Source organism: Roseibium sp. SCP15, from assembly GCF_040329435.1.
Classification (GTDB): domain Bacteria; phylum Pseudomonadota; class Alphaproteobacteria; order Rhizobiales; family Stappiaceae; genus Roseibium.
The window spans coordinates 1-57,671 of record NZ_JBDZYI010000002.1; the positions used below are offsets into that span (position 1 = coordinate 1).

54 protein-coding genes and 2 tRNA genes (1 of these 56 running past the window's edge) are annotated in these 57,671 nt (G+C 55.3%); 14 read left to right on the forward strand and 42 right to left on the reverse strand.

The window, feature by feature from the left end:
* The coding region (locus ABLO27_RS07365) for a LamG-like jellyroll fold domain-containing protein (protein ID WP_353031747.1) at positions 1-886 on the forward strand (886 nt) is incomplete at its 5' end.
* Between the two features lie 211 nt (positions 887-1,097).
* On the opposite strand, the gene ABLO27_RS07370 is transcribed toward ABLO27_RS07365, so the two are convergent.
* From ABLO27_RS07370 to ABLO27_RS07430, 13 genes are all read right to left on the reverse strand, one after another.
* Positions 1,098-1,173: transfer RNA gene (locus ABLO27_RS07370), tRNA-Phe, on the reverse strand.
* Positions 1,174-1,374: 201 nt separating this feature from the next.
* A complete protein-coding gene (locus ABLO27_RS07375; protein ID WP_353031748.1) occupies positions 1,375-4,362 on the reverse strand; it encodes a FecR domain-containing protein in 2,988 nt (995 codons plus the stop codon).
* Positions 4,363-4,375: 13 nt separating this feature from the next.
* Positions 4,376-5,767, reverse strand: a complete 1,392-nt coding sequence (locus ABLO27_RS07380) for a tetratricopeptide repeat protein (protein ID WP_353031749.1) — start codon at positions 5,765-5,767, stop codon at positions 4,376-4,378.
* Between the two features lie 179 nt (positions 5,768-5,946).
* Positions 5,947-7,557, reverse strand: coding sequence for a bifunctional metallophosphatase/5'-nucleotidase (locus ABLO27_RS07385; protein WP_353031750.1), 1,611 nt, complete (start codon positions 7,555-7,557; stop codon positions 5,947-5,949).
* Between the two features lie 386 nt (positions 7,558-7,943).
* Positions 7,944-8,144: a DNA gyrase inhibitor YacG gene (gene yacG / locus ABLO27_RS07390; protein WP_353031751.1), complete on the reverse strand. Its 201-nt coding sequence runs from the start codon at positions 8,142-8,144 to the stop codon at positions 7,944-7,946.
* Between the two features lie 45 nt (positions 8,145-8,189).
* Complete coding sequence (locus ABLO27_RS07395) at positions 8,190-8,816, reverse strand: Maf-like protein (RefSeq protein WP_353031752.1); 627 nt, start codon at positions 8,814-8,816, stop codon at positions 8,190-8,192.
* 39 nt (positions 8,817-8,855) lie between these two features.
* Positions 8,856-9,074: a translation initiation factor IF-1 gene (gene infA / locus ABLO27_RS07400; protein WP_006939340.1), complete on the reverse strand. Its 219-nt coding sequence runs from the start codon at positions 9,072-9,074 to the stop codon at positions 8,856-8,858.
* A gap of 156 nt (positions 9,075-9,230) precedes the next feature.
* Positions 9,231-9,794: a GNAT family N-acetyltransferase gene (locus ABLO27_RS07405; protein ID WP_353031753.1), complete on the reverse strand. Its 564-nt coding sequence runs from the start codon at positions 9,792-9,794 to the stop codon at positions 9,231-9,233.
* 24 nt (positions 9,795-9,818) lie between these two features.
* The gene (locus ABLO27_RS07410; RefSeq protein WP_353031754.1) at positions 9,819-10,271 is read right to left on the reverse strand and encodes a low molecular weight phosphatase family protein; all 453 of its coding nucleotides are present in this window, start codon (positions 10,269-10,271) and stop codon (positions 9,819-9,821) included.
* A 5-nt stretch (positions 10,272-10,276) separates the two neighbouring features.
* Positions 10,277-10,780 (reverse strand): UPF0262 family protein, encoded by a 504-nt coding sequence (locus tag ABLO27_RS07415; RefSeq protein WP_353031756.1) that lies wholly within the window; start codon positions 10,778-10,780, stop codon positions 10,277-10,279.
* A 25-nt stretch (positions 10,781-10,805) separates the two neighbouring features.
* Positions 10,806-12,101: a histidinol dehydrogenase gene (hisD, locus tag ABLO27_RS07420; RefSeq protein ID WP_353031758.1), complete on the reverse strand. Its 1,296-nt coding sequence runs from the start codon at positions 12,099-12,101 to the stop codon at positions 10,806-10,808.
* A 53-nt stretch (positions 12,102-12,154) separates the two neighbouring features.
* On the reverse strand, positions 12,155-12,592 hold the full coding sequence (locus tag ABLO27_RS07425) for a DUF2948 family protein (protein ID WP_353031759.1): 438 nt from the start codon (positions 12,590-12,592) through the stop codon (positions 12,155-12,157).
* 481 nt (positions 12,593-13,073) lie between these two features.
* Entirely contained in the window at positions 13,074-13,286 is a 213-nt protein-coding gene (locus tag ABLO27_RS07430) for a hypothetical protein (protein ID WP_353031760.1), read from the reverse strand.
* Positions 13,287-13,438: 152 nt separating this feature from the next.
* Between ABLO27_RS07430 and ABLO27_RS07435 the strand changes: the two genes are divergently transcribed.
* Positions 13,439-13,918: a DUF3124 domain-containing protein gene (locus ABLO27_RS07435; RefSeq protein WP_353031761.1), complete on the forward strand. Its 480-nt coding sequence runs from the start codon at positions 13,439-13,441 to the stop codon at positions 13,916-13,918.
* 32 nt (positions 13,919-13,950) lie between these two features.
* On the opposite strand, the gene murA is transcribed toward ABLO27_RS07435, so the two are convergent.
* On the reverse strand, positions 13,951-15,240 hold the full coding sequence (murA, locus tag ABLO27_RS07440; protein ID WP_353031762.1) for a UDP-N-acetylglucosamine 1-carboxyvinyltransferase: 1,290 nt from the start codon (positions 15,238-15,240) through the stop codon (positions 13,951-13,953).
* 181 nt (positions 15,241-15,421) lie between these two features.
* Complete coding sequence (locus tag ABLO27_RS07445; RefSeq protein ID WP_353031763.1) at positions 15,422-15,601, reverse strand: hypothetical protein; 180 nt, start codon at positions 15,599-15,601, stop codon at positions 15,422-15,424.
* 454 nt (positions 15,602-16,055) lie between these two features.
* Between ABLO27_RS07445 and ABLO27_RS07450 the strand changes: the two genes are divergently transcribed.
* Positions 16,056-16,130 (forward strand) — tRNA-Thr (locus ABLO27_RS07450).
* An 85-nt stretch (positions 16,131-16,215) separates the two neighbouring features.
* On the opposite strand, the gene ABLO27_RS07455 is transcribed toward ABLO27_RS07450, so the two are convergent.
* The 13 genes from ABLO27_RS07455 to ABLO27_RS07515 form a co-directional block, all read right to left on the reverse strand.
* Positions 16,216-17,370 carry a hypothetical protein gene (locus ABLO27_RS07455; protein WP_353031764.1) on the reverse strand — a complete coding sequence of 385 codons (1,155 nt, stop codon included), beginning with the start codon at positions 17,368-17,370 and terminating at the stop codon, positions 16,216-16,218.
* Between the two features lie 304 nt (positions 17,371-17,674).
* Positions 17,675-19,906 (reverse strand): hypothetical protein, encoded by a 2,232-nt coding sequence (locus ABLO27_RS07460; RefSeq protein ID WP_353031765.1) that lies wholly within the window; start codon positions 19,904-19,906, stop codon positions 17,675-17,677.
* Between the two features lie 81 nt (positions 19,907-19,987).
* Positions 19,988-20,479: a hypothetical protein gene (locus ABLO27_RS07465; protein ID WP_353031766.1), complete on the reverse strand. Its 492-nt coding sequence runs from the start codon at positions 20,477-20,479 to the stop codon at positions 19,988-19,990.
* A gap of 1 nt (position 20,480) precedes the next feature.
* Positions 20,481-20,873, reverse strand: a complete 393-nt coding sequence (locus tag ABLO27_RS07470) for an SH3 domain-containing protein (RefSeq protein WP_353031768.1) — start codon at positions 20,871-20,873, stop codon at positions 20,481-20,483.
* 11 nt (positions 20,874-20,884) lie between these two features.
* Positions 20,885-22,609, reverse strand: a complete 1,725-nt coding sequence (locus ABLO27_RS07475; RefSeq protein WP_353031769.1) for a vWA domain-containing protein — start codon at positions 22,607-22,609, stop codon at positions 20,885-20,887.
* A gap of 511 nt (positions 22,610-23,120) precedes the next feature.
* The gene (locus ABLO27_RS07480; protein WP_353031770.1) at positions 23,121-23,891 is read right to left on the reverse strand and encodes a VPLPA-CTERM sorting domain-containing protein; all 771 of its coding nucleotides are present in this window, start codon (positions 23,889-23,891) and stop codon (positions 23,121-23,123) included.
* 446 nt (positions 23,892-24,337) lie between these two features.
* Positions 24,338-25,618, reverse strand: a complete 1,281-nt coding sequence (locus ABLO27_RS07485; RefSeq protein ID WP_353031771.1) for a TRAP transporter large permease — start codon at positions 25,616-25,618, stop codon at positions 24,338-24,340.
* A 4-nt stretch (positions 25,619-25,622) separates the two neighbouring features.
* Entirely contained in the window at positions 25,623-26,156 is a 534-nt protein-coding gene (locus tag ABLO27_RS07490; protein ID WP_353031773.1) for a TRAP transporter small permease, read from the reverse strand.
* Positions 26,157-26,215: 59 nt separating this feature from the next.
* Entirely contained in the window at positions 26,216-27,196 is a 981-nt protein-coding gene (locus ABLO27_RS07495; RefSeq protein WP_353031775.1) for a sialic acid TRAP transporter substrate-binding protein SiaP, read from the reverse strand.
* Between the two features lie 791 nt (positions 27,197-27,987).
* Positions 27,988-28,836 (reverse strand): metal ABC transporter permease, encoded by an 849-nt coding sequence (locus tag ABLO27_RS07500; RefSeq protein ID WP_353031776.1) that lies wholly within the window; start codon positions 28,834-28,836, stop codon positions 27,988-27,990.
* The gene (locus tag ABLO27_RS07505; protein ID WP_417714778.1) at positions 28,836-29,753 is read right to left on the reverse strand and encodes a metal ABC transporter permease; all 918 of its coding nucleotides are present in this window, start codon (positions 29,751-29,753) and stop codon (positions 28,836-28,838) included. Before ABLO27_RS07505 ends, ABLO27_RS07500 begins: the two co-directional genes overlap by 1 nt.
* Complete coding sequence (locus ABLO27_RS07510) at positions 29,753-30,625, reverse strand: manganese/iron ABC transporter ATP-binding protein (RefSeq protein WP_353033487.1); 873 nt, start codon at positions 30,623-30,625, stop codon at positions 29,753-29,755. Before ABLO27_RS07510 ends, ABLO27_RS07505 begins: the two co-directional genes overlap by 1 nt.
* A 118-nt stretch (positions 30,626-30,743) precedes the next feature.
* Positions 30,744-31,646, reverse strand: a complete 903-nt coding sequence (locus ABLO27_RS07515; RefSeq protein ID WP_353031779.1) for a metal ABC transporter substrate-binding protein — start codon at positions 31,644-31,646, stop codon at positions 30,744-30,746.
* A gap of 285 nt (positions 31,647-31,931) precedes the next feature.
* On the opposite strand from ABLO27_RS07515, the gene ABLO27_RS07520 reads away from it, so the two are divergent.
* Positions 31,932-32,411, forward strand: coding sequence for a Fur family transcriptional regulator (locus ABLO27_RS07520; RefSeq protein ID WP_353031780.1), 480 nt, complete (start codon positions 31,932-31,934; stop codon positions 32,409-32,411).
* Positions 32,412-32,426: 15 nt separating this feature from the next.
* Here the strand turns inward: ABLO27_RS07520 and ABLO27_RS07525 are convergent, their stop codons facing one another.
* The 3 genes from ABLO27_RS07525 to ABLO27_RS07535 form a co-directional block, all read right to left on the reverse strand.
* The gene (locus tag ABLO27_RS07525) at positions 32,427-33,155 is read right to left on the reverse strand and encodes a FadR/GntR family transcriptional regulator (protein WP_353031781.1); all 729 of its coding nucleotides are present in this window, start codon (positions 33,153-33,155) and stop codon (positions 32,427-32,429) included.
* A 138-nt stretch (positions 33,156-33,293) separates the two neighbouring features.
* Positions 33,294-34,208 (reverse strand): response regulator transcription factor, encoded by a 915-nt coding sequence (locus ABLO27_RS07530; RefSeq protein WP_353031782.1) that lies wholly within the window; start codon positions 34,206-34,208, stop codon positions 33,294-33,296.
* Positions 34,198-37,587 carry a hybrid sensor histidine kinase/response regulator gene (locus tag ABLO27_RS07535; protein WP_353031784.1) on the reverse strand — a complete coding sequence of 1,130 codons (3,390 nt, stop codon included), beginning with the start codon at positions 37,585-37,587 and terminating at the stop codon, positions 34,198-34,200. Before ABLO27_RS07535 ends, ABLO27_RS07530 begins: the two co-directional genes overlap by 11 nt.
* 303 nt (positions 37,588-37,890) lie before the next feature.
* Here ABLO27_RS07535 and urtA point away from each other — a divergent pair, with 303 nt between their 5' ends.
* From urtA to ABLO27_RS07570, 7 genes are all read left to right on the forward strand, one after another.
* Positions 37,891-39,174 carry an urea ABC transporter substrate-binding protein gene (urtA, locus tag ABLO27_RS07540; RefSeq protein ID WP_353031785.1) on the forward strand — a complete coding sequence of 428 codons (1,284 nt, stop codon included), beginning with the start codon at positions 37,891-37,893 and terminating at the stop codon, positions 39,172-39,174.
* Between the two features lie 71 nt (positions 39,175-39,245).
* Positions 39,246-40,865 (forward strand): urea ABC transporter permease subunit UrtB, encoded by a 1,620-nt coding sequence (urtB, locus tag ABLO27_RS07545; RefSeq protein WP_353031787.1) that lies wholly within the window; start codon positions 39,246-39,248, stop codon positions 40,863-40,865.
* Positions 40,862-42,100, forward strand: a complete 1,239-nt coding sequence (gene urtC, locus ABLO27_RS07550; protein ID WP_353031788.1) for an urea ABC transporter permease subunit UrtC — start codon at positions 40,862-40,864, stop codon at positions 42,098-42,100. The genes urtB and urtC overlap by 4 nt, the downstream gene beginning before the upstream one ends.
* Before the next feature lie 3 nt (positions 42,101-42,103).
* Positions 42,104-42,850, forward strand: a complete 747-nt coding sequence (urtD, locus tag ABLO27_RS07555) for an urea ABC transporter ATP-binding protein UrtD (protein WP_353031789.1) — start codon at positions 42,104-42,106, stop codon at positions 42,848-42,850.
* Between the two features lie 3 nt (positions 42,851-42,853).
* Positions 42,854-43,549: an urea ABC transporter ATP-binding subunit UrtE gene (gene urtE / locus ABLO27_RS07560; protein ID WP_353031790.1), complete on the forward strand. Its 696-nt coding sequence runs from the start codon at positions 42,854-42,856 to the stop codon at positions 43,547-43,549.
* A 183-nt stretch (positions 43,550-43,732) separates the two neighbouring features.
* On the forward strand, positions 43,733-45,040 hold the full coding sequence (locus ABLO27_RS07565; protein ID WP_353031791.1) for a UDP-glucose dehydrogenase family protein: 1,308 nt from the start codon (positions 43,733-43,735) through the stop codon (positions 45,038-45,040).
* A 277-nt stretch (positions 45,041-45,317) separates the two neighbouring features.
* Complete coding sequence (locus tag ABLO27_RS07570) at positions 45,318-46,070, forward strand: sugar transferase (RefSeq protein ID WP_353031792.1); 753 nt, start codon at positions 45,318-45,320, stop codon at positions 46,068-46,070.
* A 92-nt stretch (positions 46,071-46,162) separates the two neighbouring features.
* On the opposite strand, the gene aroQ is transcribed toward ABLO27_RS07570, so the two are convergent.
* The gene (gene aroQ, locus ABLO27_RS07575) at positions 46,163-46,606 is read right to left on the reverse strand and encodes a type II 3-dehydroquinate dehydratase (RefSeq protein WP_353031793.1); all 444 of its coding nucleotides are present in this window, start codon (positions 46,604-46,606) and stop codon (positions 46,163-46,165) included.
* Positions 46,607-46,805: 199 nt separating this feature from the next.
* On the opposite strand from aroQ, the gene ABLO27_RS07580 reads away from it, so the two are divergent.
* A complete protein-coding gene (locus ABLO27_RS07580) occupies positions 46,806-47,024 on the forward strand; it encodes a hypothetical protein (RefSeq protein WP_353031794.1) in 219 nt (72 codons plus the stop codon).
* A gap of 50 nt (positions 47,025-47,074) precedes the next feature.
* Here the strand turns inward: ABLO27_RS07580 and ABLO27_RS07585 are convergent, their stop codons facing one another.
* Positions 47,075-47,614: a response regulator gene (locus ABLO27_RS07585; RefSeq protein ID WP_353031796.1), complete on the reverse strand. Its 540-nt coding sequence runs from the start codon at positions 47,612-47,614 to the stop codon at positions 47,075-47,077.
* Between the two features lie 276 nt (positions 47,615-47,890).
* On the opposite strand from ABLO27_RS07585, the gene ABLO27_RS07590 reads away from it, so the two are divergent.
* On the forward strand, positions 47,891-48,082 hold the full coding sequence (locus ABLO27_RS07590) for a hypothetical protein (protein WP_353031797.1): 192 nt from the start codon (positions 47,891-47,893) through the stop codon (positions 48,080-48,082).
* A 44-nt stretch (positions 48,083-48,126) separates the two neighbouring features.
* On the opposite strand, the gene ABLO27_RS07595 is transcribed toward ABLO27_RS07590, so the two are convergent.
* The 9 genes from ABLO27_RS07595 to ccoN form a co-directional block, all read right to left on the reverse strand.
* Complete coding sequence (locus ABLO27_RS07595; protein WP_353031798.1) at positions 48,127-48,792, reverse strand: class I SAM-dependent methyltransferase; 666 nt, start codon at positions 48,790-48,792, stop codon at positions 48,127-48,129.
* Positions 48,793-48,901: 109 nt separating this feature from the next.
* Entirely contained in the window at positions 48,902-49,051 is a 150-nt protein-coding gene (ccoS, locus tag ABLO27_RS07600) for a cbb3-type cytochrome oxidase assembly protein CcoS (protein WP_352939887.1), read from the reverse strand.
* A 6-nt stretch (positions 49,052-49,057) separates the two neighbouring features.
* Positions 49,058-51,304 (reverse strand): cation-translocating P-type ATPase, encoded by a 2,247-nt coding sequence (locus ABLO27_RS07605; protein ID WP_353031800.1) that lies wholly within the window; start codon positions 51,302-51,304, stop codon positions 49,058-49,060.
* Between the two features lie 10 nt (positions 51,305-51,314).
* Entirely contained in the window at positions 51,315-51,827 is a 513-nt protein-coding gene (locus ABLO27_RS07610) for a FixH family protein (RefSeq protein WP_353031802.1), read from the reverse strand.
* A 10-nt stretch (positions 51,828-51,837) separates the two neighbouring features.
* Positions 51,838-53,301 carry a cytochrome c oxidase accessory protein CcoG gene (gene ccoG, locus ABLO27_RS07615; protein WP_353031803.1) on the reverse strand — a complete coding sequence of 488 codons (1,464 nt, stop codon included), beginning with the start codon at positions 53,299-53,301 and terminating at the stop codon, positions 51,838-51,840.
* A 170-nt stretch (positions 53,302-53,471) separates the two neighbouring features.
* Positions 53,472-54,350 (reverse strand): cytochrome-c oxidase, cbb3-type subunit III, encoded by an 879-nt coding sequence (gene ccoP, locus ABLO27_RS07620; protein WP_353031804.1) that lies wholly within the window; start codon positions 54,348-54,350, stop codon positions 53,472-53,474.
* 3 nt (positions 54,351-54,353) lie between these two features.
* A complete protein-coding gene (locus tag ABLO27_RS07625; RefSeq protein ID WP_352939892.1) occupies positions 54,354-54,509 on the reverse strand; it encodes a cbb3-type cytochrome c oxidase subunit 3 in 156 nt (51 codons plus the stop codon).
* 5 nt (positions 54,510-54,514) lie between these two features.
* Positions 54,515-55,249 (reverse strand): cytochrome-c oxidase, cbb3-type subunit II, encoded by a 735-nt coding sequence (gene ccoO / locus ABLO27_RS07630; protein ID WP_353031805.1) that lies wholly within the window; start codon positions 55,247-55,249, stop codon positions 54,515-54,517.
* Between the two features lie 13 nt (positions 55,250-55,262).
* Positions 55,263-56,918 carry a cytochrome-c oxidase, cbb3-type subunit I gene (gene ccoN / locus ABLO27_RS07635; RefSeq protein ID WP_417714756.1) on the reverse strand — a complete coding sequence of 552 codons (1,656 nt, stop codon included), beginning with the start codon at positions 56,916-56,918 and terminating at the stop codon, positions 55,263-55,265.
* A gap of 542 nt (positions 56,919-57,460) precedes the next feature.
* Here ccoN and glyA point away from each other — a divergent pair.
* Positions 57,461-57,671, forward strand: partial view of a serine hydroxymethyltransferase gene (glyA, locus tag ABLO27_RS07640; protein WP_353031807.1) — the beginning only. Its footprint extends 1,112 nt past the window's final position; 211 of the gene's 1,323 nt are visible here — the first part of the coding sequence; it begins with the start codon at positions 57,461-57,463; its stop codon lies off the right edge, out of view.

The window sequence follows — 57,671 nt, forward strand, 5'->3', positions numbered from 1 at the left end:
CGTCATCGAGGGCCACACCACCAAGATCCGCTCCATCACCTATGGCGACAGCAATGGCGACGGTGTTGTCGACCACACCGTGATCAGCCTCTATTCCGACCAGGGCTCGGGAGGCGGTGCCCACAACAACGATGACCTGGGAACCATCACTGTCTATGGCGATCTCGTCACACAGACCGACATCTCCACCACCGCCAAACCGGCCTACGGCATCGTCCGCTCCATCTCAGATCTCCAGGAGGCCCTCAAGCCCATCGAGATGGGAGAAGAACGCGAGGACGTGCCGCCTCCAGCGGACCTGCCCTCGCAGGACGACCTCCCCCTGCCCGAAGGCATGACGCCAGTCTTTGCCATTGCCGGAGCCTTGCAACTGGAGAGAACCCGCGAGGGGCAAATCGCGATCTCTCATTCTGAAGACATGAAGATTGCGGAAGGCACCGTCGCGTTTTCGTTCAAGGCTGACCAGATCAGCGGCTACGATGCACTCTTTTCAAAAGATGCCAGCGGTTACGGATCCGGAGGCCATGTGACGGCCTGGGTCACTGAGAACGGGGATGTGAAGGTCCGCTTTCAGGACGAAGACAGTTCTCTTTGGCTGAAGGCGGAAGATGTGATCGAAGTTGGAACGGAGCACGAGTTCGCCCTGACATTCGGTGATGATGGCGTGTTCCTTTTCATCGATGGTGTCGAAGTTGCAGGAAGCGAAAACTTCCAGGCGGATTGGCTTGGAAACGAGGAATTCCTGATGATCGGCGCCAATGGATGGGGCAGCCCGTCCGGTGAAATCGGATGGACCAACGATCACTTCGACGGGACAATTTTCGACTTCAGAGTGCTGGATGACCAGCTTCAACTAGATCCGTCCGGCGACGAACTGTTCACCTAAACACCTTCAAGGGCACTCCCAGGAGTGCCCCCGACACACAACAATCAGGACCTCTCTTGCGCGGCAAGGGAGGTCTTGGGCACGCAATCGGAAACGAAGACAACTTGTCGAAAAAATCAGGACGAGATGCATTCTGAGGCGCTTGTTCTGAGCAACGCGCAGTCAACAAGACCAATGTTGGGCTAAATACTTCTCAAACGTGGGGAAAGAGTGGTGCCCAGAGGCGGAATCGAACCACCGACACGCGGATTTTCAATCCGCTGCTCTACCAACTGAGCTATCTGGGCTTGCTTTTTCGGTCCGAAGCGGCGCTCCGTTCGCTGAAAGCCCGGTCCTTATAGAGGCTCGTTTTGACCTTGTCCAGCACCCCGGCAAAGTTTTTTGCACTTCTTGGCGGCCCTAACTGGGGAAAACTTTTTGCCACATCAACTCACTGAAATTTATGATTTTTTCAGGTCGAATTTGTGTCTCCCCCAGCGAACAAAGTCCTACTGCTTCTCTCCGGCGACAATGCCATTGGCCGACCAGGAGCCGTCGGATGCATTGAAGTTTCCTATGACACCGTCATGATTGCCGCCAGGACCGCCGACAAACGACGTGTTCAGGTCACCAGTCAGGCTTCCGGTGCCGGACAATGTACCGGAGAACAGATTACCGTTTGCGATCGTCTGTTCATTGACGACACCACTCATCGTTCTGCCGTCGAAGTTCGAGATCGTTGCCGTGCCTGCGCGATCTGCAAAATTCACCGACATGTTGAAATCGCCGGCAGCCAGGTATTGCGCCCCGTTGTTGATCACGTTTCCAACCGCATGACCAGCGTAACTTGCGCTGCCCGAGTTTGGCAGGTTCACCGAATTGGTCACATCACCGGCGACCCAGGTTCCCAAGTGGAACTGATCGCGGCGCTGTTCGGAGGAAGTCAGGTTTCCATCCTTGTCGTCGTAGTCAAGAGAAGTTCCCCAATACCCCCACTCCAGAAATGCGCATGTACATGCGGTGGTTCCACCCAAAATGGCGTTGTCAGCCGACGTGTTTCCATCGGCGGATTTCACCAAGGTATGTGGCACAAAATAGGTATTCGGATTGTTGTCTGGGTCGTGTTCGACTTTCTCGCCGTCATCGGTGATCAGATAAGTTGCTGATCGATCTCGAGAATTCCGTGCAGCATAGGTGTCGTCATCAATAAATGCTGCACGCCACGTACCCGAGCCATCCTGGTCGTAGCCAAAGCGGACGGTTATGGAGTCGACATCTGCATCCTGACCGTTCGTGTCGCGAACAGTCAGTGATCCGCCGAGGGAATGCTCGGAACTGTCAAACGTAACGGAAAAATCCGAGGGACCGGTGCTGGAGTAGCCGACAGGTCCGACGCCGTAATCATAATAGTTCACAGTGCTTTCAAGAACGCCTGCCGCATAACCGGTCAAAGTCCGATCCGTCCTTGAGAGCGAGCTGACGGTTGTCGAAACACTCTCATCGAGCGAGCCAACGTGGATCGTGCCCGACAATGTATCGGGACGATCAACACCGGACGGTCGATCTATGTAGCTGTCACCATATGGTGAATCTCCTTCAGGGCCGGAGAAATCCGCTCCGAACACAAAGCTCTGGGCATTTGAGCCGAAAAAATCGCCGCCAGTTGGACCGGTAAACGTATCGATACCACCGCCATAAAGGGCGGCGGTCTGGCTGGCCGCCATTCGATGACTACCCCGTCGCCCGGTACCCATTGCTCCGTACTGATTGCTGTCGTCCAGATATACGTCACCAACGGCGAGCGATATGAAGGACTTCTGCGAAGATCCGGTGCCGTCGATGTAAAATGACGCAGCCAGAAAATGCGCCTGATCCAGAGTGTCTGGCGCATTTTCAATCAGGAGAAGATCGGTTGACCCGACATTTGACAGGAACCCCGTCCCAAGCTCTTGCGCAACAAGTGGATTGAGAAACAGCGCCTGGGTCGTGAAGGGTGTAAAACTGCCGTCATTGCCTTCCGTTCCGAGCTGAAACATCGTGGTCGGATCGGTCGACAAGGTATAGCGCCGCACCTCCGTAGGGTCGGATGCGTTTCCGAAATTGTCGAAATCCGTTCCGACCCCGTAAAAACCGACAATCAAATCCTCGATATCAAAGGATGGAGCTCCTCCCGGTGTAACGTTCGGAAGATGAGCAAATGCAACAAAATTCTCATTGTATTGCTGAGCGCCCCAAGCGTAGCTCGTTACATTGCCGTCCTTTGCAGGATCGACGGATGGAACGACCGGCACAATGCTGGAATTACCTTCCTGAACAACGTTGCCCGCGTCGGTATAGGCTTGGGAATAGTAATAGGTGCCATCGCCCTCAAAAACGAACTGCGCAACCTTGTTACCCTCGATGGTCGCCTGGACAAGGCTGGTTGCGCTACCGGATGTGACATTCAGGAAACTGAAAGCAACCGTTGTGTTGAGCCCTGTGCTGCCACCCAGAAGCCCCTGAGCACCTGGAGCGGTCACAACACGGCTAGAATCCCAGACCGGTGCAAATGTCGAACCTGCAATCAGTACGCGCACATCAACCGTCTGCTCAACGTCGTCGCTTCCGCCGTCATCGGTGATCTCATCTTCGATTATCGTGACGGTTTGCTCTTCAGTGACTTTCTGCACCTGAACCAGCGTGTCTTCCGTCTCGATTAACGGCGTTGACTGCACCGCCTGCGGCTTGGGCGGCGGTGCTGTGATGATCTGCCCCAGATCAGAGTTGATGCGTGAAAAGCCTGAGCCCGCCACCCTCTGGTTTGTAGGCGGGGATGAGGACCCTCCGGTCTGCCCGGGCTTACTGGAAATCGCACCTTGAACCGTCGTCAAATCACCACTTGTTGTCCGTCGAACGCCCGTTCCGCCTCCACCTACTTCAAGGGAGTATCCCGCCTGATAGACCCGCTTCGACGTTCCGTCATTGCCGGTAAATGTGAGCTCGTCGCCAAAAACAAGCGAAATCACCGGCTTGGGAGCTGCAAGGTTGATGTTGGTGATGGCGCCACGAATGCCGATGGTGCCAACTGGCGTCTTGACGGTCACACCACCCTTTTTCTTGCTCAGTTTGCCGCCGACAAAGCGGGCGACCCCCTTGCTGAACGACGCGACCAGCTTTCCGCTGCCGCCGTCAGGATCGTAAACGAATTCATCGATAACCAGATCGGAATTCGGGCCGACGGTGAACGAAGACCCGTCATTCAGAAGGATCTGAACAAGACCTGTTCCCGACGTTTCGATCCGTTCGTCATAAAAGACGTTGTCGCCAATCAACTTGGCCTTGCGAACGGTACCGGGAGAGGCTCCGAATGCTTCCGTGTTCACCGCAGCAGCCGATCCTACGGTCGTCGAGGCCTGCGCATCCAAGTTGCCCAGCGGCAGAAGTCCGATCGCAACAGAGGTCATGAGCACGCTTGCCAGAGGCAAATTGAAGGCGGCGAAATGTGTGGTTTTCTGCATCTTCTCCTCCCCTTCAGAACGTCTTCATCACTGAAAACATCGCAGACGCGTTGTTATAGGTGCTCAAGTCGTAGTTGGAATACTGACGGCGGAATTCGCCGGTAAGACCCACTGAGAAATCGTATTTGAGCGGAACGTTCAGTGCACCACGAACCCAGCCTTCGTGATCGAACTGGCTGTTCTGAGCGTCAATCAGCGGATCCGGCTCAGCATATTCCCGGAAAATATAGCCTGCTTCCACATCAACCGACCACAATGAAGGCAACTGCTTGACCGGCGAGCGGAACCGGTAGGTCGCGCCAACACCGCCGCCAACTTCCCAGCTTTGCTGCGAATTGACCTTTGCCTCCTCGAAATCGGCCAAAGCCAACACACGGGCACGCAGGGCTTTCGTCACCTGTCGCGAAACAGTGGACGCAAATCTCAGGTAGGCGCCGTTGCGATCGGAAACTGTTGGGTACTCGGCTGTGTCATTGTACCAGCGGTTCCGCCATTCGACCTTTGCATTCACCTGGGTCAGGATATCGGGTTGGGCAACAATCCTGGCACCAAGACCCAATGCACCATTGTAGTTGGCGTGATTGAGCCGAACACCTGAAGCAATCCCGTAAAGACCGAGCTGAACGCTATCAATGTTGAACCGCGCCAGGTTGAAGGAAGGACCAAATGTGGCCTCTGCCAGGCCGGTGTCCAACCGAACAAGATCCGCATATCGCGCGGCATAAAACACCAGGTCGGCTTCAAGAAGGTCGCCTTGTGTGCCAAGGTCGTAAGAGCCGTACGCACGACCGGCGATAAAACCATTATAGTCTGACTGGCCAGTTGCGGTGTCATCCAGAATGAAATCGCGGCCGTTGAGTGATACGCGCCGGCCACCAGGAGCCGCGTTGGCGTTGGACTGGTATCTGGCACCTGCAATCAAGGCTGCCCGGAACTGCGTCGGCTGGGCTTTGGCATTGATTGCGGCCAGATAGGTCTCGACCTTTGACTGCACTTCTGGAGGAACGTTCGGAGACTCGAGACTTGACTGAAAATAGTATCTGGCGGTCTCCAGCGACCCCAGTCGATAGTAAAGAACCCCCAACTCAAGCTGAATTCGCGGCAAGTCGGGCGCAAAAATCAACATTCGTTCGAACGTTGAAATTGCTGCTTCGTAGTCCTCCAGCATGACTGAAACCGTTGCGTACTCGAATGCAACGTCAAGATCAGCCGGACGCTCCAGCATTATGGTCAGCAAAGATGCCTGGCGCGCAAGCAATGCTTCGCGCCCTGTTTCAGCACTTGCCGTCGGATCAGATGTTTGTGCAAAGGATGGCAGCCCCACCATTAAAGGAGCAGCAACCAGAAGAGAACAGGAGAAGAATAGCCTTCTCCCGATGTGAACAAGCCCACGCGCCCACGCCATACTCAACAACCCTACCAGCAACATAAAATAGAAAAATATAGGGCTACCTACCAAATTTATCGAAAATTGTCCACTTTGAGTTACGCTACGTAATTATTTCTCTACAAATGAAACATATTTGACACAAAAAAAGCGCGCCGCAGAGCGACGCGCTTTTCCGATGGTATTTGCGACCGATCTTATTGCTCGGTAATCCGACCGTCCGTAAACGGGGTGTAGCCGTTGCGCTCGGCGATGTAGTCCGCGACCACAACCTCAAGACCCGGGCCATAGTCGTAGGCGTTCATGCCTTTTTCTGCGAACACCTTGTAGCCGTCGCCGCCGCCACGCATGTAGTTGTTGGACACGACGCCATAGACCTTTTCCGGATCGATGGGCACCCATTTACCGTCTTCCATGACTTCTACAACCAGTACCCGGCCTTCGCCCGGCGCTTTCTTGCGAGTCCAGGAGAACTTGAGACCGGCAACCTGCGGGAAACGACCCTTGCCTTCTTCGACCTGGGAAACGCCGTTCTCAAGCGCTGCAATCACGTCTGCGCCTTTCAGCTGGAATGTTGCGAGTGTGTTCTGGAACGGCAGAACCGTCAGAACTTCGCCCATGGTAACTTCACCGTCATCAATCGATGCACGCAGGCCACCACCATTCTGGATGGCAATCTGAACACCTTGATCCTTGACGCGATCCAGCATTGCGTCAGCCACCAGGTTGCCCATCTGGCATTCGCCGGAGCGGCAGGAACCACGATCTCCGTCGATCGGAGCCTTCGATGCGCCGATGACCTTTGCCTTCAGCTCCTCGATCGGCGCCGCAAGCTCAGCTACGCGGGCAAGGAAAGCCTCATCCGGCGTAACAGAAGCATCGAGAAGGATCGGTTCGCCCTGAGCTTTGATAAGGTTGCCGTCGTCGTCCCAGGTAACGTCGAGCTCACCGAGAAACTTGCCGTATGCATAAGCCTGAACGATCGGCACATCCTTGCCTTCAGGATTTTTGACGATCACCGGATACGGGCCTTCCGCACGTTCCTGAGTGTTCGACAGCAAGGTGTGCGAATGTCCGCCCACAATAACGTCGATGCCAGGAACGGCTGCGGCGATTTCCTTGTCGCGCGGCAAACCCATGTGGGTTACGGCGACAATCTTGTTCACACCAGCAGCTTCCAGCCCTTCGACAGCACCTTTCAGGTAGTCCTCGGCCTGAATGAAACGAACATTCTCACCCGGCGACGACGTATCGACCGTGTCCTCGGCAAGCGCCGAGATTATGCCGATCTTTTCACCGCCCTTTTCAACGATCAGGACACCTGGAACCTTACCCTTCAGCGCCGGCTCGGCGTTCACTTCGATGTTGCCGGACAGAATCGGGAACTCGGCCTTGTCGATGAAATTCGCGAGGGCGGCCGGGCCGTCATCGAATTCATGGTTGCCGACCGCCATGACATCAATGTCCATTCCGTTCAGAAACTCGACGGCGGCTTCGCCCTTGTAGGTCGTGTAGAACAACGATCCCTGGAACTGGTCGCCGGCATCAACGACAAGAACGTTTTTGCCTTCACCATCCAGGGCGGCACGCCGCTCATCCAGCTTGGACTTGATCCGGGCAATACCACCAAAGCACTTGCCTTCGGTTTCCGATTCAGCATCGCAGGTAGAATCGTACTTGTTGATCGACTCGATACGGGAATGCAGATCATTGAGATGCAAGATCGTCAGCGAATAATCAGCATAGGCTGCCGTCGACAGTGCCGTGCTCAACGACAACACTGCTGCGCTCAGAAAACGTTTGTTCATCGGACCCTCGCCCTTTGGATTGGTTGTTATGACCGGACCGGAGCATACATGCCCGGACGCAGCCTTCCCGGTCGTCTTTGAGACCCCACCCCATCAACACTAGGTACACAGACCAATCCGCTTTCAACCGGATTTGCCAGAGGCCGGGGCCGCCGGTATAGGCTGATCTTGGTGCAGTTTTATGACAGCCGCAAGAGCTGAAGGGTGCCTTTTTGAAAAAAATTTTGCTGGGTAAATATTTTTGCAGCAGATCTCAAAACTCCCGGATATCCCGGACTTATGTGCAGGCCAAGCCACACCAAACAGCTCAAGGACACGGTCCAAGCCACTTGAAACTACTCGATTTTTTCGTGGATTTGCCCAGATCGCCGAAACGGCGAAAACGATCATTCGTCGGGTAAATTGTTCTCGTCTATGTCGTCCGTCTCGACAACCGGGATCGTATAGCCTTCGGAGAACCATCGATTGAGATCGATCTTGGCACAACGGTCGGAGCAGAAGGGATAGTCTTCCTGGGTCGACAGTTTGGAACAGATCGGACAGGGACGCATTCGGCGCACAGCTTTTTCGCCTTTCTGATCAGACATCTCCATCCTCCCTTGTCGTTGTCGGAAGCGTTCAGCGGCCACGAGTTAAGCGGCCGCAGTTGCCCAGCTCTTGTGTACCGGATATCCGGCGGCATCCAGCAAATTGGCTGTCTCGACGAGAGGCAGGCCGACAACAGCCGGATAGGATCCGGTCAGTTTGACGACGAAGCTTCCGGCCAGTCCTTGAATGGCGTAACCACCAGCCTTGCCGCGCCACTCGCCTGAGGAGATATAGTCGTCCATGTCCTTGCGAGACAGGCGTTTGAAGCGGACTCGTGTTTCCACCAGCTTGGAACGCACCTTTCCGTTGGGTTCAGCGACGGCAATGCCGGTAAAGACGCGGTGCCCACGGCCCGACAAGAGAGACAGGCACATCAGCGCCTGATCGGTCAGTTCCGCCTTCGGCAGCGCCCGGCGGCCAACAGCAACAACCGTATCTGCTGCAAGCACGATACTTTCACCAAGCTCCTGCGAAGCGTCGGCGGCTTGTCGCACAGCCTCTGCTTTTGCACGGGCAAGCCTGAGCGCGAGGCTGCGAGGCGTCTCGTGCTTCTTCGGGCTCTCGTCGATATCGGCGGGCATGAGATGATCAGGCTCCAGCCCGATTTGCTGCAACAGCGCAAGGCGGCGCGGCGAAGCGGAAGCCAGGATCAACTGAGGGGCATTCGTCATGAAAGCGCTAGCCTAGCAACAGGAAACACCTGGAACCGCTTACTTGAAGCGGTAGGTGATCCGCCCCTTGGTGAGATCGTATGGGGTCATTTCAACAAGAACCTTGTCCCCAGCGAGAACGCGGATACGGTTCTTGCGCATACGCCCTGCGGTATGGGCGATGATTTCGTGATCATTTTCAAGTTTTACGCGGAACGTCGCATTCGGCAACAGTTCTGTTACGACGCCCGGAAACTCCAGAGCTTCTTCTTTGGCCATTTGATATCCTGATTAAAGCGGACCTTGCCCGCGGGTGCCGGGAAACTAACGGATTAGGGTTGGAATGTGAACCTTTCTTTGCGACGCAATTCAAAGAAAGCTGCATGAAGCTGCTTAAATTTCTAAAAGATTTACAATTCGCTGTGGCGAGTCGTATCAAGTGACTGTCAATTGCCGCCATTCGCGCTGAAGAATCGCGTAGTAGAATTCCTCATCCCAGCCTCCCTTGAACAGAGCATGCTCCTTGAAATGCGCTTCTCGGCGCATTCCCAAACGCTCCATCAAGCGCCAGGAGGGAACATTGCGCGCATCACATCTTGCAAACACCCTATGCAGATCGAATGTCTCGAACCCGAGTTTGAGCATCACGTTTGCAGCTTCGGTCGCGTAGCCCTTGCCCTGAAATGCCGGATTGAAGGTGTATCCGACGGTACCCTGACGCGCAGTGGCGTCCGTTATCTTGAAAAAGACGTCCCCAATCAATTCGCCAGATTTCTTCAAGATGACTGCGAGCTGCAGCTCCCCTTCCCCATCGATCTGGTTGTGCGTCGTCCATTTCTTTACCTCGCCGCGCACCGCTTCCTCGCTTCTGGGTTCCCAGAATTGATACTTCGCCACCTCTTCCAGAGAGTGATAGGCCTGAATGGAGGGAGCATCGCTCTCAGTCACGGGACGCAGCAACAACCGACCGCTGACTATCGGGTAGATCAATTTGGACATTGAATATGCCTTGAAAATGCAAAGTTACAGGCTTGCCTGAGGGGTCCAGTCGAGTCGCTTCTTGATCCGCATCATCAACTGATCACGCACAGCGCGGTACTCATTCAGAATCTGTTCGCGGCTGCCAGTCGCCAGCGTCGGATCAAGCGTTGGCCAATATTCCACATCCACCGCATCCGTACGCGTCAATTCAAGGGCCTTATGGTGTGCTTCCGGCGCAAGCGTGACGACGAGATCAAAACCGGACTCTTCGAGATCGTCAAAAGTCTTGGGATGATGCTTGCTCATGTCTACACCGATTTCGGACATGACGGCATCAACGAATGGATCGACCTTGCCGTGGCGAACGCCCGCCGAGCGTACGTAGATCTGGCCAGGAAACAGCTTCTGGGTCAACGCTTCGGCCATGGGAGAGCGCACGGAGTTCATTCCGCATGCAAACAATACCGCAGTCGGACGAAGGCCCGGCCCGGTCATACCGATCAGCCCTTCCAGTGCAGGGCGTAAACGAGAGTGAACAGCCGCCGTGCTGTCTGCATATCCACGTCGATCTTGCCCTCCAAACGCTCCATCAAAACGGCCGAACCTTCGTTATGAACCCCACGCCGCCCCATATCGATGGCTTCGATCTGGCTGGGCGTGGCGTGCCTGATCGCCTCGTAGTAGCTTTCGCAAATCAGGTCATAGTCCTTGACGATCTTTCGCAACGGCGAAAGCGACAGGACATGCGTAACCACGTCCTGCTCGTCTTCCGTCTTGATCCGCAAAACCAGCTTTTTCTCGACCACTGCGAGGTTCAGCACATACTTCGCGACCGGATGACCGACCGGCTGAAACCTGTTTTCCTCGATCAGATCGTAAATGGCGACTGCACGATCGTGCTCCACTTCCGGGGTCGAGCGCGCGATGGAGGCCTCGTCCAAAACGACATCTACCAGCTTTCCGCCGGCTGCTTGCGGTTCGGTATCTGGTTGCGGGTCGCTCATGCCATCGAAGCCTCTTCGAATCCGGTTACATGTTCAGCCTGATGGAAACAGAGCGCGCGTGCGCCGACAAGCCCTCCGATTCACCAAGTGTGATTGCCGCCGGTCCAAGTGCTCGCAAATTGTCGGGATTGCACTTCAGTATGGACGTGCGCTTGACGAACTCAAGGACCGAAAGACCGGAGGAGAACCGGGCAGAACGGGCCGTCGGCAAGACGTGATTCGAGCCGCCGACATAATCTCCGATTGCTTCCGGCGTGTAATGCCCCAGAAACACGGCTCCGGCGTTCCGGACTTTTTTCAGCAACGCCTCCGGATCGGCAACCGCCAGTTCCAGGTGCTCAGGCGCAATCCGGTTTGCAAGCGGCATGGCCGCTTCCAGATCATCGACAAGAATGATAGCACCGAAGTCCTGCCAGCTGGCACGGGCAACTTCTTCCCTCGGCAGCGTCTTGAGTTGAACTTCGACCGCCTTTTCCACCTGCTCGGCCAGATCGGCACTATCGGTAATCAGGATGGATTGAGCCGCCGTATCATGTTCGGCCTGCGCCAGCAGATCAGCTGCCAGCCAGTCGGGATTGTTGCCCTCATCGGCAACGATCAGGACTTCTGACGGCCCTGCGATCATATCGATGCCAACCGTGCCGAATACCCGGCGCTTGGCGGCGGCTACAAAGGCGTTGCCGGGTCCGACAATCTTGGCGACCGGCGCAATCGTTTCCGTGCCATATGCCAACGCCGCAACGGCCTGAGCCCCGCCGATGCGGTAGATCTCATTCACGCCCGCAACCTTGGCCGCTGCCAGAACGAGCGGATTCAAAACACCATCCGGGCTTGGAACCACCATGACGATGCGTTCCACACCGGCAACTTTCGCCGGAACGACATTCATCAGAACCGAGCTAGGATAGCTGGCAAGGCCTCCCGGAACGTAAACGCCAACGGCCTCAACCGCGGTCCAGAGCGATCCGAGCTCAACCCCGATCGGGTCGGTGTAACGATCGTCCTGCGGCATCTGCCGGGAATGATGCGCCAGAATACGGTCATGCGCGAGCTGAAGCGCCTCGAGCGTTTCAGCGGGAACCTGCTGCAAGGCCGTTTCGATTTCCTCGGTCGAAACGCTCAACTCTTCCATGCTGCTGGCATCGAGACGGTCGAATTTCGCGGTGTATTCCAGCACCGCCTTGTCACCCTCCACCTGCACCTTATGCAGGATGTCGCGAACAATATGGTCGACATCCTCGGACACTTCACGTTTACCAGCCAGAAGCGCCTTGAACTTCGCTTCAAAATCCGCGTCCGTTTTCGTCAGGCGTAGAACCACGCAATTCTCCATTGGTTTCGGTGTCAGGTACCGCAAGTTCAGGTCATCGTTGATCAGCTGAGGTCGTGATGAGGCAGGTTCGGCGTGGACCATGCGGCACCGAGATCCGACAATTGCGCCTCAATGCATTCCACATCGAGCGCAAGACTTGCTCCGCCCGCAAATGCCAATTCAATGCGGCCCGCAGGCTCCTCCCCAGGCTCGAACGTGACGGCCAACAGTTCCAGCACCACGCCTTTTGCATCTTGACGAATGTTTTGTGCTTTCATGCCGGTCACACCGGCAAATGCCAGGGCCGAGCGGCGGCGCTCGTGTTCCTTTGAGCGTTTGTCGGCTTCCTTGTCCCAGACGAAGCGGTTTACAACAAAGACCGCCTTCTTTTCCTTTGGCAAATAGCGAATATCTGCAACGGTCAGGACAGCATCCTGAAGATGGGCGGAAAGAACCTGAAGATCTTCCTGGTCAAGGGCGGCGAGTTTCAGCTGATCCATGGTGGTCGAATTCTGATCCGGTTAGTCGTTTTTCGGCAAACCGCATATAGGTCGGGTCTGCCCATGTCCCAAGGCTGATGACCTAAAACGGAAAGCTGCATTTGGCAATGTCGAATGCAGCCAAACCGACTTTCCGGGTGTCTTTCGTCGCCTCTTTGCCTTTCGGCAACGAACCTTCCTCCATTTCCGCAGGCAGGCGCCGCAGATTGCAGCTCCCTCACGAGATAAGCAGCGCCGATGCCAGAAAAGCCAACTCCGAATGATGAAAGTGATGTCACTACCCGGTCGCTCCGCTTTCAAACACCCAGGAAAGCCACCAACATGCTGCGGCTGTTGTTTTGGATTGCGTGGACCTGACATACAGACTTTCGAGCAGGACTGTGCTGAATGGCAAGAGGAACCAAAAGACCAGCTCCCTTCGCGTGTGTCCCGTTCCGACCCGAGAGTTGAGAGGGCACATATTCCCTCTCCCACGACCAATTCAGGGTCCATCGTCCACGCGCTGGCGCAAATCAGCCTTGACTTCATCAAGTGTCGCAATCTTCTGAAACACGCGCCTTCCGAGCCAGAGGCCAAATACAAGCAAGAAAAACCCCAATGAGGGACCGTAAGGGGCCGGCACGAAAATGACTGCCGCCATTGCCACAAGAGCAAATGCCACCTGTATCAAAAAGCGGATCGTTTGAGCCCCCATTGGACTTGCTTCCCCTCAAAAGACTTACGTTACTTACGATCCAGCCTCCCGCTTCCCGTTTCAAGTCTCTTTTGGTCCCACTTGCATTCACGCACCGTATTTTGGAAAGTTTCGAGAATTGCTGAGCTCAAATTCACGCATCAGGGGGCTAAATGCTCAAGAAACTCACCGTCATGGCCGTTTTGGCAGCCGTCCTCACAACACCGGTCGCCGGCGCCCAGGACCTGCTGCAAAAAGCCCTAGGAGAAACCATCTACGTGCCGGCTTACTCTCGGATCTTTTCTTATCCGAACCGTTCCGATCTGCTTGCTGCGACACTTGCCGTTCACAACGTCGACCAGGAAACCGCCATTACGCTGACGCGTGTCGACTATCACGGCGAGAATGGCGAGCTTTTGCGCAAGATTCTGGAAAGCCCGGTTGAGCTGGCACCCTTGCAGTCCAAAACCGTGCTGATCCCGATCAATGATACGTCAGGTGGTGTCGGCTCAAACTTTCTGGTTGTGTGGACGTCTGCTGCCCCTGCCCTCAGTCCGATCACCGAATCCATCATGACCAGCGGCAGCGGCGGGCCGGGCCCGTCATTCACTTCACGTGGACGGGTCGTCTCGCGTCAGATGCCTGCAGATTGATTGGCGCGCGGCAGCCGAACTGCCGCCTGCGTTCAACCGGAAATGCGTTCGATCCGCGCACCGCAGCGCGTGAGCTTGTCTTCAAGACGCTCGAAGCCGCGATCCAGATGATAGACCCGACTGACAGTGGTTTCACCTTCTGCGGCCAATCCGGCGATCACCAGAGAAACCGATGCACGAAGGTCCGTTGCCATCACCGGTGCGCCACGCAGCGTTGAGACGCCGTCAACGGTCGCCGTACGGCCATCCACGTGGATCTGAGCGCCAAGGCGGGCCAGCTCCTGCACGTGCATGAAACGGTTCTCAAAGATGGTCTCGGTAATCCGGCTGGCACCACCTGCTTTTGTCATGAGTGCCATGAACTGCGCCTGCAGGTCGGTGGGAAATCCGGGGAAAGGTTCGGTCGTCACATCAACGGGCTGAATGCCATTTCCATTTCGATAGACCTTGATGCCTTCTTCCGTCTGCGTGATGTCGGCTCCGGTCTGGCGCAAGGTGTCGAGTGCATTTTCCAACAGATCGGTCCGGGCGCCCTGCAGCAGAACATCGCCACCGGTCATAGCAACCGCCATGGCATAGGTGCCCGTCTCGATGCGGTCAGGGACAACCGCATGATGAGCACCATGGAGCCGTGGCACACCCTGAATGCGAATTACCGGTGTTCCCTCGCCCTCAATTCTCGCCCCCATGGCCTTGAGGCATTTAGCCAGGTCGACCACTTCCGGCTCGCGGGCGGCGTTGACGATCTCGGTTTCACCCTTGGCCAGCGTTGCGGCCATCATGATGGTGTGCGTGGCACCAACAGAGACTTTCGGAAACTCGACTCGGGCACCCTTGAGACCGCCTGGTGCCTTGACGACCACATAGCCGCCCTCGATTTCAATATCCGCACCAAGAGCTGCCAGGCCATCGATGAAGAAGTCGACCGGGCGGGTGCCGATGGCGCAGCCTCCGGGCAACGAAACACGGGCTTCGTGCATCCGGGCAACCAACGGACCAATGACCCAGAAGCTGGCGCGCATTTTCGAAACAAGTTCATAGGGAGCGGTCGTATCAACAATCTCACGCGCCGTGAGGTTCAGGGTCTGACCGGCAAGGTCATCCTGACCGCTACGCTTGCCGTTTACCGAATAGTCGACGCCATGGTTGGAAAGAATCTGCATCAGCTGCGCCACGTCGCGCAGGCGCGGAACGTTTGACAATGTCAGGGTTTCGTCTGTCAGCAGCGATGCAATCATCAACGGCAGCGTCGCATTCTTGGCCCCGGAAATCGGGATTATTCCGTTCAGCTCCGCACCGCCAACGACTTTAATACTATCCATATGAAACCCCGAACCCGTTGCCCGCATCCTGGCCGCGATCTCGCGCGGCACCAACTTCAATAAATCTCACATCAGACGAGCGATCTACACGCTCCTTATGACCCATGCAAGGCACGCAAATGCTCACAATCGGGCATTCTCAAGGCAATTGCCCAATCGGCCTCGTACATACCAGATAGGGCTAACCGTCCTTGCGCGACTTGGCCGCACTTTTGCGTCGGCGCAAATTTGCCCGCAGTGCTTCCGCCAACCGCTCTTCCTTGGTCGGTTTTTTCTCACGGGTGGCAATCTTGCTACCAGAACCGGCCTCGCCTTCCTGTCCAGCGGCAACGGGTTGCTCTTGCTTGTCTTTTTCGCTCATCTGCGTTCTTCAACCATATTTTTCACGCTCTGTTTAGCAAGCTTGCAAGCCGCAGCAAAGCCCACAAGTTGATACTTACCAACGCCTCGTCATTCACCAGGCCAATCGACAAACCACAAACTGGTCGAATGGAACTTTCCCATCCTGTCGCCCCCCTGCCCGTGCTCGGATCAAGCGCCTCAAGCAATATCCACAGGCGCGACACAAATCCGGATTTTGGTCAAAATCCGCAAGGATCACGGCATTTGCCGCCTCAGTCTTGCCCGGCGAGAATCGCTTCGCGAAAAAAATCCAAATCACTTCTTGCGTCCCGAAAGCTCTTGTGGCAAAAGCCCCATCAATCCGGTCGGCACCGCTGATCGGCACCAGCATTCGCGTCCCGAAACGAACAGTTCTACATTGTTTTTTTCAGAACGCAGGGCGCGCCAAAGCACCGGCGCACAGCCCACCAGATGCTGCCGTAGCTCAGGGGTAGAGCACTCCCTTGGTAAGGGAGAGGTCGAGAGTTCAAATCTCTCCGGCAGCACCATCAAACTTTTCATACTTAATGTTGCGAATTCAACCTCTTAGGCTGAAAACATTAGTGCAGATCTCATACTCTCAACGCAATCCGCTCAGAAGGCAAAGTCCGGGTCTGTGATCTGAAGGTCATAAAGGTTCTCTTGAAGAACCTCCGAAGAGTGAAACTCTTCCCCGTTGACGAACTCAAAGTGCTCAACGTTTTCAGCATCAAAGGCCTCAAAGGTGCTACCTTCTTCTGACGCACCTTTGGGCTCTGGAGAGCTTGAGAAGTCAAAAGCGAAGGATTGCTCGCCGCTGTCGAACTTAATCTTTTCTGATGCGCCGCTGCTGCCTGCTTCCTGTTCCTGCTGCTCTTTCAGTTCCCGCTCCGCCTTTTCGAGGCGCTCACGCTCCTTGTCGAGACGCTCATCGATCTCACCCAGGCGCTTTTTGAGTTCTTCGGAGACCCCCTTGCTGTTTTCAGCATCGATCTCCTCCAAAACTCTTTGTTCCTCTGCTTCGATTTCTTCGATCAGCTTTTTGATTTCCTCGATCTTTTCCTCTGGGGTGAGCTCCGACCAATCTTTGGGTTCGGACTTTCTGCCTTCGCCATTAAGATCGAATTCGAGACGTCCTTTGAGAAATTCAACGTGAGCCTTGCCGCCTGAGAGCCCGAGTTTTGCCGCCTGTTCGCCCAGAGCCGTCATTGCCTCTTCATTGATTTTACCTTCACCGTCATCATTTCTGACGACCTGGTAGGCAACTTCGTTGACTTTGAAATTCCCAGTCGGAAAGTCCGGATTCACTCCCTGACCGTGACCAGGGTCCAATGTGATCTTTCCGTCACGTTTCATCCAGCCGCCGGTAACGGCGAGCCCGAACATCTCGTGGGCTTCCACGTCCGTGTCGCCGGTAATTTCAACCTGAATTGTCTTTGTGTAGATGTAATCAACAACGGTAATGGTTTCACCGGACTCGTCTTCGAACGTTTCTTCGACCTTCTCGAACTTGTCTTTGTTTTTGTCGAAGCTGATTGAACCGGCAAGGCTGCTGGTCATTGCAACACCAGCTTTCGGATCGGCGATTAGCTTGAGCCCATCTGAACCATCCATTCCCTTGTCGAGCAGCCGGAGGTTCAAAAGCGCGCTGTCGCCATTTCCGTTGCCTTCATGATCAAAAATATTCTTTGCTGTGATTGTGAAAGTGAAAACGGTCTTGCCGCTATTGCCTTCATCCTTGACGTAATCGTTTGCAGTAATAGAAATCATTGCCCGAGCCTTATTCTCAATCAGAAAATTGAGCATCAGATAACAAGGTCCGGATTTCTTCTATGTGCTTCAAATCACAAACGTAACTTCCTCAACCAGCAACTGTAAATCCTGTGTTCCAGGACACATTCCGGCACCGCAGGTGGACATTGCGTCGTTCGGGCGACGCGGCCGAGTTGTGCATCAGGCGCCACGCCGCCACCTTGGTTTGCACTCGGTTGAACGTGCCCAAAATGGCCCGACGCGAACGCGGACAAGCAGTACTTCAACGTGTTGAAGGACAGTTCAGGAATGCTTTGGAGGGTTACCCCCCATTGCGGTCCTTGTAAATCTTCCTGGCTTCGGTGCAGCTCTTGACGCCTTTTGCCGCGACTGATTTGGGAACCCAACATTCAACAACAGTCGACGAAACTTGCAACTGGCACTTCACCAACTTGGACCCGGTCTCTTTCTTGGTGCACCAATATGGAATTGTCACAGGTTCCTTCACTTTAACGAGAACGTATTCTTCTGCCTCATCAGGGACCGGAATGGTGGTGTCTGAGCCAGAACCGGTTGTGGCCGAGCCTGGGTCCGCGATTTCCTGATCCGTCCCGACAACGACATCTATGACAAGCGTCTTTGCGGACTGGTTGGTGTCAGGTTCCGCGCAGTCTTCATGATTGTCGGACTGCGTTGTCGGCTGCGTGTCCGCACCTGATCCGGCATCAGTGGATTGCCGGCTGCACATATTCAGATTGCAGTCGTCCAACCGTCCCAACACTTCGTTGAACTTTTGGCGGTCCTGAGAAATCTGCCGATCGAGTTCATCGAACTTCGCGTGCATCTGTTCGATCCGCTCGATCTCATCTCCCAATGTTCTCGTCCGGGTCGTCAAGCGGCGGATCTGCGATCCGAGCTCTGAAAGGTCGGTCTGGTGATCTTCCGTAACCTTTGCCCAACTTCCAAACAAGCCAGAGCTGTTCTGCGCGTTGTATTGATCCTGCAGTTCCTCCGCCTCTTTCAGCGCGGCTCGTCTCGCGATCTTGAGTTGAGCAAGCTCGTCGCCGCTTACTTTCAGAGCGTCCCGGCGCGCTTCACCGAGCGCGATCCGTGCGACAAGCGCGTTGGCCTCACCGGCAAAAATACGGCACTTCGAACAGAGAGCCTCGAAGCCGCTGGAAGACGTGTCAATCGAGACAGTCTTTTCACCTTCCGAGAAAACAGGATCGACGCTGCCGCCGGTCAGATTTGTGGAGAGGGAACGGGTAACGGCTGCAAGGGTCGGCCTAAGCCGTTTTTGAGCCTGTGCGTACATAAGATTGCCATTCCGGGAGGGGATCTCCGGCAACTGGAGCATATCCAATGATGCGAAGTTTTCCCTGCAGCTTTCGAAGGCGCATTGGCGCAAGCCGCTCGACAGTGAATTCAACCTGTCTTTCAGTTGGGCAGCTTGACGCGCCCGTTTGCGCACCAGATCCCTCTCTTCGATAAGCGCCAGGTGCCTGTCGCCACTCCTGGCTGCCAGGTCTCTCAGGTGCTGAACCTTCTTTCTGAATTCTTTCAGATAAGGTTCGGAGTAATAGGTCTGGACCACTCTGGCGACAATCTGTGCTGTTGCGAGTTGCGCGGCGCGTTTGGAGGCGAGTTGGCTCTCCTTGCTCAACTTGGTCGCTGTCACCTGCGCTGCGTCCAGGCTCTTCTGAACCGTGGCCTTGAGATGTTGCGGCGTGTCGCGAAGAACGTTCTTTCTGTAACTCGCAATTTCATTGAAAACTTCATCGGCAGAATCGGCTTTTGCAACTTCCGCCATTGCCGTGCGCATGAGGTTGACGGCGTCGGAAAGATTGCTTTTGTGCCTGTCCAGGGCTTTTTCAAAGCTCTTCGAAGTTCCCAGCTGACCACCCGTCCAGGCAATGAAGGCGTTTTCATAGCCTTTCTTGAGATCTATTAGCTTGTGTTTCTGGTCATCGGGAACGTTGACATACCGTACGGATTCTATGTGCTGATCAATTCCGTAGGTGGCATCCGCAATTCGATTGATTATGGAATTGGCGTCCTTGAGCAATTCCCATACGGCGTCCGGATTGCTCAAGTCAGGGCTCAGGGCAAATGATGCAATGCCGTTGAGCTCGGTCACAGCCCCCAGCAGTTGATCTGTTGTATGCGTGATGCTCGATGCGATCCGGGCCCCTTCCAAGGCAGCCGCATGCAAGTCGCTGTTTGCAATCGCATCATCTATGCCACGGCTCAGGGCGGCATCTTCCGCATTCAAGGTTTGAACGTACTGATCCAGCAACCGATCCAGGTTGATGACATCGCGCAGAACATGCATCCGGCTTTCGCAGACCGGCTTCTCTCCGCAAGATCGATCGTTTTCGCAGGAGGTATTCAGTCCCTCGATCCTGGGCACCATTGCTTCAATGGCTTCGATATGCGTGTCCAGCTGGTTCTTGCCGGAAGCAAAGACATCGGAGGTTACTGAAAAGACCAACGGCACCTGAAGGAACGCGCACAGGATCAAATGCAGTTGTTTGACTTTCAGCCTGGAGAACATGATTTCTTCCAATCAATTCGGAATAAAAATCTGACCATATCGTTGGCAGGAAAAGCCGACCGAGCGACGATGGGTGACTGCTCAATTCAACTCGATCAATTGCCCGGTGAAATATTCGAGCCTGACAAGTGGGCTGGCGGTATCGGCCCTGAAGAGTTCGAAAACCGGTCCGGCATTTCCTTCCGAAGGGATAACCTTGAGCGTTTCAAAATCGGTCTCATGAGGCCCGAGAATATCGAGGCCTTGCTGCGACAGTGTCACCAGCATCAGCTGCTCGCCCTGACTTGCACCGCCTTGCCAGACCTTGAAGACATAAACCGTTTCAGGACCATCGTAGGCATCAACCTTCAAGGTTTCCTGCAAGGTGACGCTCTGCATCTGCGAAAAACGGCTAAGGCTTATCTCACCGACTTGCACAATTGGCGGTGTGTCAACGAGATCGCCGCTTTCCTGCTCAACCGTAACCCGGTCCGACCAGGTGAGAGCCGGTTGTTCTGCAGCCAGTGCAAGTGAATGCGCGAACAACAGGCTTACCAGCAGAATGCCTGAGCGAATGACAGTCATACCAACCATATCACCCCGCCAGAAACTCGATCCAGTTTTCATGTACCCAGCCCTTCTTGCCGCGATGGGGGACTGGACGGTCATGATCTACGGCACTGCAGTTCATATCGTAACCGACGCCATAAACGATACCGATCCAGTTTCCCTTCTGCTCGAACAGCCAGACGATGTCCTCGTTATGGATTTCATCGAGCTTCCGGAAGTTCGTTCCCGGCCCGGACCGGACGGCCAGAAAGCCGTCGCCATCCTTCTTCAGCCCTGCGACTTTTCCAAGAGCGCAAGTGTCCAGGTCGTCGCTGGCAATCTCCATGACTGGAACGTCCAAATCGCTTGCCCCGGCGGGGCTCAGAGCAATTGCTGTTGCCGACACCATCAGGACGGAAGCAACGGAAAACGTCTTCATATTGCCGGTCCTCATGGAATGGTGATGTTGAGTTCGCTGGTATGGCCGGTGGTCAGTTCAAAAGGCTTGGTGACAATGACCTCTCCCTTGTTGCTGATCCGGAAGAAGTACATTCCGGGAGGAACGACGCCCAAGCCCTTGGCGTTGATTTCAAAATCCAGTTTTCCGGCACTTTTGCCATCGTCCCCCGCTTTGTGGAGCTCAAGGCCAAAACCGGAAAAGCCCGAGTTGGTCGTGATGGCGTATTTGAACGGGGCAACATCCATGCTGATTGCCGGATCTGACTTATCTCCCGCTGCAACGGTGATCGGGACGATCTTCGAAACCGCTCCCAGTCCGTTGTCGTAGGCAATCTTGAGGAAGTAATCTCCCGGCTGAACGGACATGTACTCGTTCAGCTCGCCGAGCTTGCTTGCCAGGGCTCCGTTTGTGCCGGTGGCCTTTTGAGCAGCGGCCTCCGTTTCAAAGATACCGTAGGACATGCGGCCCCGGACAACTTTTCCGCCTTCATACAGGGAGACCTGCGGGCGGATGGAGCCGAAACGTAGATCGAACGTGTAGTTGGTTGTCTCGCCAGGGCGAATTTCAATCTCGGCCTTGCCCTTCAGATTTTCATGATCGGCCGTCACCAGATAACGTCCCGCCGGCAACCATGTGTCCTCGTTCGAGATAGCACTATCAGCAATGGCGTTCGTTTGAGGCTGTCCATCGATGATCGGATAGAACCGATAGAAAATCGGGTTGGCAGCGACATTCCTGTCCTCTGTGGCAAAGGCGTAGAGCTGGGCCGAACCACCATTGAGATCAAAGGCTCCGACCTGCTGGCCATCCTCACCTATCGTGACTTGCCCCTCCCGCACGAGCGGGCTGGAGTGATACTGCACTTTGACATCATAGGTCCCGGGGGGGAGCTGCTTCTCGTCGGAATAAATCACTCCAAGCTGATCGTGAAGAACGGTATCTCCGTCACGCACCGTCCAGCGAATGTCGTGATTTTCGCTTTCGCAGGTTTCGCAAAGTTTGGCGTAGAGAAGCAGAGAAGGTTCCGGCTTGGCAGGCTGGGCAACGGGAACAGGCTCCGGTGCGGGAGGAGTAGAATTGACGGCGTGAACAGTCTCTTTCAAGGCATCCTTCAGCTCGTTTGCATTGTTGGCCCTGAAAAACTTGCCGCCGGTCTCTGTGGCAATGCACTGCAAGCTTTTGAATTCTTCTTCCGTCACATCGAAGCCGATGACATGGACCGAGAAATCCGGGTTCAGCTCTTCAAGAGAGCGCGCCTGTTCGCAAGGATCTGCTTCGCAGGTTTCGATGCCATCGCTGACGAGAACGACAGAATTCCTGCCCTGGAAGTACTGAACGCTCACAGCCGCCAAAAGTAGGCTTTCGGTGATGGGCGTCTTTCCGCGCGGAGAGATGGATTGCACCTTGTCGATCAGGTATGGGCGATTGACTCGCCCCGGCATGGCCACAACCTCAATATCGGCGCAGTCGCCTTTTCGGCGGTGACCATAAACCATCAACCCCATGTCGGTGCTGTCATCCCAGTTGGTGATGAGATCGGTCATCAAGTCCTTGGCGATCGAAATCTTCGGTTCGCCGTCGACACGGCCCCACATGCTGTTGGATCCGTCCAGGATCATCATCACCTGGCTTTTCTGCTCGACACCGGCTTCCTGCGCCTTTGCTGCTCCGAGCAACAACAAAGGCGTAATCAAAGTGGCCAATCTGAAAATCATTAAATTCCCCAACCCAAAGACGAACGATGCAATCAAATTCCCGAAAACTCATCAGGAAGTCTGACCCAGGTCAACCAGAGTCGAGAGCAAATGGCTGTGATCGGCGTCACGCGCAGATTGAAAAAACTGCCAATGTCAGGATCAGCAGTCCTTTTCTCTCAAAAGACGCCTAACAATGTTGGCATCGAGAAGCAGTGAATTCCCCGCAAAGCGTCGCTGATGGGGCCGCACCGTGCCAAATCGAGGTACCGACGGAACATTGCAGGCGAGGACAACGGGCACCGACCGGAACGCCCCGATCTTCAACGGTGCGAATGGCATTGACCCTCTTTGCTGTTGCTGGCTCACCCAGGAAGTTGCAGCTAATTCAGGTATGTCCGCAGCGGCATTGGAACGTTCCCTCTCCTGATTGTCGGAGGGGCCTGGATGCCGATTGATTGATGCTGCACTCCCAAAACGCAAAAAGCGGCCCCGAAGGACCGCTTTTCTCTGTTTCAAAGGTCTGAGTTGCTTACGCAGCTGCAGAACGCTTTCTGCGCCAGCCGGCGAAACCCAGGAAACCGATACCACCCGCCAGAAGCGGCAGCGCAGCCGGAACCGGGACAGCGGTCACGGTCAGAGCGGTGATTTTGAAGTCATCAAGACTTCCAATAGCACCGATGCCGAAACTGTTTCCAACACTCAGAGAGGCCGGAGAAAGGAAGTCGGCTGTGAAGACGATGTCTTCAACGTCCTGAAAGTTAACGAAGCGGTTGAACAGATTGCCGGCAACCGCGCCAAAAGCGAAGTCGTCATCGCCATCGACACTTGTGAAGCTGATGCTGTCGATACGAACGTTCTGGTCGAATGTGAACACCAGGACGTCGTTACCAAGGGATCCATCAACTTGGCCACCGTCAAAAAAGCCGTCAGCACCGAGACGACCATTCCGGTGGTCAACGCGGCGGGTGGCGTAATTGATAGAGGACGGGTTAGGTCCAATGAACGTGCCAGCGGTCACTGTCACGCCAATGCCGCCAGAGGTAAAGAATTTGGAGTGTGAATCGGGGGAAGACCCGCCAAATCCAAAGGTTACAGCATTTGCTGCACCACCCACCGTGGTGACCGCAGCCGCAAGCGCGAGCGATGCAAAAAACGATGACAGTTTTTTCGGAAAAGTAATTTTCATTGATGCCCCATTAGATAATGCAAATTCAGTACTAAATAGACCCCCGCTGAATGGCGGTCCGAGCTTGATACGCAAACTTAACGAAGCGTTAACAAGCGCGCCAAGTTCTGTCAATGAGATATTTGCCAATGTTCTACATCGGCAACTTGAAAGTCGAGATTATTTGCAACTTGGTAAATTCTGACCTGACTCTGCGCCAGAATGCTGTTTTTGAAGTCTTTCTAGTATTTTCAACTCTTCAAAGCCGACACAATTAGCAACTCCTCCCCTACGTACACCGGATTCAATCAATCTTCTGTCAGCGGGAGACCGAGCTCGACTGAGACAAGACAAGACAGCAGCGTCGGAGTGGTACCCTGAGGTATCCTGACGAACGCTTGGCCTCCGAACTGATTGCTCTGCCTTGAAAGCGCAAAGCGCAGCAGCCAGCCGCCCATGCCAGGAGCCTTGCCGACCCTGGTAAGGTTTCGATGACATGGCTCATGCAGCACACAATGAAACGGGACCGAGTGTCGTTGATCCTCGGTCCCTCTTTGCGTCAGCCAGCGCCCTGCAACTGGTTACTTGCCGTACACCAGATCCGGAAGCCAAAGTGTCATTGCCGGAATGAATGTGAGGAGCAGCAGCACCCCCAGCAGCGGAACAAGAAAGGGCAAAGTTGCTGCAACACACTTCTCGAATGGAACCTTGGACACACGTGACAAGACGAAAAGAACCATCCCGACCGGAGGTGTCAGCAGACCCAACATCAGGTTTAGGATGACGATGATACCAAGGTGAACCGGGTCGATGCCGAACTGACCGGCGACTGGCATGAGGACCGGAACCAGAATTGAGATTGCCGCAATTGTCTCCATGAAAAGGCCGACGATCAGAACAACCAGCATGATCAGCAGCAGCACAACTGCTCGACTGTCGGTGAAGGACAGGACAAATTCGGCGAAGTGACTTGCGATCTGGTTGGCTGTCAATATCCAGGCAAACACGCTTGCCGCACCGACGATCATCATGATCGCCGCTGTCGTTTCGATGGTTTCCAGGGAAATGACCATCAGTTTGCGCAAGGTAAGGCTGCGATAGACCGCGCTGCCCAGAAGCAGTGCATAAGCGGCGGCCCCAATTGCTGCTTCCGTGGGCGTGAAAGCCCCGGTGACAATGCCTCCAACAATGATGACCGGCGTCAGCAGAGGCAAGAAGGCCTCGCGAAACCGGCTCACAATGAGCGACGGTCTGAAGTCGACGTCCCTTGGATAGTGTCTCCTGCGCGATGTCCACCAGACCATTGCCGAAAGAGCACCAGCCATCAGCAGACCGGGCACAATTCCGGCGACAAACAGCTTGCCGATTGAAACGGAAGCCATAACGCCAAAAATCACAAGCGGCAGCGAGGGAGGAATGATCGGGCCAATGGTTGAAGATGCGGCAGTGATGCCGACGCTGAAATCGTCATCGTAGCCGGCTTCCCGCATGGCCTTGATCTCAATGGCGCCGAGGCCTCCCGCATCTGCGACAGCCGCACCGGACATTCCCGCGAAAATGATACTTGCACCAATGTTGACGTGACCCAACCCGCCATGCATCCACCCCACCAACGCTCGGGCGAACCCGAATATGCGCGCTGTGATGCCGGCAGAATTCATGAGTGCGCCCGCAAGAATGAAAAACGGGATCGACAGCAATGGAAAGCTGTCCATGCCATTGACCATGTTGTGGAACAACAGCACCGGGGGCATGCCGGCATAGAGAATGTAGGCAAAGGAAGACAGTGCCAGTGAAAACGCAATTGGCACTCTGAGCAACATCAACGCAAAGAGCGAAGCAAAGAGAATTGTCAAAGCCATGGGGTCACTTTCCCTCGCTTCGTTTGACCGAACTGATCATCTGCCAGAGCACTGTCACCGCATTCAGACCCGTCAGAGCCATCACAGCAGCGTAAAGGTAGTATTTCGGGAACGGCAGCGAGACCATCTGCTGAAAGGACGTGCGCTGGATCAGGCCGTATGCAGACCATATGATCACGCTGAACAAGACGAACGTCATGGCGAGTGCGAACAGGCGGATCCAGGGCAAATAGCGGCCATAGTATTTGTCGACAAACTCCAGCACGATGTGTGACCCCTTCGCCTGGCACCGGACAGCCCCTGCAAAAGACAGCAGGATCAGAAGATAGCGGGCCGCCTCCTCCGTCCAGGAAATCGAGTCGTTCAGGACGTAGCGTGTGAAGAACTGGAGGAATACGACAAGGAACAAAGCGACGAACATCGCGACCAAGGCGTAGTCCGGCCAGTGCAGCTTGAACTTTTCGAAGTGAGCTTCGTCCTCGGCAGCCATTGCCGAGAAGTCGATATCGACTTCCTCAATCCGAGAGGTATCGGTCATGTTGCAATCTTTCCGAACTGGGAAACGAGCCTCTGAAGCGACAGAGGCTCGAACAGATTTTATTCCTTGATCGCCTGCAGGCGCTCAAATGTTTCTGCATCCCAGGGAACGTCCGATCCCTTGAGCATCGGCGCAACAGCTTCCATAAACGGCTTGCGATCAACATCGTTGACTGTCACGCCCTCTTCGCGAAACCAATCCACCAGGGCTCCCTCTGAAGCGACGATCTCATCCGACGTTACGGAGGCAGCATCAGCCAATGTGTCCAACAGGACCTGACCGTCGTCGCCCATTTTGGCCAAGGTGACCGGAGAAACGACGACTGCAAGCGAGTTGGTGATATGACCGGTAAGGTTGATATTGCTCTGAACCTCGTAGAATTTTTTGAACTGAATGGTGGGCAGCGGATTTTCCTGCGCGTCGACGACGCCCTGCTGAAGCGCGAGATACACTTCGGAAAACGCCATTGGAGTGGGGTTCGCGCCTGTCGCTTTCGGGAACATCTGATAGGCTGGAGCATTGGGTGTCCGGATCTTCAGTCCTTCCATGTCGGAAGGTGAAAGTATCGGCTTGTTCGAAGTGACATGGCGTGCGCCATAGTAGGTCATCGTCGCGATCGTGTTGCCGGAAACTTCTTTGTATTTCTCCGCCATTTCTGCAAACAGATCGGAATTCACATAGGCCTTCCAATGGTCGTAGGACCGCATGGTGAACGGATAGTCTGAGATGCTGATCGGGCCGTAGCTCTGCCCCAAGAAGGCAACCCCGGTGAAGATCACATCCACCGTACCCAAGGACAGGGCTTCGTTAAGCGCTGTTTCCTTGCCCAGCTGAGATGCCGGAAAGACCTCCATTTTGTAGCGGCCGTCTGTGGCCTTTTCCAATTGCTCGGCAGCTCGCACCGCCGCAGCGTGATACGGTGTTGAAGCCTCATAGACATGCCCAAACCTCAGGACGTCCTGCGCCTGAGCCGAAAGCGTAAGCACACCAAATGCACAAGCTGCGCCCAAGGCGAGCTTCGAAACAAATCCAGATTTCATTTGATCTCCTCCCATTCAGGGCAAAGCAGACTTTTCGTTCACAAACCCTGATATTTAAGAATGAAACATTCATTCGAATTTAAATCAACCCATCAGAAGGTTGCCGAAATTTGCTTGTCGGCTTCCTCAATTCGATGAACGTGCGGATTCGGCTCCTCTCTTCCCAATCCGGTTTCCTCCGTGACCTGCAAAAGCGGCGCTTAAGCAGATCATTATGTTTTTTATTATTACATACACTATTTGTCCAACAATTTTTTTATCACTTCGATCTCGCTTTGAGAACTGGGCGACTTTTCTGCCAATTGACCGCAGTATCTACCGATTTTCACGCATGACGAGACTGCCCTCTCGAGGATCGAGAGAGCTCATGTTCCATGGGGAAAGCGGTGTCAGCGAGGAACCGCAAAATCCTGCCGAAGGATTTCGAAAAGACAGAATCACCTTCATCTGACCGTGCGCAGGCTGCGCTTCGATTGGAGAGGGAACGAACAACAGCCGCCTGTTGTTGCGCCTCAATCGCAGACAAAAATGAGCTGACAATCCCGGAAGCGATTCAGCCACCGGACCTGGCACAAACTCCACATCAACGGTTGGAACCTGACTCTTGGAATGCTGCGCAATGCGCGTTCTGGACCTTCCCTGCATTGCGCGAACAGAGCTTACGCCAGAAAACCGGCCGCTGCTCGAAACTGAGTTCCCAACAATCCAAGTTCTTCAAAACCACAAGGGTCATTCACGCATAGTTTGCGTGAATGACCAGCGCCTGGAAGTCAGAGGAGTTACGCACTCCCCTACCCGGTTTCCACTCGCCGCCGCGACATCTGCCGCGTAAGAACCATCCGCCTGACAAAGGCGATGATGAAAATGCCGGTCAGGATCAGGATAATGGTCGGTGCCGGTGCGCTGTCGAGGAAGAAGCTGGCATAGGTGCCGGCAAGCATGGAAGCCATGCAGACCAAGACAGACACCCAAAGCATGGTGCCGAAGGTGCGCACCAGCAGGAATGCGATCGCACCCGGTGCGATCAAAAGTCCGATGGCGAGGATCAGCCCTGCGGCCGACAAGGTCGCGACGATGGTCAAAGACAAGGCCGCCAGCAGTCCATAGTGCAGGAAGTTGACCGGAAGGCCGGAGGCTTGAGCCTGTGCGGCGTCGAAACTGTGCAGGACAAGGTCCTTCCACTTCAGAACCAGGGCAGCGCCAACAATGACGGCGATAACACCAGCGGTGAGCAAGTCCTTTGTGCCAACGCCGAGCATGTTGCCGAACAGGATATGATCCAGGTGGGCATTGGTCTCGATGGAGACGTAAAGCACGATGCCCAATCCGAACATGCCGGAAAAGACAACACCCATGACGGTATCCTGCTTCACCCGACTGTTGCCGGACAGGAAACCGGTTGCGAGGGCGCAGAGCATTCCTGCCGCAAACGCTCCGATCAGAAGCGGTATGCCGGTAATGTACGCAAGCACGATGCCAGGAAGGATCGCATGACTGACGGCATCGCCCATGAGCGCCCACCCCTTCATCACCAGGAAGCAGGAGAGCAACGCCGTCGGGACGGAAACGATGATGCAGATCAGGAAGGCGTTCTGCATGAAAGGGAACTTGAAAGGCAAAAGCAGCGTATCGAGATCCATCACAGCATCTCTCCCTGCTTTGATCGTCCGGCCAGAAGTTCGGCAGGCACGACACTGTCTCCCGGACCCTGTTTCAAGGCTTCGGCTGCTTTGCGCCTGGCGGCCAAAAGACCATGTTTGGGAGCAAACAGGAATGCAATCAGGAAGATCGCGGTCTGCAGCGTAACGATGATGCCCCCGGTGGCACCGTCGAGGAAATAGCTGACATATGCCCCTGAGAAACTCGTGAGCGCGCCGATGGCGACAGAAAGCATGATCAGTCTTGGAAACCGGTCACACAGAAGGTACGCGGTTGCGCCTGGCGTGACGACCATAGCGATCACCAGAAATGCGCCTACGGTCTGCATCGCCGCAACAACGGAGGCGGACAGCAACACGAAGAAGATCGCCTTCAAAAGTCCCGGCCGGAGGCCGATGGTCCGGGCATGATTTTCGTCGAAGAACGTGACCATCAGGTCCTTCCACTTGGCCAGCAGAACGGCCAGTGACACGAAGCCGATTATGGCAAGCTGCAGCGTGTCTTCCGGAGTGATGGCCAGAATATTGCCCATAGTGATGGTCTGAACCGAAACCGACATCGGATTGACGGAGACGATAAAGAGACCGAGGCCGAAGAAACTGGTGAAGATCAGGCCGATGATCACATCGACTTTCAGTCCCGAGCGTTCGGAAAGAAACAGCATGGCTCCAGCTGCCAGTCCTCCTGCGAGGAACGCGCCGAGAGAAAACGGCAAGCCTATGATGTAAGCACCGGCAACGCCCGGCACCACCGAATGGGACAAGGCATCGCCGATAAGGGACCATCCCTTCAGCATCAAATAGGCGGAAAGAAAGGCACATACCCCGCCGACAAGTGCGGAAACCCACATAGCATTTGTCATGTAGGAATATGCGAAAGGCTCCAGCAACACGTCCATCACTTGCGTGCCTCTGTGGTCTGAACCTCATCGCCGTATTGCACGAACGGCCGCTCGTCATCGGTCAGAATGGTCACCTTGCGCTGGTCGCCATCGGTGTGCAGGGTTTCGTCCGAAATCGTGAAGTGGCGCAGCACGCCGCCAAAGGCCTGTTCCAGATTGTCCCGGGTAAAGGTCGTATCTGTCGGCCCATAGGCGAGAACTGTGCCCTTGACCAGAACCGTGCGATCACAGAATTCCGGTACAGATCCGAGATTGTGGGTGGACACCAGCATCACCCTTCCCTCGTCGCGAAGCTCCTTCAGAAGCGCAATGATCTGTTCTTCGGTCTTGACGTCGACACCGGTGAAGGGCTCGTCCAGCAGGATCACCTGCCCGTCCTGTGCGAGAGCCCTGGCAAGAAAGACCCGTTTGCGCTGCCCCCCGGAAAGTTCACCGATCTGACGATGGCGATAGTCCTGCATGTTGACGCGTTTCAAGGCCTCTTCGACAGCGTCATGATCAGTCTGTTTCGGCCGCCGCAGGAAACCCATATGGCCGTAGCGGCCCATCATCACGACGTCTTCCACCAGCACCGGGAACGACCAATCGACCTCTTCCGACTGAGGAACATAGGCAACAAGGTTCTTGCGCAGAGCGTCACGTACAGGCAGGTCGAGAATCCTGATATTGCCTTTGGCGGCCGGAACAAATCCCATGATCGCCTTGAACAAGGTGGATTTGCCGGCGCCATTGACGCCAACAAGCGCTGTCACGGTTCCGCACGGGATTTCAAAGCTTGCGTTCCACAATGCGGTATGGCCATTGCGATAAGTCACCGTAACGTCTTCGGCGGAAAGGCCGCCACCATCCGCCTGAGCGGTTACATCCATTTCCAGGTCCTTGATGACATTCAGCATCGGGTCATACCATTTAAAAGCACAATTCAAAGGTTCACAAACAAAACCCCGCGGTTTCAGTCCACGGGGTGATGAAATTTCTTCAGCGCGATCAGTTCGTTGCCGCCTTCAGGCCGTCAGCGACCGTTCCGGCGGTCACTTTCAGCAGATCAAGATAGGTCGGGACCGGGCCATCGGCCTCACTCAGGGAATCAACGTAAAGCTCACCACCATAGGTAACGCCGGTCTCGCGGGCGACCTGCTGGGCCGGGGCCGTGTTGACCGTGCTCTCGCAAAAGACCACCGGTATATTGTTGTCCCTGACACCGTCGATGACGGAACGCACCTGTTGAGGCGTCCCGACCTGGTCGGCATTCATCGGCCACAGGTACAGTTCCTTCATGCCAAAATCGCGTGCGAGATAGCTGAAGGCCCCCTCGCAGGTAACCAGCCAGCGTTGATCTTGGGGAATTTCCGCAACTGCTTCGCGCAGCGGCTCGATGGTTGCCCGCAGCTTGTTCTTGTAGGCAACGGCATTCTGCTCATACATCGCGGCATTGTCCGGGTCCTGCTCGGAAAAAGCCTTCTCAATGTTGTCGATGTAGACCAGAGCATTGTCGAGGCCCATCCAGGCATGCGGATTCGGTTTTCCTTCATAAGAACCGGAGCGGATGGAAATCGGATCGATACCGTCGGTCAGGGTCGCAGATGGAATGTCGCCGAGATTGGTGAGAAACTGTTCGAACCACAGCTCCAGGTTCATGCCGTTCCACAGGATCAGGTCAGCGTCGGAGGCGCGCACGATGTCCTGAGGTGTCGGCTGGTATCCGTGGATCTCCGCGCCAGGCTTGGTGATCGATACAACCTCGGCAGTATCACCTGCAACGTTCTGGGCAATATCCGCAAGAACGGTGAAAGTCGTGACAACTTTCATTTTGTCTTGCGCCCATGCACCCGAGGCAAAGCCTGCCACCAAAGCGGTAAGCGATGCGGTGAGAACCAACTTTTTGACCATTACCAACTCCTGAAAGAGAGAAATTCTGTCGCGTTAGTTGCAAGTGATATTGCAAATCATTCGCAACTGTCAACCTTATTGCGAATGATTTGCATTATCATGAGTATCTCAATCCAGTTTGTTGAGAACATGGCGCCTACAAATTCTGCAGTTTTACTCGGTTTCATAGTCCAACTTTGCATTTTTGCTATTGCAAATCATTTGCAAAAACTTCATCAATATATGGAAACTGCCACAGAAACGGGCGGAGCAGGAAAGCATTACAGGCGCTCAAAGGTGATTGAAATGACAATTCAATTTGCGGAGATCGAAGAGAAATCGCAGAACACCATTCCGGACCGCCTGCGCACGGCAGGTCTGCGCCCAACCATGCAACGAAGAACAGTCGCGGACTTTCTATTGCATGGACCACATCAGCACGTCGACGCCGCAAAATTGCACGAAGAAATCTCGAACACCGGTTATCGAATTTCGCTCGCGACGATCTACAACATCCTGAACGATTTCGAACGTGTCGGCCTGTTGCGCAGGATAGCCATCTCCGGCGAACGAACCTGGTTTGATACGGACACCGGCGATCACAGACACTACTACATTCCGGCGGAGGACACGGTGTTCGACTGTCCTCCTTCCGCCCTCCAGCTTGATGTCACGCCAAGCGCGCCCACAGGCTATCGCATCAAAAAGGTGGATGTGGTCATCCATCTGGAGCAAGACCATTCGGAAGAAATTGCAGGAGCCTCTCCTCCCCTTCCGAAAGCTTGAGTCTGGACTTACCAGCTATCGGCCCGACACTTTGTCCGACTTGCCCGGCACGCGCAGGCGCTCGGCAGCGCCCTTGATATGCGCCGCCATCGCATCGCGTGCGGCTGACCTGTCTCCGGCTTCCACGGCATTCAATATCTGACGATGCTCATTGATGGTCACGTCGAGCAGATCGTCTTTGTCATAGATATCGGACGTTGCCCTGGTTGTTTCCTTCAGCCGGGAAGAAATGTAGTCGATCACGGCAGACAGATAGGTATTGCCTGTTGCCTTGCCGAGCGCTCTATGAAAACTCGCATCTGCCTCAAGGCGCATTTCATCGAAGCTTTTCTGACCATTCATGGCAACGATGGCAGCATGGAGCTCTTCAAGGTCCGTTGCATCCCGGCGTTCGGCGGCAAGGCCCGCCGCTTCGATTTCAAGCAAACCTCGAAGCTCGAACAGGTCGGCGTAATGGTCAGACTTCCCCAACGCCCGCAGATCGACGCGAAAAGTTTCGCGTTCAGACATCGGCTTGACCACGGCACCGCGCCCCTGGCGCGACTCGATGATACCGTCGGACCGCAACCGGGCTATCGCCTCACGCACGACATTGCGGCTTACCCCGAATGTTTCAGCAAGAGTGTGCTCGGTTGGAAGCGTGTCACCGGGCTTCAGGTCCCCATCGGTGATTTTCGCCATGATCTCCGACGCAATCCGATCCGGCAGGAGCGAGGACCGGCGCACTTGCCGAAATTCCGTCATGACTAATTTCCCTCCCCGTCCCGCAGCCTTCTTCAGGGCGCTCAATCCGAGCTGTGTTGCATCCTTATGACAAGGCAGCAGGCTTGTCGAGCATATCCGATTGCATGATACGCCCACCGGATCCTTTTCCGAACCCGGTCAGAATGCGTAGATCACTTCGGCCGCCTTGACCGCAGCGGATGCCCGATTTTCCACGCCAAGCTTGATGAAGATCTGCTCCAGATGCTTGTTGACCGTGCGCGGAGACAGCCCAAGGATTTCACCGATGTCCTTGTTGGCCTTGCCTTTGGCGATCCAGATCAACACTTCCGATTCACGTTGTGTCAGGTCGAACCGATCTCTAAGTGCGGTTTGCTGCCCCGCTTCATCTTCCGCGGTAACACGGAACAGGTTTTCATCCGGCCCGACCCGGCCCAAGGGATGAAGCTGCACAGCCAGATCTTCTGACAGGCCCAGCATGAAGCTCTTGCGCTCTTCACTCACAGAATGAGGTGCGTCAAGCCACTCACCCAGCGCGCGCCCCAATCGATACAAACTGGTGTCCGCTGCTCCGGTTCCAGCCAGCAGGTTCTGAATCTGGGGTGTGGACCACAGGACCGACCCCTCAGAGTTCACCGCGACCAAGTGCCGGCCTGCAGCATCCAGCGCAACGTGGGCACTCTGAACGGAACGGGCATTTTTCAGATGCACCCTGATCCTCGCTTTGAGTTCGTCCAGATCAATCGGCTTCGTCAGAAAGTCCACACCGCCTGCATCAAGTGCCTTCACGATGTGCTCCGTTTCCGAAAGCCCGGTCATGAAAATCACCGGAATGTGCCTGAGAGCGGGACTTGCCTTGATCTGGGCACACGTTTCAAATCCGTCCAACCCCGGCATGACGGCATCCATGAGAATGGTATCCGGGCTCACTCTTGTGCAAACGGAAAGAGCGGCCTCGCCACTCGTTGCGACAAGGACGGTTATCCCGGACTTCTTCAGCGCCTCGGTTACAAATCCAAGCGTTTCCGGACTGTCATCGACGACCAGAACCGTATCGCGGCGTTCATTTTTCATGTTTTTCCAGTCCGCTCAGAACGTTTCGGTAGGCTTCGAAATCAAACCGGCTGAGATGCCCTTCCAGCGCGCCGGCCAAGGCTCGATTCTGCGGCTCTTCCGCAAGCTCTTTCAGCTTGGCCTCGATCCCTTCAACAAAGCCGATTTCGCCAAGCGATATGAGATCAGCTACATGTTTGCCACCAGGCGATTGGAAGCGCTGCGGATCAGACGAAGGCGCACCTTTGACCTGGGGCTTTTCCGTCCACGTTAATCCAACGTGCTTTTGCAGAAGATCTAGCAACTGACCGATATCGAAGGGTTTTGCCAGTGTGGCGTCATGATTGGCCGGCCCCGCCGGGCGCAAGGCCTGATCACCGATGTTTGCAGAAAGCATCACAATAGGTGCACTGACGCCGCGAAGACGCAGGGCACTGGCCAACTCCCAGCCGTTCATTCCCGGCATAAGAATGTCTACAAAGTAGAGATCCGCTTTATTCGCGCAGGTAGAGGCGAGACAGTCAGCCCCGCTGGTGGCCTCAACGACTGAGAAACCGAGTGGTTGGAGGATATCTTTCACCAAGGCTCGATGATCGGCATTGTCATCGATCACCGCGATTGTCCGGCGAGGCCCCTCGTATCCCCGTACCTGCTTCTCAAGCCGGACGGTATCCACCGGCCGATCGACAGCCGCCAGCATCAACCGCACTTCGAAGACAGCGCCTTTGCCCGGCTCACTGGCCAGGGCAATTGCACCACCCATGGTTTCCGTCAGGAGCTTGGTAATCGTCAGCCCGAGACCCAATCCAGGCGCTCTTGATCCAGTCGCGGCCTTGCTGCGTCCGAACGGTTCAAAAACCTTGGTCTGCTCATCGAGCGCAATTCCGGGACCGCTGTCACTCACCGTGAAGCAGGCGACTTGCGAGCGATAAGACACTTTCAGCGAAACCGTCCCCGTATCCGTAAACTTGATGGCATTTGACAGCAGGTTGACCAGAATCTGACGAAGCCGCTTTTCGTCCGTCCTCACAAAAGCGGGAAGATTTCCGGCACGGTCATACTCGAATTTCAGTCCTTTGGCAGAGGCCTGCATCCGGAACATGTCAACGATCTGATCCAGAAACTCGAGAATATTGATCTCGTTGGAATAGACCTGCAATCGCCCTGCCTCGATCCTCGAAATATCAAGCAGTCCATCAATCAGACCGGAAAGATGCTCGGCGCTGCGCCGGATGGTACTAACCGCAGGCTTTCGGGCCTTGGGCAGTGTTTCATCGCGCTCAAGGATCTGCGCATATCCCATCACCGCGTTGAGCGGAGTTCTGAGTTCATGGCTTAACCCGACGACATAACGGCTTTTGGCGAGATTGGCCGCCTCAGCATCTTCCTTGGCCTTCTGCAGGGCTGCGTCGGTAACGCCGTGCGCATCGATCTCCTTTTGCAAAAGAGCATTCTGGCGAATGGATTCTTCTTCTGCGACCCGCCTCGTGTCATGGGCAAGGACAAGGAACCAGCATGCGATACCTGCAACGATTGCATAGACGAAAAAGATCAAAGTGACCGTTTGCCCGATGATACCGGTCGGATCCCCCAACCGGTTTGCCGCCTGCGCATAGATGACGAGAAGCGTCACTCCGATACCGGCAATCGAGAATATGGAGGCCAGCGCATATCGTCCGAGACGTGTGCGAAACCAGGCAAGAACACGTTCCGGAAGAAGCAGGCTCGCGACTGACCCGACCTGGTGGGAAATCCTCGCCTTCGGCTTGCAAGAGTCGTGACAGCGTGCGTCCAGCGAGCAGCACAGCGAGCAAATCGGTGCCTGATAAGCCGGGCAATAGGCCATGTCTTCAGGCTCAAACGGATTTTCGCAAATGGAACAACAAATCTGTGCTTCCCGCTGCCAACCCTGGCGAGGCTTGCGGGCGAGATAGAATTTTCCGCCGGTCGCATAGGCAATCAACGGGGCTGCAACAAGCGCGATCACTATGGCAATGAACGTTGCAAGTGCGGCTGCCGCTTCACCGAACTGGCCAAAATGCGCGGCAAGTGCAACCACAGTCGCAAGAAACATCGCCCCGGTGCCCACGGGGTTGATGTCGAATAAATGAGCCCGCTTGAACTCAATACCCGGCGGCGACAGACCTAGGGGCTTGTTGATAAAAAGATCCGCTGAAATGGCTGAGAGCCAAGCCATCGCGACGATGGAAAAAACCCCGAGTGTTTCCTCAAGCAGCCGATAGATGCCGAGCTCCATCAGCAGGAGCGCAATCCCGACATTGAACACCAGCCAGACCACCCGCCCCGGGTGAGAGTGCGTCAGCCGCGAAAAGAAGTTCGACCAGGCAAGAGATCCGGCATAGGCATTCATTACATTGATCTTGAGTTGCGCAACGACCACAAATGCTGCCATCAACAGCAAGACAATCGTCTCGTTCGGGATCATGTAACCGAAGGCGACCGTATACATGCGGGAAGGTTCATCGGCATGTTCAACCGGCACTCCGTGAGAGAGCACCAGTACGGCAAGAAAGGAGCCTGCGATCATCTTCGGCGCTCCGAGAACGACCCAACCGGGACCGGCCAGAAAGAGAGCCAGGCGATGACGCCGCCCCGCAAAATCCTTTGCCGGTAGGAAGCGCAGAAAGTCGACCTGTTCGCCGATTTGCGCCATCAGTGCCAGAATGACCGCCGATGACGCACCAAAACCGACAAGACTGACGCTGCTCCAGCCCCCCGGTTCGAGGCTTGGGGTCTGCGTTGATGGATCAATACCGGAAAACGTCAGCCAGTTGCCGACGGACTGCCAGTCGGTGAAGGCGATGAAGACGAATGGCAGAATGTTCAGAATGATCCAGAAAGGTTGAGTGGCCAGTTGGAAACGGCTGATCCAGGTTATGCCGTGGGTCACCAGCGGAATGACAGCAACGGCGCTGATAATGTAGCCAAGCCAGAGCGGAATGCCGAAAGCGAATTCCAGCGCACTGGACATGATCGAGGCTTCAATCGCGAAAAGAATGAAGGTGAAGCTGGCATAGATCAGCGATGTCACTGTCGATCCGATGTATCCGAAACCGGCACCGCGTGTGAGAAGATCGATATCGACGCCGTAGCGCATCGCGTAGCGGCTGATTGGCAATCCAATGACGAGCAGTACGAGACTGCCGACCATGATCGCCAGAAACGCATTTGCGGTTCCGTGCGATAGAGTGATTGCGCCTCCAATCGCTTCCAGTGCCAAAAAGGAAATTGCGCCGATTGCCGTTTGCGATATTGCGCGTGAAGAGAACCTGCGCGCGCTCTTTGCGGTAAAGCGCAAGGCATAGTCTTCAAGGGTCTGGTTATTGACCCATTTGTTGTACCGGCGGCGAATCGGCAGAATGCGTTGGCGGGCATTCATTTCGATGCCCCTTCCCGCCACGCCTTTATCACCACCGCCTCATTTCGCATCATTTGCCCACTTTTGCGGCAACGTCCTCATGTCATTGCCGGCATTTCCACCCGATTTTTCTTTTGAAGGTTGTCTCAGCACATTTCGTGCCGAACGGACATGAACGATCGAAAAGTCCCCCGAAGGCCCACTACGTCAATTGACGTATGTTGCAGCGCAGCGTTTCCGTCGCACCATCGTTTCCCGACGGCGGCAAGCCTTCCAGCCGCCTTTCACCGGCCGGGAACCGGTGACGCAAAAAGGGGAACTCGCATGAAAAAGACCTTCACCAAACTTGCTCTTGCAGGCCTGATGGCCTCCACCATGATCGGCGGCGCCGCTGCCGAAGACACGATCAAAGTCGGCATCCTGCACTCGCTCTCCGGAACGATGGCGATTTCGGAAACGACCCTCAAGGACGCCATGCTGATGCTCATCGAAGAGCAGAACAAGAAAGGCGGCCTGCTGGGCAAGAAACTCGAAGCCGTCGTTGTCGACCCGGCGTCTGACTGGCCGCTTTTTGCTGAAAAAGCTCGTGAGCTGATCGAAGTGAACGGTGTCGACGCTGTCTTCGGCTGCTGGACTTCCGTGTCGCGCAAATCCGTTCTGCCGGTGTTTGAAGAGCTCAATTCGCTTCTCTTCTACCCGGTTCAGTACGAGGGCGAAGAGTCACAGCGCAATGTCTTCTACACAGGCGCTGCACCAAACCAGCAGGCGATTCCGGCAGTCGACTATCTGATGAACGAAGAAGGCGTCGAACGTTGGGTTCTGGCAGGAACCGACTATGTCTATCCGCGCACCACCAACAAGATTCTGGAAGCCTACCTGAAATCCAAGGGCGTTGCCGAAGAAGACATCATGATCAACTACACGCCGTTCGGTCATTCCGACTGGCAGACGATCGTGTCCGACATCAAGGCGTTCGGTTCCGCCGGCAAGAAAACCGCCGTTGTCTCCACCATCAACGGCGATGCCAACGTTCCTTTTTACAAGGAACTTGGAAATGCCGGCATCAAGGCTGAAGACATTCCGGTTGTTGCCTTCTCAGTCGGAGAAGAAGAACTTGCCGGCCTCGACACCGCTCCGCTCGTCGGCCACCTTGCCGCCTGGAACTACTTCCAGTCCGCGGACACTGACGCCAACGCCGAGTTCATCGAAACCTGGCAGGCCTTTGTCGGCGACGAAGGCCGTGTGACCAACGATCCGATGGAAGCCCATTTCATTGGCTTCAACATGTGGGTGGAGGCAGTCGAGAAGGCGGGCACCACCGACCCGGATGCGGTAATCGACGCCATTGTCGGCGTGACGGTGCCGAACCTGACTGGCGGCTATTCCGCAATGATGCCCAACCATCACATCACCAAGCCGGTCCTGATCGGCGAGATCCAGGAAGACGGTCAGTTTGAGACCGTCTGGGAAACGTCCGGTCTGGTCGTTGGCGATGCCTGGTCCGATTATCTCGACGGTTCCAAAGACCTGATTTCGGATTGGCGCGCACCGATGTCCTGCGGAAACTTCAACACCGCGACGGGCAAGTGCGGCGGTTCAGGCTCCTAAAGTCCGCGAATGAGTTGGGCCGGGCACACGCGAGCCCGGTCCATTTCTGATATTCCAAACCCGGTGGACCTATGTCCTTCTTGAAATCGTTCCTTGTGTATCTTTGCCTGCTGCCGGCTCTGGCTGCACCGGTGGCTGCGCAATCAGATCCGGATACCCTTCGCCAGTTGGTCAACGCATTGGCAAAGGGAAAATACGCTGAGACCGAACAACAGATCGAAGCCCTCGTCGCAACCGGAGCCCCCATTGTCGCTCCAGCACTAGAAGCGCTTGGGGCTGGAAATCTCTATTTCCGCAAGTCGGATGGCGCAGTCTTCATCACGCAAAAATCCGGAAAATCCTTTACCCTCACAGACCCGCTGACCCTTGAAGCGGCAGGCGAAGCCGGCAAACGCGAAGTCAAGAAGATCAAGGTAAACAACAAACTGAGACGGGTCGTTCGTGCGGCGCTCGGCTCGCTGACCTTGATGGCTCCGGACCCGGAGGTGAGAAAGGCTGCCGCCACTGCCATGTTCAAGGCTCGCAAACCTGACAGCATCGAAGCACTGGACGCCGCTCTCGCAGTCGAGACCGATAATGACGTCCGCTTGATCATGGAACAGGCACGTGCTGCAGCGGTTCTGATTTCCAGCTCCGGTGAGGCTGACAAGCTGGATGCGGTCCAAACACTTTCCGTCATGGGAAACAGAGAAGCGCTGTCCTTGCTGATAGGCGTTCAGCAGTCCTCTGACGGTGCCGTACGCGATGCAGCCACCCGAGCCGTAGCAAAAATCGAAAAATCCGTTGCCGCCTGGGACACCGCGCAGAACGTCTGGTACGGCCTCTCACTCGGCTCCGTCCTGTTACTCGCAGCTATTGGTCTTGCCATCACGTTCGGCGTTATGGGTGTCATCAATATGGCTCACGGCGAGATGGTGATGATCGGCGCCTACACGACCTTTGTCGTCCAGGAACTGATCCGAACGTCCGCACCGGGTCTTTTCGAGTATTCCCTGTTCATTGCGTTACCGCTCGCTTTCCTTGCTGCGGGCCTCATCGGCATAGGGATCGAACGCGGCGTGATCCGTTGGCTTTACGGTCGCCCGCTGGAGACACTGTTGGCCACATGGGGTATCTCACTGATCCTGCAACAGGCAGTGCGCTCGATCTTCGGGCCGACCAACCGGGAAGTCGGCAATCCGGACTGGATGTCAGGTGCATTCGATCTCGGCCAAATGACCATCACCTATAACCGGATGTGGATCATCGTGTTCGCACTGCTGGTTTTTGCCGGATTGATGCTCGTTCTCAAGAAGACACCATTCGGGCTCTACACCCGTGCCGTCACGCAGAACCGGCGTATGGCGGCTTCCATGGGCATCCGCACGCCGTGGATCGATGCTCTTACATTTGGCCTGGGCTCGGGAATTGCCGGGATCGCCGGCGTTGCACTTTCCCAGATTGACAATGTCTCACCCAACCTCGGTCAGGGCTACATCATTGACAGTTTCATGGTGGTCGTTTTCGGCGGTGTCGGGAACCTGTGGGGCACGCTGGTAGGCGCCATGACGCTCGGTGTCGTCAACAAGTTCCTCGAGCCGTACGCCGGAGCCGTGCTCGGCAAAATTTTTGTGCTCGTCTTCATCATTCTCTTTATTCAAAAACGTCCGCGAGGGCTCTTCGCCCTCAAGGGCCGGGCAGTTGAAGCATGATGTCCTCTTTCCTCTTCCGCGCCATGGATGCGCGCGCTGGAATCTTCCTGGCGATCCTCGGAGCCGCGATCATTCTGGTTCCCGCAGGCAATCTTCTGGTTCCAGAAAGCTCACCATTCCACGTGCCGACTTACGCGGTCACACTGATGGGCAAATATCTGACCTATGCGCTGCTCGCGCTCGCGGTCGATCTCGTCTGGGGCTACTGCGGCATTCTTTCCCTAGGTCATGCAGCCTTCTTCGCGCTCGGCGGATACGCAATGGGCATGTATCTGATGCGTCAGATCGGAACACGGGGTGTCTATGGCGACCCTGTCCTGCCGGATTTCATGGTGTTTTTAAACTGGCAGGAGCTGCCCTGGTACTGGTTCGGCTTCGACATGTTCTGGTTCGCCGCCCTGATGGTCGTCCTGGTGCCTGGTGCTCTTGCCTTTGTTTTTGGTTGGTTTGCCTTCCGGTCCCGCGTTACGGGCGTCTATCTTTCCATCATCACCCAGGCTCTCACCTACGCATTGCTGCTTGCCTTCTTCCGCAATGACATGGGATTTGGCGGCAACAACGGTCTGACGGACTTCAAGGACATTCTGGGTTTCGACATTCAGGCCGACACGACCCGAGCCGGGCTGTTCGCTGCGTCAGGCCTTGCGCTTGCTGTCTGCTTCCTCATTTGCCGAACCGTTACCCGTTCCAAGCTCGGCAAGGTTCTTGTTGCCGTGCGCGATGCCGAAAGCCGGACCCGGTTCCTGGGGTATCGGGTGGAGCGTTACAAGCTGTTCGTGTGGACCCTGTCCGCCATGATGGCAGGGATCGCAGGTGCGCTTTACGTTCCACAAGTCGGCATCATCAATCCGGGTGAGTTCGCCCCTGCCAACTCCATTGAGGTGGTCATCTGGGTTGCTGTTGGTGGGCGCGGCACGCTCGTGGGCGCGGTATTGGGAGCCGTTCTGGTGAACTTTGCCAAAACCTGGTTCACAGCTGCCTTGCCTGAATTCTGGCTCTTTGCCCTTGGCGGCCTCTTCGTCGTGGTCACCCTGTTCTTGCCAAAGGGTATAGTTGGAACCGTCAGCACTGGCTGGACTGCTCTGAGCCAGCGCAGGGTGTCGTCAGACTATGAACAAGGCTCTGACGGCCCGCCTTCGGCACCACCGCAGTCTCCAAGCGTGCAAGCGAACATCATGCCCCCGCAACCGGCAACCGACTTTTCCGGTTCGGCCAAACCCCAGCCTGCGGAGTAGACCATGGCACGTGCGACCAGTCTTCTTTATCTTGATGGTGTGTCGGTTTCTTTCGACGGCTTCAAGGCTCTGAACGAGCTGTCACTAACCATTGCCCCAGGGGAAATGCGCGCAATCATCGGTCCGAACGGAGCGGGAAAGACCACGATGATGGACGTGATCACCGGCAAGACGCGCCCGGATAGCGGCGACGTCTATTTCAATGGAACCGTCGATTTGACCGGTGAAGATGAGGCTTCCATAGCCGAGCTTGGCATCGGTCGAAAATTTCAAAAACCGACAGTGTTTGAAAGCCACACCGTTTGGGACAACCTGGAGCTGGCACTCAAGGCGCCCAGAGGCCCCTTTGCGACACTTTTCCATGTCATTGCGAACTCCGAAAAGAAACGCATCGACTACCTTCTGGATCTCATTCGGCTCGGCAACAAACGTCATGACCTGGCGGCCAACCTCAGCCACGGCCAGAAACAATGGCTGGAAATCGGCATGCTGTTGGCGCAGGACCCGAAACTGCTGCTTGTCGATGAACCTGCAGCAGGCATGACCGACGCGGAAACCGCGGAGACTGCTGACCTTCTCAAAGACATTGCGAAAGACCACTCCGTGGTCGTGGTTGAGCACGACATGGTTTTCGTGCGCTCGCTTGGCGTCAAGGTCACGGTTCTGCATGAAGGATCCGTCCTGGCCGAAGGGTCGCTTGATCATGTGTCCGCAGACGAGCGGGTCGTTGAAGTCTATCTGGGGCGCTGAACAATGTTGAAAGTTCAAAACGTCGATCTTTACTATGGAGCCGCTCAGGCCTTGAAATCCGTTTCACTGACCGCAGAAGTCGGCAAAGTTACCTGTCTTATGGGACGCAATGGTGTCGGCAAGACATCAACCTTGCGCGCCGTGGCAGGACAACACGGCATAAGAAGCGGGAAAATACTCTGGGATGGCGAGGACATATCGTCTCTTGCACCCTATGCCCGCGCGAAAAGAGGCATTGCTGTTGTTCCACAAGGACGCGAGATCTTCCCGCTTCTTTCCGTGAAAGAAAACCTTGAAACAGGATATGCCCCGTTGAAGCGTGCCGATCGCATCATTCCGGAAACGATCTATGACCTCTTCCCCGTCCTGAAAGACATGCTTGGACGGCGCGGAGGCGACCTCTCTGGAGGACAGCAACAACAGCTCGCCATCGCACGCGCCCTGGTCACACGGCCCCGCCTGCTCGTACTCGATGAGCCGACCGAAGGTATTCAACCTTCAATCATCAAGGATATCGGCAAGGCAATTGCATGGTTGCGCGACCAGGGCACGATGGCCATCGTGCTCGTGGAGCAGTATTTCGAATTCGCTCGCGATCTTGCAGATGATTACGCGGTCATGGACCGCGGCGAAATTGTTCTCTCCGGCAGCGGTGCAGACCTTTCTGAAACTGAAGTGCGTCGGTATCTGACGGTGTGATCACTTGCTTCCGAACTAGAGGGGGCGATATCCGGAAACGCGGCAATCTGCGCAGGTTAACGGATTGATGAGGGTAGAAATCGGCTTGCCAGTCGTGTTAGGGGCTGTGCAGCTCTTCTGTCTGAAGACGAGACGTTTTGGTCCCAGTATTTCGGGACACCTGTTTAGGAACTGGAATTCACTATGCGCGTTGCAATGATTGGGACCGGCTATGTCGGTCTTGTTTCCGGAACATGTTTTGCCGACTTTGGTCACGTGGTCACCTGCATTGACAAAGACACATCAAAAATCGATGCCTTGAACAACGGTGAAATTCCGATCTACGAGCCGGGTCTACAGGAGCTCGTCGCCAAGAATGTTGATGAAGAAAGGCTCTTTTTCACAACTGACCCAGCCGAGGCGATCAGACAGGCGGACGCGGTTTTCATAGCGGTTGGCACACCAACCCGGCGCGGCGACGGCCACGCAGATCTTTCCTACGTCTATGCGGCTTCAGAGGAAATTGCCGGACTGATCGAGGGCTTTACTGTCGTCGTCACCAAGTCAACCGTTCCTGTTGGCACCGGCGATGAAGTCGAAGCGATCATCCGGAAAACCAATCCGGATGCGGATTTTGCCGTTGTTTCCAACCCGGAGTTCCTGCGGGAAGGCGCTGCTATCAACGACTTCAAACGCCCGGATCGGGTCGTCGTCGGCACTGAAAGCAGCCGCGCGGTCGAAGTCATGCAGGAGCTCTACCGGCCGCTTTACCTCAACGAAACACCGATCATCGTCACCAAACGGCGCACCTCTGAACTTATCAAATATGCAGCAAATGCCTTCCTGGCGGTGAAAATTACCTTCATCAATGAGATTGCGGACCTGTGCGAAAAGGTCGGTGCAAACGTTCAGGAAATCTCGAGGGGCATTGGCCTCGACAACCGCATCGGCGGCAAATTCCTGCATGCCGGCCCGGGTTATGGCGGTTCCTGCTTTCCAAAGGACACGCTTGCACTTTCCAAGATCGCCGCGGACGCAGACACCGGTCTGAAAATCGTCGATTCCGTTATTGAAGTGAACGCCGCACGGAAGAAGAGAATGGCCCAAAAGGTCATCGATTTCATGGGTGGCGATGTCAGTGGCAAGACCATTGCTCTGCTCGGGCTTGCCTTCAAACCCAATACCGACGACATGCGCGATGCACCCAGCATTGACATTGTCGAGAAGCTTCAAGAAGCAGGTGCAAATTTGCGGGCGTATGACCCCGCAAGTATGGAAGAAGCCAGCAAGCTCATGTCTGGCGTTCTGTTCTGCGACGGGCCCTATCACGCAATTGAAAATGCGGATGTGGTTGTCATCGTGACCGAGTGGGACCAATTCCGCGCGCTTGATCTGGACCGCGTGAAATCTCTGGTTAAGGCACCAAAGGTCGTTGACCTCCGTAATATCTACAAGCCCGACTACATGCTTGGTCAAGGCTTTGAGTATGAAAGCGTCGGCCGCAGCTACTAGAACGGCAACACTGCTTTCACAGATACTTCTTCTCAAGGCGCCGGGCAGACATCTGTCCGGCGTTTTCGCGTCTGTCATTACAAAAGTTTAACATCCTCACTCTGCCGGAGAAGTTGCATACGCCCCCCGCAAATGGTAACCGATTTATTAACTGGCAAAATTTTTCGAGTTTGATTAACCACTTACTAACAATACCGTGGCGTAAGCGGAAACAACTCAATAGGATTAAGTCCGCACACTCTCATACGCGCGCGTCATGAGTTGAGGCTGGGGAAGCTTGGCAAACGAGACAGGCACATATGCTGCTGAAGACCGCCACCGGCAAGCTGTTGCGCTTGCCGAATATGTTGAATGGCGGCGGAAACTACGCCGAAAGTGCGTGGAATTCGGCTCTCCCCTGCCCGATGACCGGACAACAAGGCGAAAAGTCAGCAACGCCCTCAAACGTATGTTGGACATTGCCGGTGCATCGGCAGGTCTGGTGCTCCTGTTTCCACTACTGGCAGCGATCGCGATTGCGATAAAAGTGACAAGCCGTGGGCCGATCTTCTTTCGTCAGCAAAGAATTGGTCTGAACGGAAAGCCCTTCATCATCTTGAAGTTCAGGACGATGCACCAGCACTTGTGCGACACTTCAGGTGTTCTGCAAACGGTTACCGATGACCCACGCGTCACCTGGATCGGTAATTTTCTTCGCAAAAGCAATTTCGATGAACTGCCGCAACTTATCAATGTGCTCAAAGGGGAAATGTCCCTGGTTGGCCCGCGCCCTCATGTTCCGGGTATGCTTGCCGCCGGGCTCCCATACGAAGAGTTCGATCAGCGTTACATGGACAGGCATATGGTGCGGCCCGGCATAACAGGGCTGGCCCAAATCAACGGCTGCCGTGGCGAAACCAATACGGAGCTGACCGCTCGCATGCGACTTGAATACGACCTTATATATATTCGGGCACACTCTATTCCTCTCGACATAACCGTTCTTGGCAAAACGGTTGTCCGAGAGTTCTTCAAAGGCAATGGATATTGACTTTGCCGGTATGGCTTTGATCGACCTTTTCCAGGAAATTCCTACTGATTTTCAACGTTGAGCCTTCTTGGAATTTTCTGGTCAACGTGGTGTCAGCTGTCCTTCAACAGACTTGCCATATGGCGAAGCGCCAACAAGTAGCCTTCCGTTCCGCATCCGACGATCACCCCGTTTGCACGCGCGGTTACATACGAATGGTGGCGGAAACTCTCGCGCTGGTGAATGTTGGAAATGTGAACCTCGATAACAGGAAAAGTGCACATATTCAGTGCATCCAGGATGGCCACAGATGTGTGGGAATACGCTGCCGGATTGATGACAATACCACTGGCGCTCTCACGGGCTTCCTGTATCCAGTCAATGAGGTCATGTTCAGCATTACTTTGCCTGAAGACCACATTCAGCCCGGTTTCGTCGGCCTGCGCCTCACACAGTTGGCGCACATCCTCCAGGGTCTGCGAACCGTAAATTTCCGGCTGGCGCTTCCCAAGAAGATTGAGATTTGGACCGTTCAAAACATAGATCGTTTTGGCCATCAAAAATGTTCCTCACTTTGCGCAGGCACAATGTATTCATAAGGTGTATTTTTCCAGAAAATCTGCGATTTTTTGAAAAAAGTTTGTGGACGGCAACAAGGTACCAGAACAAGTTGCCACACCTGCTTGCACTTGTCAGATTTACGTACTATTAACTATAAACTTCCAAAGTGAAAGAAAATCGACTTAGCGGATTACGATGATCAAGCTGCGTGAACGGCTGGACACTCTTGAAGCTCTGATGGCTGCGATCGACGGCTACCAGCATCTTCCGATTGATGTTCTTTCCCAGTTTCTGTTGGACCACTACACCGTGGATCTGGACGTCTTGGCAGAGTTTGCAGATAATCTGGAAGCAAGCGCTGCTCAAACCGCGCAAAGCAATCCGCAATCGATCGGATCGATTGCAGCGGCATAACCGGTTACACACCGGTAAACGACTGAATTTCTTAAGAAAAGCCCGTCTGCTTATCCGATCGCGGTGACGTTTTCACCCTCATCGCCGCCTTGGGGACCTTGTCCAGGCGGTTGACCAGGCCCACCCTGCCAGATCTTCTGTCTGTTGCGGATTTCACGAGGAGCTGGCCCAAAATAGGTCGCGGTCTTGATGAAGTCCCTTGGATGCAGGATCACACTCGATACCCGCTGATAAAGCGACTTGGCCGAGATCGGTTTGGACAAAAGCTCATGAACACCGAGTCGGCGCGCTTCAACGATCCGGCTGCGCTCGGTATGGGCTGTCACCATGATGATCGGGATATAGGCAAAGGGATTGTTGGGACTGCGGATCATGCGCACCATGTCGGCCCCATCCAGAATGGGCATGACCCAATCCAGAATGAGGATATCCGGGTTCGCACGGTCCATCGCCTCGAGGCCGGATGCTCCGTCCTCGGCTTCCACAATGCGGCGTGCGCCGAAGCCCTGCAGCATCGTGCGCAGGATCGTCCGCATATAGGCACTGTCTTCGACCAGCAAAAATGTCAGAGAGGCAAGATCCAGGCTCACCTAGTCCTCCTTGTTTCCCCAAAGTCTTGACACGAAAGTCTGAACAATGAGTTAGCCCGTGATGACGCGGCCATCATTCATCCCGGCATCAAGCCCTCTCCTGCTTCGGCAAATGCCCCAACACAGCGTTTACGCCACCACCGTATATTCGGTGGCCGGTTTCACTCCTTGGTAATGTTGCGGTGAATTAACTTTTTCTCGGCAATTCAATTAACGTGACTTTCAGGGGTGCAGCCTCATGTTGCCGCCACAACAAAAACAAAAACCGAGGCCCCTTTGCCAACACTCGCAAGACCCAGTTTTCACAAGGCCGAGCATTTCGACGAGGAAAACATGTTCTCATTCGACGATGAACGGTCCCGCTCCGGCTTCGCAGAACTTCTGCGGGAAAATGCGCTGTTGATTTCAGGCATTGGCCTGGTCCTGGTCGCCGTTTGCATGGCGATTTCCATTGTTCCCGGGCATTGAGGCGCAGTCCCTTAATGCCAGAATGCTCGATCCCCAGCTGAGCGCTAGATCGGTTGATTTGCAGAAAACAGGGCGACACAGCCCATCATCTCGATGTCCACATTCTTGAACCGGCGGGACAATTCGAGTTCCAGACTCTCGCGCGTGTCGTTTTCGTTCGAGAAGATACCTTTTCCGTTGTAAATCCGCATGAGCTTACGTGCCAAGGCCGTGCGGGAGACATTGCCCTGCAGAATGGTTGCACCGAACAGAGTTCCGTCTTCCGCCAAATGCGGTTTCAGATGGTCGAAGAGGACCGACTTTTCCGTCATTGTTCCCGGTAGACAGTGCAACAGATAATTTATGCCAATCGACCGAAATGACCCCAGCTGCCTGAGCCACGGAACGAGCGCATCTGCGCGTATCTTGTTCGGCTCGTATCTTGCGATTCTGGAAGCCGCCTTTTCCAGGCAGGCTTCGTTGGGGTCCATGAGCGTTATCTTCGGGGAGGAAACTGGAAATGTTGCCTTGTCGAGGAAGAAACCTGTGCCGACACCGACATCCAGATGATCTGCCGACAGATTTCGATTGTAGAGAGCTGTCAGAAACTCACTCGGACATCTCCAGATGAAGCGGTTCGAAAGTCCAAGAACAAGCGTATCGTATATTGCCAGCGACAACTTGGAATACGCGGCATAGCCGGGCTTGTGAGCATCGGGAAACCGCTTCATGAGAACTCTCCCTGACATTTCAGCAATGCCGGACCTTAGACAGAGGCCCCGTACACGTCATGATAATTTGAGTGAATACTCCGAAACCACCTGACCTCGTTCCAGGAAATCAATCCGGCAGGTCATCATCGTCCAGAATGCGCCATTTAGCACCTTCAAGATCGTCATACTGACCGCTTTTCAGTGACCATAGGAAAGCCACCAGCCCCAGCCCTCCGAGAAACAATGCGATCGGGATCAGGTAAATCAGAACGTCCATGAACGATTATCCTCGCAGCCCCCGATTTGAGTTGTCTTCGGAACCTGATGACTGGCTCCGATTAACCTCTCCCCAGCGCAGTTTCAAGGCATTTGCTGTCACGGCAAGCGAAGAAGCAGACATGGCGACCGCCGCCATGAGCGGTGTCACAAAACCGGCAACGGCGATCGGCACGGCGATAACGTTGTACAGCGCCGAAATCCAGAGGTTCTGCTCGATCGCAGCCCGGGCTTTCCTGGAAAGCCGCAGGGCGTCTGCAACCGGCATGAGCTTTTCACCAAGGAACACCGCATCGGCAGCAGCCTGGCTCAGATGAACAGCCGAAACTGGCGACAGTGACACGTGGGCACCTGCAAGGGCCGGCGCATCATTAAGACCATCACCAACCATCAGCACCTTGCGGCCCTGACGTTGCAACTCTTCCAGGCGCGCAATCTTCTGGGCAGGTTTCATACCAGCGCGCCAATCTGCGACCTCAAGCGTTTTGGCACAATCGGCAACAGCAGGTTCGGTGTCGCCGGACAAGATCTCAATCTTATAGCCCTCTTCGAGGAGAAGTCTGATGACCTGCGGGGCGTCCGGGCGAAGACGCTGGCGGAATGCAAGAAGGTGGACCGGTCTGTTGCCAAAACGAATTGCGAGAAGCGAAGCCCCGGGTGTTGCCTGAAGCGCCTGCGCAACATCTTCCTGCCGGGCACCGCAATAAAGCGGACTACCCAGACGCAACAGGTCGCCGTCAACAATTGTTTCCAGCCCTGCACCGGAAACCTCTTCGACATTGGGCAGCGGAACCAACGCTCCGGTTGCTTTCACGAGAGCTGCCGAAAGCGGGTGGCGGCTTGCAAGCGCAAGACGGCCCGCCAAAGCGATCACGTGGTCATCAGGGTCCAGAGTTCCACATAGGTCAGGCTCGGCAAGCGTAAGCGTCCCGGTCTTGTCGAAGAGGATGGTGTCAATATCCGACAGCCGTTCGATGGCATCTCCAGAGTTCAGCAAGATACCGCTTCTGAAGAGCTGCCCGGAGGCAACAACCTGAACTGCAGGGACGGCCAGACCAAGTGCACAGGGACACGTGATGATCAAAACGGAGATGGAAATCACCAGAGCCGGTTGCCATGACAACCCTGCAAGCAGCCACCCAAGGAAAGTCAGAGCAGCCGCCCCATGAACCAGGGGGGCGTACAGACGCGCTGCTCGATCTGCAATCCGGACATACTTCGACTTCGCCTGTGAAGCCGCTTCGAGCAAACGGTTGACTTCGTCGAGCAATGTTGCCCCTGATGCAGCCTCGACGCGCACCTGAAGAGCCCCTGCTCCATTCAATGTGCCGGCATAGACACGCTGCCCGGGCTTCACCGGGACCAAAACGCTCTCGCCGGTGACGAGACTCTGATCGATTTCCGACTGGCCCGTTTCCACGACGCCATCAATCGGAACACGCTCGCCGCCGGATACCAGCACAAGGTCGCCTGAATTGACCTTGGAAAGCGGCACTTCCCTCACGGTTCCATCAGGATTGATCCTCGCGGCGACCTCCGCCTTCAGCGCGGCAATGTTTTCGGCAAACGAGCGCGTGCGACCGCGCATGTTGTGGTCGAGATAACGGCCGACCAGCAGGAAGAACAGCAGCATCACGGCTGATTCAAAATAGGCATGATGCTGGTGCTGCAGGGTTTGCACGACGGAGAGGGCAACGGCCAAAAACACACCGATGACAATCGGAACGTCCATGTTCAAACGCCCTGCAGCAAGGGCGTTAAAAGCACTTTTGACAAAGGGGCGCCCGGCATAGGCAACCGTCGGCAAGGCAATCAGCGCCGAGAGCCAATGGAAAAAGTCCCTCGTTTCCGGCGTGATGTCGGTAGCATTGCCCGACCAAACCGACACCGACAGAAGCATGATGTTCATGCCGGCAAAGCCTGCAACCGCGAGACAGCGCAACAACTGCTTGCCGGTCTTGTCCTGGCGTTCCTTCTGGCTCGCAGGATCAAAAGGGTGCGCGGTATAGCCGAGCCGTGCCAGTTCGGAGACGATTTCATCGGCGCCGGTCTGGTCTTCAACCCAGTCCACTGCCAGCCTTTGGCTTGTAAGGTTGACCCGTGCGGTCCGAATTCCCGGCAGTCGTTTCAATCCGCGCTCGATCTCCCCCATGCACGCAGCACAGGTGATCCCGTCAACGGCGAGGTCCATATGAACCGCACCGTCTTTTCCGGGTGTGACAAATGCCTGCCAATCGCGCTGATGAACCGTCACGGCCTCTGCCTCAGTCTTTCAGGAAAATCCGGTTTTCGGATTTGAACACCCTTTTGCCGTCCTGCTCGATTTCCAGAACAAGTGTCCAATTACCGGAATACACCTTGTCGAGTGTCCCGACATAGCGTCCACCGCCATCGGCGTTCAGGATCACTTCAACATCCGCAGTTTGCTGCGCGGGATGTTGCAGAGTTGCCTGAACGTCTACGCCATATAGCGGAGTGCCTTCGGCATCAGCCGCCGTGACCCGCAGCTGATGTTCGGTCTCACCGACAGGAACAAATTCGCTGGCGACCTGCCAATTGAGTCGTTCCTGAGCTTTCGCAGCAGCAATTTCGCTGTTGTAGTTCTGGCCAGCCTCATATGAGCTTTCCACCACCACGCCCGGGAACGACCCGAGCGCGAGATAGATGAAAATTGCGTTGGCTATGAAAATCACTGCAAAGAAGCCAATCAGCCAGGCCAGAACCGTCTTGCCTGTGATGGGTTTGGGTTCTTTTGCATTTGTCTGAACCATCGTCATCCTGAACTCCTCAAGGCTTGCCTGGGGCTTTGAAGGTGTCTTTGGTAGTGACCACTTCCCCCATCACACTTTCGGTAATGCGGAAGGTCACTGGCGTCGAATGAGGCATATCCACCCAAGGAGGAGACGTTACAAGAACGCGTACTTCCCGGGTAGTGTCCGGCCCGACTTCGATGATCGGCCTACCTGCAAAGGTGGATTCCGCTCCGACAGCTTCAACCAGCGTGTTCGAGGGCATGCCTTCGACATGCAGCATGAAACTACGCGCGTGACGGCGCTTGTTCGACAAGCGCACCGTGTAGCCGTTGCGAACAGTGCCGTCGGATTGCTCGACGAAGACCGGGTTGCGATCATGCAACACGCTGATGTCGGCAAAATCCCGATTCAGCAATGTGAACAACATGATGGCACCGACGACCGCGATGATGGCAACGTAGATGACCGTACGAACCCGAACGAACTCATATACGGGCTCCTTGCCTTCAAGGCGGCGCTCGATGTTTTCGTCAGTGTCGTAAGCGATCAAGCCGGTCGGTTTACCGATCTTGGTCATGATGTTGTCGCACGCGTCGATGCAAAGACCGCACTGGATACAATCCAGCTGCATTCCCTTGCGAATGTCGACGCCGGTCGGGCAGACCTGGAAGCACTGGAAGCAGTCAATGCAGTCACCAGCCGGAAGACCCTGCGCCGCGAGCTTCTTGTTCTGCTTCAGCGACCCGCGCGGTTCGCCTCTGTCCCAGCGATAGGTCACATTCAGCGCTTTTTCGTCTGTCAGCGCTGCCTGAATGCGCGGCCAGGGACACATGTAGATACAGACCTGCTCGCGCATGAAACCTGCAAGCAGATACGTGGTCGACGTCAGGATCAGGATCCAGATATAGGCGATCATCGGCGCCTGGAAGGTCAACAGCTGCCAGACGAGGGTCGGTGCGTCATTGAAGTAGAGCACCCAGGCACCCCCGGTCCACCAGGCTATCATCAACCAGAAAAAATGCTTTGTGGCGCGTTTACGGACCTTGCTGAAGGTCCAAGGGTCCTTGTCGAGCGCGATGCGTTCACGCCGGTCACCCTCGACCTTCCGCTCGACCCAGAGAAACAAGTCGGTCCAGACAGTTTGTGGGCAAAGGTAGCCGCACCAGATCCGGCCCGCGACCGCGTTCATCAGAAACAGTGCCACGGCCGCTATGATCAGCAGACCGGTGAGGTAGTAGACCTCCTGCGGCCAAATCTCGATGAAGAAGAAGTAAGCCCTGGCATTTTCCATATCGATCAGAACCGCCTGCCCGGGTGCGTCCGGTCCGCGGTCATAGCGGATGAAAGGCAGGAAGTAATAAATGCCAAGCGTTATGAATAGTATCGTCCACTTGATCCTACGGAAAGTTCCGTGGGTCGCCATGGGATAGATCTTTTTGGCAGACTCGAACCAAGTATCCGGATTCCCGCCCTCATGCGTATCGGTGTCCGTAGACATACCGTCCGTCCTCTTTCACGCGATCCTGCCCCAATAGGATCCTGGATAACCAATTTGCCACTGCTCAGTTACAGCGTGGTCTTAAATTAATCCGGCGCAAAGCGTCACACTTTGCGCCGGATCAATAGCTTCAGGCTTTCCGGCGCATATTCCGCACCTTCCCAGCCAATTTACTGACCACCGCCGAAGGAGTGGACATAGACCGTCAGCGACTTGATCGTTGCCGGATCGAGGCGCTCGTTCCAGGCCGGCATCACGCCATTGCGAGCGTTGAACACCTGCTCTTTGATGTCCGCAAGCGTCTTGCCATAGAGGTAGTTGGCGGACATCAGGCTCGGTGCGCCGACTTCCTGGATACCTTCCAGATTGTCGCCGTGACATGCCGCACAATTGTCCTCGTAGAGAACCTGACCGGCCGCCAGATCGACGCCCTCATCCGTTTCCAGACCGGCGCGGGACGCGACGAAGTTGGAAACCTGATTGATCTCGTCGCGGCTCAGCAACTCGTCGCGGCCGAATGCGGGCATGTCGCCGACACGCGTGTCGTCGTTATCCGTCCGGATGCCGTAGAGAAGCGTGGTGTGGATGTCATCCAGCGTACCGCCCCAGATCCAGGTATCGTCCTGGAGGTTCGGATAACCTTCAGCACCCGTGCCGCCCGTGCCGTGACACGGTGCACAGTTGTCACCGAATGCCGCCTGTCCGCTGGCGAGTGCGAACTGAAGCAACTCCTGATCCTTGGAAATGTCCTCAAGAGACGTCGCCACGATCTTGTCGGCAAACTCGGATTGCTCAGCTATGCCCTTTTCATAGGCAGCGACAGCTTCTTCACGCTGGTTTGAGCCCAAAAGACCGTGAGTGTATCCGTTGACCAACGGCCACGCCGGATAGAGCACCCAATAGATCACCGCCCATACGATGGTGACATAAAAGAGGTAGAGCCACCATCTCGGCAACGGGTTGTTCAGTTCCTTCAGACCATCCCATTCGTGGCCGGTCGTCTCGACCCCGGAGATTTGGTCGATTTCCTTTTTATGTGAATCCGCCATGGATCAATCCTCCCGGAGCGGGATGTGGGCAGCATCGTCGAACTTTTTACGGTTCTTCGGCCACAGAGCGTAGGCCAGGACAATGCCGAACAGGATCACGAAGTAGACCAAGCCCCAGGTCTGGGCGAAGCCCGCAAAAGCGTTATACGTTTCGTTCATCGCCTTTACCTCGAGTTTGCCTTGTCGTCGTAGATGGAGAAGTCAACCATGGTGCCCAGCACCTGGAGATAGGCAACAAGAGCGTCCATCTCCGTAACTTCCTTCGGATTGCCGTCAAAATCGCGGACGGTGGCTGTCGGCCAGCGCTCCTCGAATGCGTAGGCAGCGTCCGAATCCGGCATGGCCTGTCCGACGAGATCAGACTTCGCATTGGCAATCTGCTCATCCGTGTAAGGCACGCCAACAACGGTGTTGACCGTCAGAGCCGCCTGGGCATCCCGCGTGTTCAGCCTGTTTTCCGCCAAGAACGGATAACCGGGCATGATCGATGCGGGGACCAGTGAGCGCGGGTTGATCAGGTGCTCGACGTGCCAATCGTCAGAGTACTTGCCACCAACTCGCGCAAGATCCGGCCCGGTACGCTTGGAGCCCCACTGGAACGGATGGTCATACATGCTTTCCGCTGCCAGCGAGTAGTTGCCGTAGCGCGCAAGTTCATCACGCATCGGACGGATCATCTGCGAGTGGCAGAGATAGCAACCTTCGCGGATGTAGATGTCGCGACCGGCGAGTTCGAGAGGCGTATAGGGCCTCATGCCCTCCGTCTTCTCGATCGTGCTCTTCAGGTAGAAGAGCGGAGCAATCTCGACCAGGCCGCCAATGGCGACCACGATCAGAATACCGACCAGAAGGACGAAGGAGTTCTTTTCGAAGACTTCGTGTTTTTTCCAAAGTGACATTGTTGTCCCTCCCTTATTCGGCCGGAGCCAGGGAGCCAGCCGGCGCGGCATCGGCTTCTTCAGCCTCGCCATGACGGACGGTCATCCAGAGATTGTAGGCCATGATCAGAGCGCCGAGCACGAAGAGCGCACCGCCCAAGGCACGGATGATGTAGAAGGGATGCATCGCTTCCACGGTCTCGACGAAGGAATACTCCAGGAAGCCGAGGCTGTCGTAAGCGCGCCACATCAGACCCTGCATGATACCGGAGACCCACATCGCCGTGATGTAGAGCACGATACCGATCGTCGACAACCAGAAGTGCCAGTCAACCAGACGCAGGGAATACAGCCGCTTCTTGTTGTACAACCACGGGATCAGGCAGTAGAGCGCACCGAAGGAAATGTAGCCAACCCAGCCGAGTGCACCGGAATGCACGTGACCAATGGTCCAGTCCGTGTAGTGCGACAGGGAGTTGACCGAGCGCAGGCTCATCAGCGGACCTTCGAAGGTCGACATGCCGTAGAAGGCAACAGACACGACCATCATACGCAGAACCGGATCGGTTCTCAGCTTGTCCCATGCTCCTGAGAGCGTCATCAGACCGTTGATCATACCGCCCCATGACGGCATCCAAAGGATGATGGAGAACGTCGCGCCGAGCGTGGAAGCCCATTGCGGCAGAGCTGTGTAATGCAGATGGTGAGGACCCGCCCAGATGTAGAGGAAGATCAGCGCCCAGAAGTGAATGATGGACAGACGGTAAGAATAGACCGGCCGCTCAGCACGTTTTGGGATGAAGTAGTACATGATGGCCAGGAAGCCGGCGGTCAGGAAGAAGCCCACCGCATTGTGGCCGTACCACCACTGAACCATCGCATCCTGAACACCTGCCCAGACGATGTAGGATTTGGTCGAGTAAATCGAAACCGGGATCGTCAGGTTGTTGATGATGTGCAACATGGCGATCGTGACGATGAACGCCAGATAGAACCAGTTTGCTACATAGATGTGCGGTTCCTTGCGCTTCCACAGCGTGCCGAGGAACAAGAACAGATAGAAGACCCAGACGATGGTCAGCCACAGGTCGGCATACCATTCCGGCTCAGCGTATTCCTTACTCTGGGTGACACCGAGCAAATAGCCGGTTCCCGCAATAAGGATGAACACATTGTATCCCAGGATCACGAACCAGGGCAGGATCTTGCCTGGCATGCGAACACGGCAGGTCCGCTGAACGACGTACATGGACGTTGCCAGCAGTACGTTACCGCCAAACGCAAAAATCACCGCGGAGGTGTGCAGCGGACGCAGGCGGCCGAAGTTGGTCCAGGGGAGATCAAAGTTCAATGCCGGCCAGGCCAGCTGAAGTGCGATGATCAACCCTACGGTGAAACCTGCAATACCCCAGAACATCGCCGCGATTGCGCCGAATTTCACAGGGCCGAGATTGTAGTTGGGTTTTCCGTCGATTTCGGCAGGGATCGGTTCGCCGCCATCGTCGAAATAGTTCTTGAAAATAAGAAACACGCTGACCGCGGCAAAGAATGCCCCGATACCAGCGTGAAATGCCATGACCTGATCAAAGGTCTTACCTGCCACGATTAGGCAGACAAATGCGAGCAGCACAAGGAAGATGGCGAAACCACCCTCCTCGAGCGAGACCATATTGGTCTTTTTATGTGCCATTTTAGCGCCCCAGTCCTTAGAATCCATACAAGGTGCCAACGATGGCACGACCATGCGCACGACTCCTTTTGAGCCGCGTTGATTCATATCAAGAGGGGTCTTACTGCATTCAAAGATGTGAAAGTTGCATGCAGAATGTCGCATGCCCCGGGCAGAGTGTCCCAATAGTAGTTTTGCGTACCCGGCCAGGTGCTCGCAATTGAGCCAAAAATTCCCCTCCGGGCAAAACCTTAACATGCATCATTGCGAAAATCCCGGACCAGATTTCCACGGATTTTCAACGGTGTCGCAGATAAGCGCTCCGCAGCACCACCCTTTCAAATTGCATCCGCAGAGTTTTCACCTCCCGTCCAAAATGCAGCGCTTCGGGCACGCCGTTTTCCGACGTGAACGGTTTTGGAACTCGGTTAAGCCTCTGCCTCAAAGCAAATCGGACCACTTGCTGCCCAACCGTCTCCGCCTGCACTTTCTCAGGAAATTCGGAATTGCAGATTCGCCTGCAAAAGATCACTGTTGTTCCAATACGCATTGGAGAACCTTAAATGTCTGCACATGAGCTCCGCCCCTGGTTACCGGACACCGTGGCGCGCCGGATAGACGGCATTACCGACAACACCCGGACCATGACTTCGGAGCAGATAAACATCCGGATAGACGCTCTGGTGGAGGAGAACCGCGCGATCCACGAAAGGGATTGTTTCAATCTCAATCCGGCAACCAATGTCATGAACCCGAAGGCCGAGGCGTTGCTGG

Excerpts from the sequence above, each read along its gene's own strand:
- ABLO27_RS07375 (WP_353031748.1), bottom strand. The coding sequence starts at position 4,362 with ATGCAGAAAACCACACATTTCGCCGCCTTCAATTTGCCTCTGGCAAGC.
- ABLO27_RS07380 (WP_353031749.1), bottom strand. The coding sequence starts at position 5,767 with ATGGCGTGGGCGCGTGGGCTTGTTCACATCGGGAGAAGGCTATTCTTC.
- ABLO27_RS07385 (WP_353031750.1), bottom strand. The coding sequence starts at position 7,557 with ATGAACAAACGTTTTCTGAGCGCAGCAGTGTTGTCGTTGAGCACGGCA.
- yacG (WP_353031751.1), bottom strand. The coding sequence starts at position 8,144 with ATGTCTGATCAGAAAGGCGAAAAAGCTGTGCGCCGAATGCGTCCCTGT.
- ABLO27_RS07395 (WP_353031752.1), bottom strand. The coding sequence starts at position 8,816 with ATGACGAATGCCCCTCAGTTGATCCTGGCTTCCGCTTCGCCGCGCCGC.
- infA (WP_006939340.1), bottom strand. The coding sequence starts at position 9,074 with ATGGCCAAAGAAGAAGCTCTGGAGTTTCCGGGCGTCGTAACAGAACTG.
- ABLO27_RS07405 (WP_353031753.1), bottom strand. The coding sequence starts at position 9,794 with ATGTCCAAATTGATCTACCCGATAGTCAGCGGTCGGTTGTTGCTGCGT.
- ABLO27_RS07410 (WP_353031754.1), bottom strand. The coding sequence starts at position 10,271 with ATGACCGGGCCGGGCCTTCGTCCGACTGCGGTATTGTTTGCATGCGGA.
- ABLO27_RS07415 (WP_353031756.1), bottom strand. The coding sequence starts at position 10,780 with ATGAGCGACCCGCAACCAGATACCGAACCGCAAGCAGCCGGCGGAAAG.
- ABLO27_RS07425 (WP_353031759.1), bottom strand. The coding sequence starts at position 12,592 with ATGGATCAGCTGAAACTCGCCGCCCTTGACCAGGAAGATCTTCAGGTT.
- ABLO27_RS07430 (WP_353031760.1), bottom strand. The coding sequence starts at position 13,286 with ATGGGGGCTCAAACGATCCGCTTTTTGATACAGGTGGCATTTGCTCTT.
- ABLO27_RS07435 (WP_353031761.1), top strand. The coding sequence starts at position 13,439 with ATGCTCAAGAAACTCACCGTCATGGCCGTTTTGGCAGCCGTCCTCACA.
- murA (WP_353031762.1), bottom strand. The coding sequence starts at position 15,240 with ATGGATAGTATTAAAGTCGTTGGCGGTGCGGAGCTGAACGGAATAATC.
- ABLO27_RS07445 (WP_353031763.1), bottom strand. The coding sequence starts at position 15,601 with ATGAGCGAAAAAGACAAGCAAGAGCAACCCGTTGCCGCTGGACAGGAA.
- ABLO27_RS07455 (WP_353031764.1), bottom strand. The coding sequence starts at position 17,370 with ATGATTTCTATTACTGCAAACGATTACGTCAAGGATGAAGGCAATAGC.
- ABLO27_RS07460 (WP_353031765.1), bottom strand. The coding sequence starts at position 19,906 with ATGTTCTCCAGGCTGAAAGTCAAACAACTGCATTTGATCCTGTGCGCG.
- ABLO27_RS07465 (WP_353031766.1), bottom strand. The coding sequence starts at position 20,479 with ATGGTTGGTATGACTGTCATTCGCTCAGGCATTCTGCTGGTAAGCCTG.
- ABLO27_RS07470 (WP_353031768.1), bottom strand. The coding sequence starts at position 20,873 with ATGAAGACGTTTTCCGTTGCTTCCGTCCTGATGGTGTCGGCAACAGCA.
- ABLO27_RS07475 (WP_353031769.1), bottom strand. The coding sequence starts at position 22,609 with ATGATTTTCAGATTGGCCACTTTGATTACGCCTTTGTTGTTGCTCGGA.
- ABLO27_RS07485 (WP_353031771.1), bottom strand. The coding sequence starts at position 25,618 with ATGGCTTTGACAATTCTCTTTGCTTCGCTCTTTGCGTTGATGTTGCTC.
- ABLO27_RS07490 (WP_353031773.1), bottom strand. The coding sequence starts at position 26,156 with ATGACCGATACCTCTCGGATTGAGGAAGTCGATATCGACTTCTCGGCA.
- ABLO27_RS07495 (WP_353031775.1), bottom strand. The coding sequence starts at position 27,196 with ATGAAATCTGGATTTGTTTCGAAGCTCGCCTTGGGCGCAGCTTGTGCA.
- ABLO27_RS07500 (WP_353031776.1), bottom strand. The coding sequence starts at position 28,836 with ATGGATCTCGATACGCTGCTTTTGCCTTTCAAGTTCCCTTTCATGCAG.
- ABLO27_RS07505 (WP_417714778.1), bottom strand. The coding sequence starts at position 29,753 with ATGGACGTGTTGCTGGAGCCTTTCGCATATTCCTACATGACAAATGCT.
- ABLO27_RS07510 (WP_353033487.1), bottom strand. The coding sequence starts at position 30,625 with ATGGATGTAACCGCTCAGGCGGATGGTGGCGGCCTTTCCGCCGAAGAC.
- ABLO27_RS07515 (WP_353031779.1), bottom strand. The coding sequence starts at position 31,646 with ATGGTCAAAAAGTTGGTTCTCACCGCATCGCTTACCGCTTTGGTGGCA.
- ABLO27_RS07520 (WP_353031780.1), top strand. The coding sequence starts at position 31,932 with ATGACAATTCAATTTGCGGAGATCGAAGAGAAATCGCAGAACACCATT.
- ABLO27_RS07525 (WP_353031781.1), bottom strand. The coding sequence starts at position 33,155 with ATGACGGAATTTCGGCAAGTGCGCCGGTCCTCGCTCCTGCCGGATCGG.
- ABLO27_RS07530 (WP_353031782.1), bottom strand. The coding sequence starts at position 34,208 with ATGAAAAATGAACGCCGCGATACGGTTCTGGTCGTCGATGACAGTCCG.
- ABLO27_RS07535 (WP_353031784.1), bottom strand. The coding sequence starts at position 37,587 with ATGAATGCCCGCCAACGCATTCTGCCGATTCGCCGCCGGTACAACAAA.
- urtA (WP_353031785.1), top strand. The coding sequence starts at position 37,891 with ATGAAAAAGACCTTCACCAAACTTGCTCTTGCAGGCCTGATGGCCTCC.
- urtB (WP_353031787.1), top strand. The coding sequence starts at position 39,246 with ATGTCCTTCTTGAAATCGTTCCTTGTGTATCTTTGCCTGCTGCCGGCT.
- urtC (WP_353031788.1), top strand. The coding sequence starts at position 40,862 with ATGATGTCCTCTTTCCTCTTCCGCGCCATGGATGCGCGCGCTGGAATC.
- urtD (WP_353031789.1), top strand. The coding sequence starts at position 42,104 with ATGGCACGTGCGACCAGTCTTCTTTATCTTGATGGTGTGTCGGTTTCT.
- urtE (WP_353031790.1), top strand. The coding sequence starts at position 42,854 with ATGTTGAAAGTTCAAAACGTCGATCTTTACTATGGAGCCGCTCAGGCC.
- ABLO27_RS07565 (WP_353031791.1), top strand. The coding sequence starts at position 43,733 with ATGCGCGTTGCAATGATTGGGACCGGCTATGTCGGTCTTGTTTCCGGA.
- aroQ (WP_353031793.1), bottom strand. The coding sequence starts at position 46,606 with ATGGCCAAAACGATCTATGTTTTGAACGGTCCAAATCTCAATCTTCTT.
- ABLO27_RS07580 (WP_353031794.1), top strand. The coding sequence starts at position 46,806 with ATGATCAAGCTGCGTGAACGGCTGGACACTCTTGAAGCTCTGATGGCT.
- ABLO27_RS07595 (WP_353031798.1), bottom strand. The coding sequence starts at position 48,792 with ATGAAGCGGTTTCCCGATGCTCACAAGCCCGGCTATGCCGCGTATTCC.
- ccoS (WP_352939887.1), bottom strand. The coding sequence starts at position 49,051 with ATGGACGTTCTGATTTACCTGATCCCGATCGCATTGTTTCTCGGAGGG.
- ABLO27_RS07610 (WP_353031802.1), bottom strand. The coding sequence starts at position 51,827 with ATGACGATGGTTCAGACAAATGCAAAAGAACCCAAACCCATCACAGGC.
- ccoG (WP_353031803.1), bottom strand. The coding sequence starts at position 53,301 with ATGTCTACGGACACCGATACGCATGAGGGCGGGAATCCGGATACTTGG.
- ccoP (WP_353031804.1), bottom strand. The coding sequence starts at position 54,350 with ATGGCGGATTCACATAAAAAGGAAATCGACCAAATCTCCGGGGTCGAG.
- ABLO27_RS07625 (WP_352939892.1), bottom strand. The coding sequence starts at position 54,509 with ATGAACGAAACGTATAACGCTTTTGCGGGCTTCGCCCAGACCTGGGGC.
- ccoO (WP_353031805.1), bottom strand. The coding sequence starts at position 55,249 with ATGTCACTTTGGAAAAAACACGAAGTCTTCGAAAAGAACTCCTTCGTC.
- ccoN (WP_417714756.1), bottom strand. The coding sequence starts at position 56,918 with ATGGCACATAAAAAGACCAATATGGTCTCGCTCGAGGAGGGTGGTTTC.